This window comes from Mesorhizobium sp. Root102 (assembly GCF_001425625.1).
Taxonomy (GTDB): Bacteria; Pseudomonadota; Alphaproteobacteria; order Rhizobiales; family Rhizobiaceae; genus Mesorhizobium.
Window position 1 is genome coordinate 221948 of sequence record NZ_LMCP01000048.1, and the last position, 56106, is coordinate 278053.

The 56106-nt window shown below is 64.2% G+C and carries 55 protein-coding genes, 1 tRNA gene, 3 pseudogenes and 1 riboswitch (2 of these 60 only partly in view); of the genes and pseudogenes, 23 read left to right on the plus strand and 36 right to left on the minus strand.

Annotation, left to right across the window (positions count from 1 at the left end):
• The 24 genes from ASD12_RS32300 to ASD12_RS32420 all read right to left on the minus strand — a co-directional run.
• Positions 1–484: the 5' end (the start) of a hypothetical protein gene (locus ASD12_RS32300; protein WP_056596701.1), read on the minus strand. Its footprint begins 767 nt before the window's first position; only the first 484 of its 1251 coding nucleotides appear in the window; it begins with the start codon at positions 482–484; its stop codon lies off the left edge, out of view.
• Positions 485–888: 404 nt separating this feature from the next.
• Positions 889–1626, minus strand: coding sequence for an ABC transporter ATP-binding protein (locus tag ASD12_RS32305; protein ID WP_200950967.1), 738 nt, complete (start codon positions 1624–1626; stop codon positions 889–891).
• Positions 1578–2864, minus strand: a complete 1287-nt coding sequence (locus tag ASD12_RS32310; RefSeq protein ID WP_056596707.1) for a lipoprotein-releasing ABC transporter permease subunit — start codon at positions 2862–2864, stop codon at positions 1578–1580. Before ASD12_RS32310 ends, ASD12_RS32305 begins: the two co-directional genes overlap by 49 nt.
• On the minus strand, positions 2861–4189 hold the full coding sequence (gene proS, locus ASD12_RS32315; protein WP_056596710.1) for a proline--tRNA ligase: 1329 nt from the start codon (positions 4187–4189) through the stop codon (positions 2861–2863). Before proS ends, ASD12_RS32310 begins: the two co-directional genes overlap by 4 nt.
• 550 nt (positions 4190–4739) lie before the next feature.
• A complete protein-coding gene (locus ASD12_RS32325) occupies positions 4740–5024 on the minus strand; it encodes a DUF1467 family protein (protein ID WP_056596715.1) in 285 nt (94 codons plus the stop codon).
• Entirely contained in the window at positions 5021–5425 is a 405-nt protein-coding gene (mce, locus tag ASD12_RS32330; protein ID WP_056596718.1) for a methylmalonyl-CoA epimerase, read from the minus strand. The genes ASD12_RS32325 and mce overlap by 4 nt, the downstream gene beginning before the upstream one ends.
• 112 nt (positions 5426–5537) lie before the next feature.
• Positions 5538–7208 carry a ribonuclease J gene (locus ASD12_RS32335; protein ID WP_056596721.1) on the minus strand — a complete coding sequence of 557 codons (1671 nt, stop codon included), beginning with the start codon at positions 7206–7208 and terminating at the stop codon, positions 5538–5540.
• Between the two features lie 120 nt (positions 7209–7328).
• Positions 7329–8150 carry a biotin--[acetyl-CoA-carboxylase] ligase gene (locus tag ASD12_RS32340; protein ID WP_056596724.1) on the minus strand — a complete coding sequence of 274 codons (822 nt, stop codon included), beginning with the start codon at positions 8148–8150 and terminating at the stop codon, positions 7329–7331.
• A gap of 5 nt (positions 8151–8155) precedes the next feature.
• A complete protein-coding gene (nuoN, locus tag ASD12_RS32345) occupies positions 8156–9592 on the minus strand; it encodes an NADH-quinone oxidoreductase subunit NuoN (RefSeq protein ID WP_056596728.1) in 1437 nt (478 codons plus the stop codon).
• A gap of 19 nt (positions 9593–9611) precedes the next feature.
• On the minus strand, positions 9612–11117 hold the full coding sequence (locus ASD12_RS32350) for an NADH-quinone oxidoreductase subunit M (protein ID WP_056596730.1): 1506 nt from the start codon (positions 11115–11117) through the stop codon (positions 9612–9614).
• Positions 11117–13090 (minus strand): NADH-quinone oxidoreductase subunit L, encoded by a 1974-nt coding sequence (nuoL, locus tag ASD12_RS32355; RefSeq protein ID WP_056596732.1) that lies wholly within the window; start codon positions 13088–13090, stop codon positions 11117–11119. The genes ASD12_RS32350 and nuoL overlap by 1 nt, the downstream gene beginning before the upstream one ends.
• 10 nt (positions 13091–13100) lie before the next feature.
• Positions 13101–13409, minus strand: coding sequence for an NADH-quinone oxidoreductase subunit NuoK (nuoK, locus tag ASD12_RS32360; RefSeq protein ID WP_019858930.1), 309 nt, complete (start codon positions 13407–13409; stop codon positions 13101–13103).
• A 1-nt stretch (position 13410) separates the two neighbouring features.
• On the minus strand, positions 13411–14031 hold the full coding sequence (locus tag ASD12_RS32365; protein ID WP_013531099.1) for an NADH-quinone oxidoreductase subunit J: 621 nt from the start codon (positions 14029–14031) through the stop codon (positions 13411–13413).
• Between the two features lie 129 nt (positions 14032–14160).
• Complete coding sequence (nuoI, locus tag ASD12_RS32370) at positions 14161–14652, minus strand: NADH-quinone oxidoreductase subunit NuoI (RefSeq protein ID WP_023812382.1); 492 nt, start codon at positions 14650–14652, stop codon at positions 14161–14163.
• Positions 14649–14903: a hypothetical protein gene (locus ASD12_RS32375; protein WP_156388928.1), complete on the minus strand. Its 255-nt coding sequence runs from the start codon at positions 14901–14903 to the stop codon at positions 14649–14651. Before ASD12_RS32375 ends, nuoI begins: the two co-directional genes overlap by 4 nt.
• Complete coding sequence (nuoH, locus tag ASD12_RS32380) at positions 14900–15943, minus strand: NADH-quinone oxidoreductase subunit NuoH (RefSeq protein ID WP_056596737.1); 1044 nt, start codon at positions 15941–15943, stop codon at positions 14900–14902. The genes ASD12_RS32375 and nuoH overlap by 4 nt, the downstream gene beginning before the upstream one ends.
• 2 nt (positions 15944–15945) lie before the next feature.
• A complete protein-coding gene (gene nuoG / locus ASD12_RS32385; RefSeq protein WP_056596740.1) occupies positions 15946–18027 on the minus strand; it encodes an NADH-quinone oxidoreductase subunit NuoG in 2082 nt (693 codons plus the stop codon).
• A gap of 73 nt (positions 18028–18100) precedes the next feature.
• On the minus strand, positions 18101–18796 hold the full coding sequence (locus ASD12_RS32390) for a hypothetical protein (protein WP_056596748.1): 696 nt from the start codon (positions 18794–18796) through the stop codon (positions 18101–18103).
• Between the two features lie 103 nt (positions 18797–18899).
• Entirely contained in the window at positions 18900–20204 is a 1305-nt protein-coding gene (gene nuoF, locus ASD12_RS32395) for an NADH-quinone oxidoreductase subunit NuoF (RefSeq protein WP_056596752.1), read from the minus strand.
• 10 nt (positions 20205–20214) lie between these two features.
• Complete coding sequence (locus ASD12_RS32400) at positions 20215–21495, minus strand: NADH-quinone oxidoreductase subunit E (protein WP_056596755.1); 1281 nt, start codon at positions 21493–21495, stop codon at positions 20215–20217.
• Entirely contained in the window at positions 21496–22686 is a 1191-nt protein-coding gene (locus tag ASD12_RS32405) for an NADH-quinone oxidoreductase subunit D (RefSeq protein WP_056596757.1), read from the minus strand.
• 9 nt (positions 22687–22695) lie between these two features.
• Positions 22696–23301 carry an NADH-quinone oxidoreductase subunit C gene (locus ASD12_RS32410; protein ID WP_056596760.1) on the minus strand — a complete coding sequence of 202 codons (606 nt, stop codon included), beginning with the start codon at positions 23299–23301 and terminating at the stop codon, positions 22696–22698.
• 4 nt (positions 23302–23305) lie between these two features.
• Positions 23306–23887: an NADH-quinone oxidoreductase subunit B gene (locus tag ASD12_RS32415; RefSeq protein ID WP_056596762.1), complete on the minus strand. Its 582-nt coding sequence runs from the start codon at positions 23885–23887 to the stop codon at positions 23306–23308.
• Positions 23878–24243 (minus strand): NADH-quinone oxidoreductase subunit A, encoded by a 366-nt coding sequence (locus ASD12_RS32420; RefSeq protein WP_010910112.1) that lies wholly within the window; start codon positions 24241–24243, stop codon positions 23878–23880. Before ASD12_RS32420 ends, ASD12_RS32415 begins: the two co-directional genes overlap by 10 nt.
• A gap of 331 nt (positions 24244–24574) precedes the next feature.
• Here ASD12_RS32420 and ASD12_RS32425 point away from each other — a divergent pair, with 331 nt between their 5' ends.
• From ASD12_RS32425 to ASD12_RS32460, 8 genes and pseudogenes are all read left to right on the plus strand, one after another.
• Entirely contained in the window at positions 24575–25774 is a 1200-nt protein-coding gene (locus tag ASD12_RS32425) for a winged helix-turn-helix domain-containing protein (RefSeq protein ID WP_056596766.1), read from the plus strand.
• Positions 25775–25803: 29 nt separating this feature from the next.
• Positions 25804–26009, plus strand: a riboswitch (cobalamin riboswitch).
• 38 nt (positions 26010–26047) lie between these two features.
• Entirely contained in the window at positions 26048–26476 is a 429-nt protein-coding gene (locus ASD12_RS32430; RefSeq protein WP_056596769.1) for a DUF1636 family protein, read from the plus strand.
• A 2-nt stretch (positions 26477–26478) separates the two neighbouring features.
• Positions 26479–27531 (plus strand): cobalamin biosynthesis protein CobW, encoded by a 1053-nt coding sequence (gene cobW, locus ASD12_RS32435; RefSeq protein ID WP_056596772.1) that lies wholly within the window; start codon positions 26479–26481, stop codon positions 27529–27531.
• 18 nt (positions 27532–27549) lie between these two features.
• The gene (cobN, locus tag ASD12_RS32440; RefSeq protein WP_056596779.1) at positions 27550–31008 is read left to right on the plus strand and encodes a cobaltochelatase subunit CobN; all 3459 of its coding nucleotides are present in this window, start codon (positions 27550–27552) and stop codon (positions 31006–31008) included.
• A pseudogene (gene cobG, locus ASD12_RS32445) lies at positions 31005–32496 on the plus strand (precorrin-3B synthase). Before cobN ends, cobG begins: the two are co-directional and overlap by 4 nt.
• Positions 32471–33103, plus strand: a complete 633-nt coding sequence (locus tag ASD12_RS32450) for a precorrin-8X methylmutase (RefSeq protein WP_056596785.1) — start codon at positions 32471–32473, stop codon at positions 33101–33103. The pseudogene cobG and the gene ASD12_RS32450 overlap by 26 nt, the downstream one beginning before the upstream one ends.
• Positions 33100–33858, plus strand: coding sequence for a precorrin-2 C(20)-methyltransferase (locus ASD12_RS32455; protein WP_056596787.1), 759 nt, complete (start codon positions 33100–33102; stop codon positions 33856–33858). The genes ASD12_RS32450 and ASD12_RS32455 overlap by 4 nt, the downstream gene beginning before the upstream one ends.
• The gene (locus tag ASD12_RS32460) at positions 33855–34619 is read left to right on the plus strand and encodes a precorrin-3B C(17)-methyltransferase (protein WP_056596789.1); all 765 of its coding nucleotides are present in this window, start codon (positions 33855–33857) and stop codon (positions 34617–34619) included. The genes ASD12_RS32455 and ASD12_RS32460 overlap by 4 nt, the downstream gene beginning before the upstream one ends.
• On the opposite strand, the gene ASD12_RS32465 is transcribed toward ASD12_RS32460, so the two are convergent.
• Complete coding sequence (locus ASD12_RS32465; protein WP_056596930.1) at positions 34583–35350, minus strand: cobalt-precorrin-6A reductase; 768 nt, start codon at positions 35348–35350, stop codon at positions 34583–34585. The genes ASD12_RS32460 and ASD12_RS32465 overlap by 37 nt on opposite strands.
• 1 nt (position 35351) lies before the next feature.
• Here ASD12_RS32465 and ASD12_RS32470 point away from each other — a divergent pair, with 1 nt between their 5' ends.
• From ASD12_RS32470 to ASD12_RS32505, 8 genes are all read left to right on the plus strand, one after another.
• A complete protein-coding gene (locus ASD12_RS32470) occupies positions 35352–36581 on the plus strand; it encodes a bifunctional cobalt-precorrin-7 (C(5))-methyltransferase/cobalt-precorrin-6B (C(15))-methyltransferase (RefSeq protein WP_056596792.1) in 1230 nt (409 codons plus the stop codon).
• Positions 36578–36964, plus strand: coding sequence for a cobalamin biosynthesis protein (locus tag ASD12_RS32475; RefSeq protein ID WP_056596932.1), 387 nt, complete (start codon positions 36578–36580; stop codon positions 36962–36964). Before ASD12_RS32470 ends, ASD12_RS32475 begins: the two co-directional genes overlap by 4 nt.
• The gene (gene cobM, locus ASD12_RS32480; protein ID WP_056596795.1) at positions 36961–37725 is read left to right on the plus strand and encodes a precorrin-4 C(11)-methyltransferase; all 765 of its coding nucleotides are present in this window, start codon (positions 36961–36963) and stop codon (positions 37723–37725) included. The genes ASD12_RS32475 and cobM overlap by 4 nt, the downstream gene beginning before the upstream one ends.
• On the plus strand, positions 37722–38540 hold the full coding sequence (gene cobA, locus ASD12_RS32485; RefSeq protein ID WP_056596797.1) for a uroporphyrinogen-III C-methyltransferase: 819 nt from the start codon (positions 37722–37724) through the stop codon (positions 38538–38540). Before cobM ends, cobA begins: the two co-directional genes overlap by 4 nt.
• Complete coding sequence (locus tag ASD12_RS32490) at positions 38537–39850, plus strand: cobyrinate a,c-diamide synthase (RefSeq protein WP_056596800.1); 1314 nt, start codon at positions 38537–38539, stop codon at positions 39848–39850. The genes cobA and ASD12_RS32490 overlap by 4 nt, the downstream gene beginning before the upstream one ends.
• 3 nt (positions 39851–39853) lie before the next feature.
• Positions 39854–40630: an adenosylcobinamide-GDP ribazoletransferase gene (cobS, locus tag ASD12_RS32495; protein WP_056596804.1), complete on the plus strand. Its 777-nt coding sequence runs from the start codon at positions 39854–39856 to the stop codon at positions 40628–40630.
• 39 nt (positions 40631–40669) lie between these two features.
• Entirely contained in the window at positions 40670–41680 is a 1011-nt protein-coding gene (gene cobT, locus ASD12_RS32500) for a nicotinate-nucleotide--dimethylbenzimidazole phosphoribosyltransferase (RefSeq protein ID WP_056596808.1), read from the plus strand.
• 83 nt (positions 41681–41763) lie between these two features.
• Positions 41764–42021, plus strand: coding sequence for a hypothetical protein (locus ASD12_RS32505; RefSeq protein ID WP_056596810.1), 258 nt, complete (start codon positions 41764–41766; stop codon positions 42019–42021).
• Positions 42022–42133: 112 nt separating this feature from the next.
• Here ASD12_RS32505 and ASD12_RS32510 read toward each other — a convergent pair.
• Together ASD12_RS32510 and ASD12_RS32515 are read right to left on the minus strand one after the other, a co-directional pair.
• A tRNA-Lys gene (locus ASD12_RS32510) sits at positions 42134–42209 on the minus strand.
• Positions 42210–42316: 107 nt separating this feature from the next.
• Complete coding sequence (locus ASD12_RS32515) at positions 42317–43225, minus strand: PhzF family phenazine biosynthesis protein (protein WP_056596815.1); 909 nt, start codon at positions 43223–43225, stop codon at positions 42317–42319.
• Between the two features lie 101 nt (positions 43226–43326).
• Between ASD12_RS32515 and ASD12_RS32520 the strand changes: the two genes are divergently transcribed.
• The 4 genes from ASD12_RS32520 to ASD12_RS32535 all read left to right on the plus strand — a co-directional run bounded on the left by ASD12_RS32520 (position 43327) and on the right by ASD12_RS32535 (position 47025).
• A complete protein-coding gene (locus tag ASD12_RS32520) occupies positions 43327–44622 on the plus strand; it encodes an efflux RND transporter periplasmic adaptor subunit (protein WP_056596816.1) in 1296 nt (431 codons plus the stop codon).
• A 4-nt stretch (positions 44623–44626) separates the two neighbouring features.
• Positions 44627–45340: an ABC transporter ATP-binding protein gene (locus ASD12_RS32525; protein WP_056596818.1), complete on the plus strand. Its 714-nt coding sequence runs from the start codon at positions 44627–44629 to the stop codon at positions 45338–45340.
• A gap of 100 nt (positions 45341–45440) precedes the next feature.
• Positions 45441–46658 (plus strand): ABC transporter permease, encoded by a 1218-nt coding sequence (locus ASD12_RS32530; RefSeq protein ID WP_056596821.1) that lies wholly within the window; start codon positions 45441–45443, stop codon positions 46656–46658.
• Positions 46659–46782: 124 nt separating this feature from the next.
• On the plus strand, positions 46783–47025 hold the full coding sequence (locus ASD12_RS32535; protein ID WP_056596822.1) for a hypothetical protein: 243 nt from the start codon (positions 46783–46785) through the stop codon (positions 47023–47025).
• Here the strand turns inward: ASD12_RS32535 and ASD12_RS32540 are convergent.
• Both ASD12_RS32540 and ASD12_RS32545 read right to left on the minus strand, forming a co-directional pair.
• Complete coding sequence (locus ASD12_RS32540; RefSeq protein ID WP_056596824.1) at positions 47022–47738, minus strand: hypothetical protein; 717 nt, start codon at positions 47736–47738, stop codon at positions 47022–47024. The genes ASD12_RS32535 and ASD12_RS32540 overlap by 4 nt on opposite strands.
• Before the next feature lie 16 nt (positions 47739–47754).
• Entirely contained in the window at positions 47755–48867 is a 1113-nt protein-coding gene (locus ASD12_RS32545; RefSeq protein ID WP_056596826.1) for an endonuclease/exonuclease/phosphatase family protein, read from the minus strand.
• Between the two features lie 188 nt (positions 48868–49055).
• Here ASD12_RS32545 and ASD12_RS32550 point away from each other — a divergent pair, with 188 nt between their 5' ends.
• Positions 49056–49598 (plus strand): BA14K family protein, encoded by a 543-nt coding sequence (locus ASD12_RS32550; protein WP_056596831.1) that lies wholly within the window; start codon positions 49056–49058, stop codon positions 49596–49598.
• A gap of 93 nt (positions 49599–49691) precedes the next feature.
• Here ASD12_RS32550 and ilvC read toward each other — a convergent pair whose 3' ends face one another.
• From ilvC to ASD12_RS32565, 3 genes are all read right to left on the minus strand, one after another.
• Entirely contained in the window at positions 49692–50711 is a 1020-nt protein-coding gene (ilvC, locus tag ASD12_RS32555) for a ketol-acid reductoisomerase (protein ID WP_023757108.1), read from the minus strand.
• A 26-nt stretch (positions 50712–50737) separates the two neighbouring features.
• Complete coding sequence (locus tag ASD12_RS32560; protein ID WP_056596835.1) at positions 50738–51391, minus strand: TetR/AcrR family transcriptional regulator; 654 nt, start codon at positions 51389–51391, stop codon at positions 50738–50740.
• A gap of 150 nt (positions 51392–51541) precedes the next feature.
• Positions 51542–52000 (minus strand): MarR family transcriptional regulator, encoded by a 459-nt coding sequence (locus tag ASD12_RS32565; protein ID WP_056596838.1) that lies wholly within the window; start codon positions 51998–52000, stop codon positions 51542–51544.
• Positions 52001–52096: 96 nt separating this feature from the next.
• On the opposite strand from ASD12_RS32565, the gene ASD12_RS32570 reads away from it, so the two are divergent.
• Positions 52097–52822 (plus strand): glutathione S-transferase family protein, encoded by a 726-nt coding sequence (locus ASD12_RS32570; RefSeq protein ID WP_056596844.1) that lies wholly within the window; start codon positions 52097–52099, stop codon positions 52820–52822.
• Here ASD12_RS32570 and ASD12_RS32575 read toward each other — a convergent pair.
• Both ASD12_RS32575 and ASD12_RS32580 read right to left on the minus strand, forming a co-directional pair.
• Complete coding sequence (locus tag ASD12_RS32575) at positions 52770–54035, minus strand: NAD(P)/FAD-dependent oxidoreductase (protein WP_056596853.1); 1266 nt, start codon at positions 54033–54035, stop codon at positions 52770–52772. The two genes, ASD12_RS32570 and ASD12_RS32575, sit on opposite strands and share 53 nt — an antisense overlap.
• A gap of 47 nt (positions 54036–54082) precedes the next feature.
• Positions 54083–54493, minus strand: a complete 411-nt coding sequence (locus ASD12_RS32580) for a helix-turn-helix domain-containing protein (RefSeq protein WP_056596856.1) — start codon at positions 54491–54493, stop codon at positions 54083–54085.
• A 135-nt stretch (positions 54494–54628) separates the two neighbouring features.
• Between ASD12_RS32580 and ASD12_RS32585 the strand changes: the two genes are divergently transcribed.
• Complete coding sequence (locus ASD12_RS32585) at positions 54629–55522, plus strand: SDR family oxidoreductase (RefSeq protein ID WP_056596859.1); 894 nt, start codon at positions 54629–54631, stop codon at positions 55520–55522.
• Positions 55523–55583: 61 nt separating this feature from the next.
• On the opposite strand, the pseudogene trkD reads toward ASD12_RS32585, so the two are convergent.
• Positions 55584–55785: pseudogene (gene trkD, locus ASD12_RS35680) on the minus strand (potassium transporter Kup); the annotation flags it as partial.
• Position 55786: 1 nt separating this feature from the next.
• Positions 55787–56106: pseudogene (locus ASD12_RS32590) on the minus strand (potassium transporter Kup); its annotated part runs 1596 nt beyond the window's last position; the annotation flags it as partial.

The following is a 56106-nucleotide window of genomic DNA, read 5'->3' on the forward strand; positions in this document are numbered from 1 at the left end:
GCTTGGAGAGTTCGCGGCGCATGGCGAAATAGCGGAACACCAGGAAGGCAACGCCGCGGTAGCGATCGGTCTGGCTGAGCGTCACCCGCGTACCGTTGCCCTCGGAAACGAGTTCTGCGGTTTCGCGAAAATCCTTCCAGAACGAAGCGTCCAGCGCGGTGTCCTCGAGGACACGCATCGAGAAGCGGCTGCCCTCGACCACGTCTTCAAACCGCGACTTGCGCTCGATCGGCCTGCCGTCGCGGCCTTCCCAGGACAGCATGATTCGAGCCACCCCCTCGCCGTCAGGCGCTTCGGCCCAGAGTATCTCACCGGACCAGCCGGCATCGCTGCCGAGCGGCCACAGCGCCTGCCAGAGGCGCTGCCGGTCCGCTGCTATCACGCGGCTTAGCCGGATCGTGCGCAGACCAAGCGGCACGGTCATCAAGAGAAAGATCAGCCCGAGATTGCTGGCCACGAGAATGGCCGTGACGATGGGCGACACGCAACGCTCCTTGTCTTTCGGGGCACCCTAACGTCGCGGCGGCAAGAAAAGCTTAACGGCGGAACGGTCTTCGACCGCGCAGGACCAGCGGCAACGAACGCCGCCAAATCACATGGCGCCGATCCAGATCGCCATGGAAACGAGAAAGGTGCTCATGCAAACCAGTGAGATGACATCCTGAACCAGATCGGTCATAACTCTCTCCTGTTGTTGATATGTTCGCAGTTTGTTCTAATTTTGTTTCAATGTCAACGAGCACAATCCGGCTGCGACCGGAATTTTCAGGCGATCAAATCAGCAGGGTTAAGAAAAGGTTGAGGACCGAGCGGCAGCCACCGATGGGCCAGATACAGGCATCAGTGGCGGACTGACGGCGAGCCCGCCAAGGTTTGTCGAGACCGAGGTCAGCCCGAACCGAGAGGCACCACTTTGCCGTCGGCCAGCGTCACCCGCCGGTCCATGCGCGATGCCAGATCGTGATTGTGGGTGGCGATCAGCGCCGCGAGGCCCGATTGCTTGACCAGCGCCGCCAGCGCCTCGAACACATAGGAGGCGGTGACCGGGTCGAGATTGCCGGTCGGCTCATCCGCCAGCAGCACCAGCGGCGCATTGGCGACCGCACGCGCAATGGCGACGCGCTGCTGCTCGCCGCCGGAGAGCTCGGACGGCCGGTGCGATGCGCGCTTGCCGATCTGCATGTAGTCGAGCAGCTGTGCCGCGCGCTCGGCCGCGTCCTTGCGGCTCAGCCCTTTGATGAGCTGCGGCATCATGATGTTTTCCAGCGCCGAGAATTCCGGCAGCAGGTGATGGAACTGGTAGACGAAGCCGACATCGTTGCGGCGGATCGCCGTGCGCTCGTCATCGGAGAGCCGCCCGCAGGCACGACCGGCCAGGATGACGTCGCCGGCGTCGGGACGCTCCAGCAGGCCGGCGGTGTGCAGCAGCGTCGACTTGCCGGTGCCGGACGGCGCCACCAGCGCCACCATCTCGCCGCGCTTCAGCGCGAAATCGGCGCCGTTGAGAATGGTGAGCTTGCGCGGCCCCTGGACATAGTGCCGCTCGACGCTCTTCAGCTCGATAATGACCTCGGCCACTACTCGTACCTCAAGGCTTCGACCGGATCGAGCCGGGCGGCCCGCCATGCCGGAAACACCGTTGCCAGGAAGGACAGACCGAGCGCCATCAGGATGACATAGGTCGTCTCGCGCGGATCCATCTTCGCCGGCAGCTGGCTGAGGAAATAGAGCTCCGGGTTGAACAGCACCTTGCCGGTCATCCACGAGAAGAACTGGCGGATCGATTCGATGTTGGAGCAGATCAGCACGCCGAGCAGCACGCCGGCGAGCGTGCCCGTCACGCCGATCGCCGCCCCCGTCATCAGGAAGATGCGCAGGATCGCGCCGCGCGAGGCCCCCATCGTGCGCAGGATGGCAATATCATGCCCCTTGTCCTTCACCAGCATGATCAGGCCGGAGATGATGTTCAGCGCCGCGACCAGCACGATCAGCGTCAGGATCATGAACATGACATTGCGCTCGACCTGCAGGGCGGAGAAGAAGGTCTCGTTGCGCTGGCGCCAGTCGACCATGTCGATCGGCCGTTGCGCCGCCGCCTCCACCTTCGGTTTCAGCGCGTCGACATCATCGGGATTGTCGACATAGATCTCGATCGTCTGCGCCCGCCCGTCCATGTTGAAATAAAGCTGAGCTTCGGTGAACGGCATGTAGACGATGGAGGTGTCGTATTCGGACATGCCGACTTCGAAGATCGCCGAGATCTTGTAGCCCTTCATGCGCGGCGTCGTGCCAATCGGTGTCACGTCGCCGTCCGGCGAGATCAAGGTGATGGTGTCACCAAGCGTCAGGCCGAGATTCTCGGCCATGCGCTTGCCGATGGCAACGCCCTCGCCGCTGTCGAAATCGGCGATCGAGCCCTGTTTGATGTTGCTGGCGACGATGGCGATCTTGCCGAGGTCCTCGCCGCGTATGCCGCGCACCAGCGCTCCGGTTCCGCCGCCGACATTACCCTGCGCCAGCACCTGGCCGTCGATCAGCGGGATGGCGTATTTGACGCCGGGCACGCCGTTGATGCGGCTGGCGACCTGCGCGTAGTCCTCCAGCGGCGAATCGAGCGGCTGCACGATGAGATGGCCATTGACGCCGAGAATGCGCGTCAACAGCTCCGCCCTGAAGCCGTTCATCACCGCCATCACCACGATCAGCGTGGCGACGCCCAGCATGATGCCGAGGAAAGAGATCGAGGCGATCACCGAGATCACCGTCTCCTTGCGCCGCGAGCGCAAATAGCGCCACGCGACCATGCGCTCGAAGATGGAAAAGGGTCCGGCGCCCGCCGATCTTGCCGCCACCGCCTCGCTCATGCGGCGACACCGAAGCGCTTTTTCGCGTCCGCGATCGGCAGCGTCTCGCGCTCGCCGGTCTTGCGATTCTTGATCTCGATCTCGCCGCTGGCCACGCCACGCGGCCCGACGATCACTTGCCATGGCAGGCCGATCAGATCGGCGGTGGCGAACTTGCCGCCGGGCCGCTGGTCGGTGTCGTCGTAGAGCACGTCCTTGCCGGCGGCGACGAAAGCGGCATGCAGCTCGTCGCAGACGCGGTCGCACTCGGCGTCCCCCGCCTTCATGTTGATCAGCCCGATGTCGAACGGCGCCACCGCTTCCGGCCAGATGATGCCGTTGTCGTCATGGCTGGCCTCGATGATCGCCGCGACCAGCCGCGACGGACCGATGCCGTAGGAGCCGCCGGAGACGAAATGATCCTTGCCGTCGGGCCCGGTCACCTTGGCGCCCATGGGCTTCGAATATTTGTCGCCGAAATGGAAGATATGGCCGACCTCGATGCCGCGCGCCGAAACCTTGTCGGTTTCGCCGATCTTTTCCCACGCCGCCTCGTCATGCATCTCGTCGGTGGCGGCGTAGGGCGTCGTCCATGTCTTGACGATGCCGGCGATCTCGGCGTCGTTGGCAAAATCGGTATTGGCGCCGGGTACATCAAGCGAAAGATAGTCGCGGTGGCAGAAGACCTGGCTCTCGCCGGTGTCGGCGAGGATGATGAATTCATGGCTGAGATCGCCGCCGATCGGCCCGGTGTCGGCCCGCATCGGTATAGCCTGCAGCCCCATGCGCGTGAAGGTCCTGAGATAGGACACGAACATCCTGTTGTAGGCCGCCTTGGCGCCCTCGAAGTCGAGGTCGAAGGAATAGGCGTCCTTCATCAGGAATTCGCGCGACCGCATGACGCCGAAGCGCGGCCGCACCTCGTCGCGGAACTTCCACTGGATGTGGTAGAGATTGAGCGGCAGGTCCTTGTAGGACTTCACATAGGCGCGGACGATCTCGGTGACCACTTCCTCATTGGTCGGGCCGTAGAGCATGTCGCGGTCCTGCCGGTCCTTGATGCGCAGCATCTCCTTGCCGTAGTCGTCATAGCGGCCGCTTTCGCGCCACAGATCGGCCGACTGGATGGTCGGCATAAGGATTTCTAGCGCCCCGGCGCGATTCTGTTCCTCGCGGATGATGCGGCAGACCTTGTCCAGAACCCGCTTGCCGAGCGGCAGCCACGAGAAACTGCCCTGCCCCTGCTGGCGGATCATGCCGGCGCGCAGCATCAGCCGGTGCGAGACGATCTCGGCCTCGCGCGGATTTTCTTTGAGGATGGGCAGGAAATAGCGCGACAAACGCATGGACTGGTCCGTGAGTGAGGATGGCCGCGTCAGAATCGGCGCGACTTTGGCTTGCTTGACCCGGCTTCATAGCCATTTCATGGCGGAATGGGAACCCAAACCCGGCGGCGCAGTGCCGCACGCCTCTTACTGGACGTTTCGAAAGCAAAGCCTGCCATACTATTGTGCAGTGCAGCACGAGAATGCCTGTTTCGAGGCAAAATTCTTCGTGACATTTTCATTCGCGTTAGGCTAATGTGCCCCGATAACCGAGAGGGCAGAAAAAAATCTGCTCTCCTACGCGGTCAAAGTCTTGGGAGGATGCGATCTAGGCGCGGTTACTCGCTGCCGCCGGAAACCGGAAACAGATCGGACGCGTTTAAATTGCAAGGCCTTGTGCCTTGCATTTTTTTTGAGCAATCATCTGCTTAGCGCAATGCGTTGCCAAACCACCTTACCCTGCGTCAGCACGCCCCCGACCACAAAACGGCACGGCATTTCCGTTCGAAACCGCGCATGGTTCCTACGGATGAAAACGTCTTTGCCGGACAGTCTATTTGGGCCCGACAGCCTATTTGGCTGGCGTCTGGCCGAAATCCGGCACGATGTGCGGGATGTCGTTGAGGCTGTATCCCAGGCCATGCGTCAGGCCATAGAAAATGCCCATCAGGATCGCGGTGGCGACGGTGGTGCGGATCACGGCGCGCAGCATGTGGGGGCCGCGCGGCGCGCTTGGAACCGTACCCAGCGTCACATCATGATCGTCGTCCTGCGTCTTCACGCTGAACGGCAGCACGGCAAACAGCACCACCCACCAGGTCGCGAAAAACAGGGCGGTGAACGAAACCCAGCTCATGATTGCTCCAGTTCGATCAGCGTGCCGAAGAAATCCTTCGGATGCAGGAACAGCACCGGCTTGCCATGGGCGCCGATCTTCGGGTTGCCGTCGCCCAGCACGCGGGCGCCGGCAGCCTTGAGCTTGTCCCGCGCTGCCAGGATGTCGTCGACCTCGTAGCAAAGATGGTGCATGCCGCCGGAAGGGTTCTTCGCCAGGAAGGCGGCGATCGGCGACCCCTCGCCCAAAGGCTCCAGGAGTTCGATCTTGGTGTTGCCGACATTGACGAACACCACCGTGACGCCATGCTCCGGCAGCGCCTGCGGTTCGGTCACTTCGGCGCCGAGCGTGTCGCGATAGGCGGCGACGGCAGCCGTCAGCTCCGGCACCGCAAGCGCGACATGGTTCAGACGTCCGAGCATAAAATATTCCGAAAGCTAGGGGAGCAGGGGAATAAGGGAGTATGTGAGTAGGGAAAAACAAGTTGATGCAACAATTTGCCTTCCCTATTTCCCTACTCCCGTATTCCCTTCGTCACCTTGTGACGAATACAGTCACCAGCGGTTTCTTGCCCCAGGCTTCGTTGGCGGCGCCGCGCACGGCGCGCCTTACCGCCTCTTGCACCATGTCCAGGTCTTTTCGGCGCTGACGGGGGATCGAGTCCACCGCGCCGATTGCCGCATCGATCATCAGGTCCTCGAGCGCGTCGCCACGGCCATCGGCCTCGGCGACGCCGATGGCGACCAGATCGGGGTCTCCGGCAAGCTCATATTTGTCGTCGAGCACGACATTGACCGCGACATGGCCGGCAAAGGACAGTTTGCGCCGGTCGCGGATGCCCATCGCCTGGTCGGTGCCGATCAGCCTGCCGTCCTTGTAGACGCGGCCGAACGGCACCTGGTCGATGATGGTCGCAGGGCCGGGAGCGAGCCTCAGCATGTCGCCGTCGCGCACCTGCGCCACCTGGCCGATGCCGGACGTCGACATCAGCGATCCCTGCGCCACCAGATGCGCCGCCTCGCCATGCACGGGAACGCCGATCTGCGGCCGCACCCATTCATACATCTTGCGCAATTCGCTGCGCCGCGGATGGCCGGAGACATGCACCAGCGCGTCGCCATCCTCGATGATCTTGATACCGAGGTCGATGAGACGGTTCTTGATCTCGAGGATCGCCTTCTCGTTGCCGGGAATGGTACGCGAGGAAAACACCACCGTATCGCCTGCCGTCAGCGACACGGACTTCATCTCTTCGCGCGACAGCTTGGCCAGTGCGGCAAGCGGCTCGCCCTGGCTACCGGTGCAGATGATGACCAGGTTTTCACGCGGGATGAAGCCAAAATCCTCCTCGGCGATGAACTCCGGCAGACCGTCCATGTAGCCGAGTTCGCCAGCCACATCGATGACCCGCTTCAGCGAGCGGCCGAGCACCAGGCACTGGCGGCCGGCATCGCGTGCAGCCCTGGCTATGGAGACGATGCGTCCGACATTGGAGGAAAACGTGGTGACGGCGACGCGGCCCTTGGCAGCCTGGATGACGCCCTTGAGGCCTTCGCCCACGGCCACTTCCGAAGGCGACTCGCCTTCGCGCAGCGCATTGGTCGAATCGCAGATCAGCGCCAGGACGCCCTTGTCGCCATAGGCTCGGAAACGCGCCTCGTCGGTCTTCGGCCCGATCGTCGGCTCCGGATCGATCTTCCAGTCACCGGTGTGGATAACGGTGCCGGCCGGCGAGGTGATCGCCAGCGACATCGGTTCGGGGATCGAGTGCGCGACAGGAATGGCTTCGATCTCGAAGGGGCCGACGGTGAATTTTTCCCCCGCTTTGTAGATCGTGACCGGTATTTTCGGCGCGCCCTGCTCGCCTTGCCGCTTGGCTTCGAGCAAGCCGGCGCTGAACGGCGTCATCCAGACCGGCGCCTTCAGCTTCGGCCAGGTGTCGAGCAGCGCGCCGTAATGGTCTTCATGCGCATGCGTGATGATGATGCCGCGCAGATTGGCGAGGTTCTCCTCGATGAAGCGCGTGTCGGGCAGCACAAGGTCGACGCCGGGCAGACTGGCATCAGGGAAGGTCACACCGACATCGATGACGATCCATTCGCGCGCACTGGGCGGGCCGTAGCCGTAAAGTGCGAAGTTCATGCCGATCTCGCCGACGCCGCCGAGCGGCACGAAGACGAGTTCGGCGTTTTCCGCTTTCGCCATGATTTTTCCCTTCCTGGCCCTCAGGCCAAGTCCATAAAGCAATTCCAGGAAAAGTGTGTAACGGGTTTTCCCACAGGAATTGCTAAAAAAACAAACACTTAGAGCCGTTTGTGAACGGCTCTAAGCTCTGGCCGAAGCGACCGCGCCGAAATGCACGTCGCCGGCGGCTATCGTCAGAACCGAACCTTCATCGTCGCGGATCACGAAACGGCAGTCCTCGTCAATGGTTTCAAACACCCCACGCACCACATTACCGTCAATTCTGACAGCAACCTCGCCGCCGAGCCCCGCCGCGCGAGCCAACCACCGTCGCCTGATGGCGGCAAGTCCGCGCCCCTCATCCCACAACCGGGCATTCTCGCTCCAGGCATCCGACAGCGCTAGGAACAGTGTTTCCGCATCGCATGCCGCACCCAGCGCGCGCAAGGATGTTGCGGGATAAGGCAAATCCTCGGGGTATGCCACCACATTGACGCCGATGCCGACCGCCACTGCGAAACGGCCGCCTTCCAGGATCGCCGATTCCAGCAGGATGCCGGCCAGCTTGGCGCCGGAGGCAAGCACGTCATTCGGCCATTTCAGCTCGAAACGGTTTTTTCCTTCGCTGCCACCGTCAAGGCCTATGGCGATCCGGCCCTTCGGCACCACGGCGTCGAGCGCGTCCGCCAGCGCCAGTCCGGCGACGAAGCCCAGCGTTGCGGCAAGGCGAAGTTCTGCCCTGGTGATGACGAGCAGCGTCGCCGCGAGGTTGCCTTCGGGGGTCGCCCACACACGGCCCCGCCGGCCGCGCCCGCTTTCCTGCTTCTTGGAAACGACCCACAATTTGCCCGGGTCGCCTGCCCTTGCGTGATCCAGTGCCAGCGCATTGGTGGAGCCGACACTGTCATGCGCCTCGAGCCGGAACCCTTCCGACGCCGAGGTTGGAGCCAGCCGAAATGCCATGCCGGCTAGAAAAACGTCTTGGCGGCGGCTTCGGCATAGGTGCCGATCGGTCCGCCGATCAGCACATAAAACAGCACGAAGGCGCCGGAGACGCCGAGCACGACACGCAATTCCGTCGCCATCGGCACAAAGCCGCCGACCGGTTCGTCGAACCACATGATCTTGATGATGCGCAGGTAATAATAGGCGCCCACCACCGAGGCCAGCACGCCGATGATCGCCAGCGCGTAGAGATGGGCGTTGATGGCGGCGAGGAAGACGTACCACTTCCCCCAGAAACCGGCGAGCGGCGGGATGCCGGCCAGCGAGAACATCAGGATGGTCAGGATCGTCGCCATGATCGGATTGGTCGACGACAGGCCGGCCAGATCGCTGATCTGCTCGACATTGCCTTCCTTGCGCCGCATGGCGAGGATAAAGGCGAAAGTGCCGAGCGTCATCACCAGATAGATCAGCATGTAGATGGCAACGCCGCGCACGCCGGCCTGGCTGTTGGCGGCAAGGCCGACCAGCGCGTAGCCCATATGGCCGATCGAGGAATAGGCCATCAGCCGTTTGATGTTGGTCTGGCCGATGGCAGCAAAAGCGCCCAGCGCCATCGAGGCGATGGAGATGAAGACGATAATCTGCTGCCAGTCGGAGGCGATCGGCTTGAACGCGCCCATGGTGGCGCGCACCATCAGCGCCATCGCCGCCATCTTCGGTGCCGCCGCCAGGAAGGCCGTCACCGGCGTCGGTGCGCCCTCATAGACGTCCGGCGTCCACATGTGGAACGGCACCGCCGAAATCTTGAATGCAAGGCCGGCCAGCACGAAGACCAGGCCGAAGACGAGGCCAAGCTGGCGCTCGCCGCTGCCCAGCGCCGAAGCGATCTCCTGGAAGCCGGTGTTGCCGGTGTAGCCATAGACCAGGCTGATGCCGTAGAGCAGCATGCCCGACGACAGCGCGCCGAGGACGAAATATTTGAGGCCAGCCTCGGTCGAACGCAGATTGTCGCGATTGATCGCGCACAGCACGTAGATCGCCAGCGACTGCAGCTCGAGGCCGAGATAGAGCCCGATCATGCTGTTGGCCGAGATCATCAGCATCATGCCGAGCGTGCTGAGCAGCACCAGCACCGAATATTCGAACTTGTCGAAATGCTCCGCCCTGGCGAAGCGCATCGACATCGCCAGCGTCACCGCCGAGCCGACCAGCGCCAGCACCTTCATGAAACGGGCAAAGGAATCCTGGATGAAGGCATTGCCATAGGCGCTGCCCTGCCCGGTTTGGAAGATCAGCCAGGCGCCCGCGACCACCAGCACGGCGACGGCAAGGCCGGTCACCGTGTTGGCGGTGTTGGCGCGCGAATAGGCGCCGACCATCAGCAGCGCCAGCGCGCCGACGGCAAGGATCAGCTCTGGCGTCGAGAGCGACAGGCTGGAGAGAAGGTCCGGCGTCATGGTTCGCAAAACCCCTGGGTCAGTTCGCCGCCGCGGTCTGCGCGGCGCCGATGGATGCAGTGACATTGGTGACGAGCGACTTGACCGATTCGGCCGTCGCGTCGAAGACGGGTGCGGGATAAACGCCGAAGAAGATGACCAGCACGACCAGCGGATAAAGGATCACCTTCTCGCGCGGCGACAGGTCGAGCAGGCCCTTCAGGCTGTCCTTGGTCAGCGCGCCGAAGATCACCCGGCGATAGAGCCAGAGTGCGTAGGCAGCCGACAGGATGACGCCGGTGGTGGCGAAGAATGCCACCCAGGTGTTGACCCGGAACACGCCAAGCATGGTCAGGAACTCGCCGACGAAGCCGCTGGTGCCTGGCAGGCCGACATTGGCCATGGTGAAGATCAGGAACACCGTGGCGTATTTCGGCATGTTGTTGACCAGCCCGCCATAGGCCGCGATTTCGCGTGTGTGCATGCGGTCGTAGATGACGCCGACGCACAGGAACAGCGCGCCGGAGACGAGGCCGTGGCTGAGCATCTGGAAGATCGCGCCCTGCACGCCTTCCTGGTTCATGGCGAAGATGCCCATGGTGACGAAGCCCATATGGGCGACCGACGAATAGGCGATCAGCTTCTTCATGTCCTCCTGCATCAGCGCCACCAGCGAGGTGTAGATGATGGCGACGACCGAGAGCGCGAAGATCAGGGGCGCGAACATTTCGGACGCCAGCGGGAACATCGGCAAGGAGAAACGCAGGAAGCCATACCCGCCCATCTTCAACAGGATGGCGGCCAGGATCACCGAGCCTGCCGTTGGCGCCTCGACGTGCGCGTCGGGCAGCCAGGTGTGCACCGGCCACATCGGCATCTTCACCGCAAAGGAGGCGAAGAAGGCAAGCCATAGCCAAGTCTGCATGTTGGCCGGGAAATTGTGCGTCAGAAGCGTCGGGATGTCGGTCGTGCCTGACTGGAAGAACATCGCCATGATGGCGAGCAGCATCAGCACTGAGCCGGCCAGCGTGTAGAGGAAGAACTTGAACGAGGCATAGACGCGCCGCTTGCCGCCCCAGACGCCGATGATGATGAACATCGGGATCAAGCCGGCCTCGAAGAAGACGTAGAACAGCACAATATCCAGCGCGCAGAACACGCCGATCATCAGCGTTTCGAGCAGCAGGAAGGCGATCATGTAGGCCTTGACGCGCTTCTCGATCGCCTCCCACGAGGCCAGGATGCAAAGCGGCATCAGGAACGTGGTCAGGATGACGAACAGCATCGAGATGCCGTCGACGCCCATATGGTAGGAGATGCCGGAATCGAGCCAGGCGACCTTCTCCACGAACTGGAAGCCTGCCTGAGAATTGTCGAAGCCGGTCCAGATGAACAGCGAGATGATGAACGTGAACGTCGTCGTCAACAGCGCGATGGCGCGGATGTTGCGGCGTGCATTTTCGCTGTCATCATTGATGAACAGGATAAGCAGCACACCAACCAGCGGCAGGAAGGTGACCAGCGAGAGGATTGGCCAGGCGGTCATCAGAGCATCATCCAGGTGACGAGTGCGGCAACGCCGATCAGCATGGCGAAGGCATAATGATAGAGGTAGCCGGTCTGCAGCTTCACGACGCGGTTGGTGACATCGACGACGCGAGCGGAAATGCCATCCGGGCCGAGGCCGTCGATGACGGTGCCATCGCCGGTCTTCCACAGGAAATGGCCGAGGCGCTTGGCGGGCCGCACGAACAGGAAGTCGTAGAGCTCGTCAAAGTACCACTTGTTGAGCAGGAAGGCGTAGAGCCCGCGATGCTGGGCGGCCAGATTGGCAGGCATTTCCGGCGAGCGGATGTAGAACTTCCAAGCCAGCGCCCAGCCGATCAGCATGGCGATGAAGGGCGATAGCTCGACCCACAGCGGCAACTCGTGGATATCGTGCAGGATGTGGTTTTCCGGCAGCGTGAACAACGACGCCTTCCAGAACTCGGCATAGCCCTCGCCGATGAAGGCGCCGTGGAAGATGATGCCTGCAAACAGCGCGCCCGCCGCCAGGACGAACAGCGGCACCAGCATCACCGGCGGCGATTCGTGGACGTGGTGCATCACCTCATGGCTCGCCCGCGGCTTGCCGTGGAAGGTCATGTAGATCAGCCGCCAGGAATAGAAGGCGGTGAAGCCAGCGGCGACGACCAGCGCTACGAAGGCCATGCCGGCAACCGAATTGTGGCCGGCAAAGGCGCTCTCGACGATGGCATCCTTGGAGAAGAAACCGGCGGTGCCGATGACCGTCACCGGTATGCCGACGCCGGTCAGCGCCAGCGTGCCGATCACCATCATCCAGTAGGTGGTCGGGATCAATTTCCTGAGGCCGCCCATCTTGCGCATGTCCTGCTCGTCGGAGACGGCATGGATGACCGAGCCCGAGCCGAGGAACAGCAGCGCCTTGAAGAAGGCATGGGTGAACAGGTGGAAGATGGCAGCGCCATAGGCGCCGACGCCAAGCGCCACGAACATGTAGCCGAGCTGCGAGCAGGTCGAATAGGCGATGACGCGCTTGATGTCGTTCTGGACGAGGCCGACCGTCGCCGCGAAAAAGGCGGTGAAGGCGCCGATGAAGGTCACCACCGTCAGCGCCGAATGCGACAGTTCGAACAGCGGCGACAGCCGCGCCAGCATGAACACGCCGGCCGTCACCATGGTGGCGGCATGGATCAGTGCGGAAACCGGCGTCGGGCCTTCCATGGCATCCGGCAGCCAGGTGTGCAGCGGCACCTGCGCCGACTTGCCCATGGCGCCCATGAACAGCAGCAGGCAGACGACCGTCATGGCCGCCTGCTTGTCCAGCGCATAGCCGAGGAAGGTCAACACGGCCGCGCCATGCGGCGCGCCCTCAGCCGGGATGAACGTCGCCGCATTGGCGAAGATGGTGCCGAGATTGACCGAGCCGAACAGCACGAACAGGCCGAAGATGCCGAGCGCGAAGCCGAAGTCGCCGACGCGGTTGACGACGAAGGCCTTGATGGCGGCGGCATTGGCCGACGGCTTCTTGTACCAGAAGCCGATCAGCAGGTAGGAAGCGAGACCGACCCCTTCCCAGCCGAAGAACATCTGCACCAGATTGTCGGCCGTCACCAGCATCAGCATGGCGAAGGTGAACAGCGACAGGTAGGCAAAGAAGCGCGGCCGGTTCGGATCGTGGTGCATGTAGCCGATCGAATAGATATGAACCAGCGCCGACACGGTGTTGACCACCACCAGCATCACCACCGTCAGCGTGTCGATACGCAAAGCCCAGGCCGCTTCCAGGCCGCCTGACTGGATCCAGCGCAGCACCGGCACGGTGAACACCTCGCCATGGCCGAAGCCGACAGTGAAGAAGGCGACCCACGACAGCACGGCCGCGATCACCAGGAAACCGGAGGTGATGTATTCGGACGCCTTGGCGCCGAGCGACGTGCCGAACAGGCCGACGATCAGGAAGCCGAGCAGGGGAAGGAAGACGATGGCCTGATACATGGTGGTTCCGTCAACCCTTCATCATGTTCACGTCTTCGACCGCGATCGAGCCGCGGTTGCGGAAGAAGACGACGAGAATGGCAAGTCCGATGGCGGCCTCGGCCGCCGCGACCGTCAGCACGAACAGCGCGAACACCTGGCCGACCAGATCGCCGAGTGCGGCCGAAAAAGCGACGAAATTGATGTTGACCGCAAGCAGGATCAGTTCGACCGACATCAGGATGACGATGACGTTCTTGCGGTTCAGGAAGATGCCGAACACGCCGAGCGTGAACAGGATCGCCGATACGGTCAGATAATGCGCGATGCCGACAACCATCTCAGAGTCCCTCGCCTGTCTTGACCTTGCGGATTTCCATGCCGGTCGCAGGCGTGCGGCCGACCTGGGCTGCGATCGACTGCCGCTTGACGCCTGGTTTGTGGCGCAGCGTCAGCACGATGGCGCCGATCATAGCGACCAGCAGCACGAGGCCCGAAATCTGGAAATAGTAGAGGTAGTCGGTATAGAGGATGTCGCCGAGCGCGGCCGTGTTGGTTCGCGTGGCGAGATCCGGAATGGGCTTGGAGACCGTCGAGGCAAGCTGCGGCGCGAATGTGTAGCCGCCGAGCACGACGATCAGTTCGGCTGCCAGGATCAGCCCGACCAGCGCGCCGATCGGCGCATATTGCAGGGCGCCGCTCTTCAACTCGGCGAAATCGACGTCGAGCATCATGACGACGAACAGGAACAGCACCATCACCGCGCCGACATAGACGACGAGCAGGATCATCGCCAGGAACTCGGCCCCGGTCAGCATGAACAGGCCAGCGGCGTTGAAGAAGGTCAGGATCAGGAACAGCACCGAATGCACGGGGTTGCGCGACGAAATGACCATGAACGCCGACGCCACCGCGACAAAGGCGAAGAGGTAGAAAAAGGCCGCCTCTAGTCCACTCAACATTGGGGATCCCCCGGTTCCTGTACAAACAGGACACTCGTCCTGTTTGTTGTCTCTGGCCTGGTTCCGCCTCCGGTTCCAAAGCCGCGTTGTCCTTAGACGAGGCCCCTCGCCCCGTCCATGCGTCAAATATCAGCGGTAGGGCGAGTCCAGCGAGATGTTGCGCGCCAGTTCGCGCTCCCACCGGTCGCCATTCGCCAACAGCTTGTCCTTGTCGTAGTAGAGTTCCTCGCGCGTTTCCGTCGCGAATTCGAAATTCGGCCCCTCGACGATGGCGTCGACCGGGCAGGCTTCCTGGCAGAAGCCGCAATAGATGCACTTCACCATGTCGATGTCGTAGCGCACCGTGCGGCGCGTGCCGTCATTGCGGCGCGGTCCGGCCTCGATGGTGATGGCCTGCGCCGGGCAGATTGCCTCGCACAGCTTGCAGGCGATGCAGCGTTCCTCGCCGTTGGGATAGCGGCGCAAGGCGTGCTCGCCCCGGAAGCGCGGGCTGGTCGGCCCCTTCTCGTGCGGATAGTTGATCGTCTCCTTCGGCGCGAAAAACTGGCGCATCGACAGGAAGAAGGCGCTGACAAAATCCTGCAGCAGCAGCGATTTTGCGGCTTGGGAAAGAGCGCTCATTGTTGTGCTCCAAACGTCGTTACTGCCAGTATCGCACCCAGGACGGACCAAAAAACTGGCATAAAATAGCGATAAGCAAACGTGGTCGCCGCTCCAAGCTTGCTCTTGTTCCAACCCAAGATCGGCATCACATATCCGGCCGGCAGCCTTTCCTGGCTTTTAAGCACGAATGGCAAGACGGCGACGTAGCCGAATGCCGCAACCGCCAATCCGCAGACCACACCGATCAGTCCAAGCGAAACTGTGCTCATGCCCATCCCGCGATCTTGAGGACGGCAGCGGTGGCAACCACCATGAACAGCGAGATCGGCAGGAACACTTTCCAGCCGAGCCGCATCAGCTGGTCGTAGCGGTAGCGCGGCACGAAAGCCTTGACCATGGAAATGCCGAAGAACACGAAGCAGACTTTCAGCACGAACCAGATGACACCCGGCACCCATGTGAACGGCGCGAAATCGAAGGGCGGCAACCAGCCGCCGAGGAACAGGACGGTGGCCAGCGCGCACATCAGCACGATGGCGACATACTCACCAAGGAAGAACAGCAGGAACGGCGTCGATGAATATTCGACCATGTGGCCGGCGACCAGTTCCGATTCGGCTTCCACCAGATCGAAGGGCGGACGGTTCGTCTCGGCCAGTGCCGAGATGAAGAAGATGATGAACATCGGAAACAGTGCCAGCCAGTTCCAGTCGAGGAAGGTGTTGGGCAGGCCAAGCTTGGTGCCCAGCCCATCATGCTGCGACAGCACGATGTCGGACAGGTTGAGCGAGCCGGCGGTAAGCAGAACGGTGACGATGACGAAGCCGATCGAGACTTCGTAGGACACCATCTGAGCCGCAGAACGCAGCGCGCCGAGGAACGGATATTTCGAGTTGGACGCCCAGCCGCCCATGATCACGCCATAGACCTCGAGCGAGGAGATGGCGAAGACATAGAGGATGCCGACATTGACGTTGGCGATCGCCCAGCCCTGGCTGACCGGGATGACCGCCCAGGCCGAAATCGCCAGCACCGCCGACACCAGCGGCGCCAGCAGGAAGACGCCCTTGTTGGCGCCCGACGGAATGATCGGTTCCTTGAAGACGAATTTCAGCAGATCGGCGAAGGCCTGCAGCGTGCCCCAGGGACCGACGACGTTCGGACCACGGCGCAGTTGCACCGCCGCCCAGATCTTGCGGTCGGCGTAGAGGATGTAGGCGACGAAGATCAAAAGCACGACGATCAGCACGACCGACTTCAAGAGGATCAGCAGCGCCGGCAGCACGTAAAAGGAGAAGAAAGTGTCCATGCTTATTCCGCCGCCTGCTTGAAGCCGCTCTTGGCCAGCGCCGAGCATTCCGCCATCACGGCCGATGCCCGCGCGATCGGGTTGGTCAGGTAGAAATCCTTCACCGGCGAGGTGAAGGTGCCCTTGTTCAGCCGCCCGCCGAGCTTCGCCACTTTGGCGATGTCCTCGGCATTGCCGGCCGCGACCTGATCGATGCGGGCCAGATGCGGGTGCTCGCCGTAGAGCTTGGCGCGCAGCTGCGGCAGCGAATCGAACGGCAGTTTTTTGCCCAGCACATCCGACAGTGCCCGCAGGATAGCCCAGTCCTCGCGCGCGTCGCCGGGCGCGAAACCGGCGCGGTTGGTCTGCTGCACGCGGCCTTCCGTGTTGACATAGGTGGCCGATTTTTCGGTGTAGGCAGCCGCCGGCAGGATGACGTTGGCGCGGTGCGCGCCCTGGTCGCCATGCGTGCCGATATAGACGACGAAGGCGCCGCCGGTCTTGGCCATGTCGATCTCGTCGGCGCCGAGCAGGAACAACAGCTCCATTTCGCCCAGCATGCCGGCAACGCTCTTGCCACCCTCGCCCGGCACGAAGCCGAGATCGAGACCGCCGACACGTCCGGCCGCATTGTGCAGCACGGCAAAGCCGTTCCAGTCCGCGCGGGCAGCGTTAACGGCGGCGGCAAGCTTGGCCGCCTGGCCGAGCACGGCCGCGCCATCGGCGCGCGACAGCGCGCCCTGGCCGACGATGATCAGCGGATGCGTCGCCTTCTTCAGCGTCTGGAAGAACTTGCCGTTGCCGTCCGCCAGATCCTTCAGCGAATCCGGTCCGGCGCCCAGCTGTTCGTAGTCATAGCGCGTGTCGCCGACATCGCCGATGAGGCCGACCGGCAGATTGCCGATCCGCCAGCGCTTGCGGATGCGGGTGTTGAGCACCGAGGCTTCATAGCGCGGGTTGGCGCCGATGATCAGCACCGCATCCGCCTGCTCGATGCCTTCGATGGTCGGGTTGAAGATGTAACTGGCGCGCCCGAGCGCCGGATCGAGCGCGGCGCCATCCTGGCGGCAATCGGTATTCTTCGAGCCGAGCGAAGCCATCAGCAGCTTGAGCGCGTAGATTTCTTCAACGGCGGCGAGATCGCCCGAAATGGCGCCGATCTTTTCGGGTGACGCCTTCGACACCGCGTCCTTGATCGCGGCAAAGGCCTCGGCCCAGCTCGCGGGAACCAGCTTGCCGTCCTTGCGCACATAGGGGCGGTCGAGGCGCTGCGTGCGCAGACCGTCCCAGATGAAGCGGGTCTTGTCGGAAATCCACTCCTCGTTCACCTGCTCGTTGACGCGCGGCAGGATGCGCATCACTTCGCGGCCCCGGCTATCGACGCGGATCGCCGAGCCGACGGCATCCATCACGTCGATGGATTCGGTCTTGGTCAACTCCCACGGCCGCGCCTGGAAGGCGAAGGGTTTTGACGTCAGCGCGCCGACCGGGCAAAGGTCGATGACATTGCCCTGCAGTTCGGACGTCATCGCGCTTTCGAGATAGGTGGTGATCTCGGCATCCTCGCCGCGGCCGATCAGGCCAAGCTCGGAAATGCCGGCGACTTCCGTGGTGAAGCGGACGCAGCGCGTGCAATGGATGCAGCGGTTCATCACCGTCTTGACCAGCGGTCCGATATATTTGTCTTCGACCGCGCGCTTGTTCTCATGAAAGCGCGAGGAATCGACGCCGAAGGCCATCGCCTGGTCCTGCAGGTCGCATTCGCCGCCCTGGTCGCAGATCGGGCAATCCAGCGGATGGTTGATCAGCAGGAACTCCATCACGCCTTCCCTGGCCTTCTTGACCATCGGCGTGTTGGTGAAGATTTCCGGCGCTTCGCCATTCGGCCCCGGACGCAGGTCGCGCACGTTCATGGCACAGGAAGCCTGCGGCTTGGGCGGCCCGCCCTTCACCTCGATCAGGCACATGCGGCAATTGCCGGCGATCGACAGCCGCTCATGGAAGCAGAAGCGCGGCACTTCCGCGCCAGCATCTTCCGCCGCCTGCAGCAGCGTGTAATGGTCGGGTACAGTGATCTCTTTCCCGTCGACCTTGAGCTTTGCCATTCGCCTCAAACCCCTGCGGAGTTCCCGCAATCTCTTGTTCCGGGCACGGTCGAAACCGGACCCGGCATTTCATTCACTTCTTGACGGCGAGTGCCGCCGCTTGGGCTGTCCAATCGTCGCGGCCGATGCGGCCGGTGAGCGACAGATAATCCTCGACCCAGGCAACCTCTTGCGGCGTCCATGCCGCGATCTGGCCATACGTCCAGATGCCCAGGCCGTTGAGAACCTTTTCCAGCTTGGGTCCGATGCCCGATATCGCCTTGAGATCCGCCGGTTTCGCCGGCTTTTCCATGGCATTGGGCTGCCTGAAATCCTCGGGCATCAGCACGCCGGCGGCGTCGCTTTCTGCCGGACCGGCGTTTGCCACCGGCGCCACGGTGGCGGCTTCCTTGGCGGCTATATCGGTGACCTCCTGTGCGAACGACTGCGCCTCGGCGATCATGGTTTTCGCCGTCGCCCGCGCCCTGGTGGAGGAAGAGTTAGGGTCGTCGAACTGCGCGACGCGCGCCTCGAAATCATCGACGATCGGCTGCAGCAGCCGCTGCGAAGCTTCGGCCGCTCCCGAAAGCGCACCTAGCCAGACGCCGAAAGCGTGGTTGGCCAGCCCAAGGCCAAGCGCCGACATCGCCGCCGCACCCGCCACAGGATGCACGAGAAGGTTGACGGCGCTGGCCATCTCCTTCGGCATCATCCTGGTCAGGTCCTGGTTCATCTTCTCGATCTGGTCCAAATTGGGCATCAACGGATTGGGTGTCGAATACGGCGCCATAGATATCTCCTGGTCGTTTTTTCGTTCGCCCGCCCCGGGTTGTCTCAAATCGGGCACTTGCCCGTATTTCGCTTCGGGCTTTCGCCCGCATTCACAAATTCCTCTATTCCGCCGCCACCATCACCGGCTCGGCGCGGTGCGCGTTGCGCGAAAACTCGTCGATGCGCCGCTCCACCTCGCCGCGGAAATGCCGCATCAGGCCCTGTATCGGCCATGCCGCCGCGTCGCCCAGCGCGCAGATCGTGTGGCCCTCGACCTGCTTTGTGACGTCGAGCAGCATATCGATCTCGCGCTTCTGCGCCTCGCCGCGCACCAGCCGCTCCATCACCCGCCACATCCAGCCGGTGCCTTCGCGGCACGGCGTGCACTGGCCGCAGCTCTCGTGCTTGTAGAAGTAGGACAGCCGCGCGATCGCCTTCACGATATCGGTCGACTTGTCCATGACGACGACAGCCGCCGTGCCGAGGCCGGATTTGAGGTCGCGCAGCGCGTCGAAATCCATCGGCGCGTCGATGATCTGCTCGGCCGGCACCAGCGGCACCGAAGCGCCGCCCGGAATGACCGCCAGCAGGTTGTCCCAGCCGCCGCGAATGCCGCCGCAATGCGTCTCGATCAACTCACGGAACGGGATCGACATAGCCTCTTCGACCGTGCACGGATTGTTGACGTGGCCGGAGACGCAAAACAGCTTGGTGCCGACATTGTTGGGCCGGCCGAAGCCCGAGAACCACGCGGCGCCGCGGCGCAGGATGGTCGGCGCGACCGCGATCGATTCGACATTGTTGACCGTGGTCGGGCAGCCATAAAGGCCGACATTGGCCGGGAATGGCGGCTTCAGCCTGGGCTGGCCCTTCTTGCCTTCGAGGCTCTCGAGGAGTGCCGTCTCCTCGCCGCAGATATAGGCGCCGGCGCCGTGGTGCATGTAGATGTCGAAATCATAGCCCGACGTATTGTTCTTGCCGATCAGCTTGGCCTCATAGGCCTCGTCGATGGCGCGCTGCAGCGCCTCGCGCTCGCGGATGAACTCCCCGCGTACATAGATGTAGGCGGCAACCGCGCCCATGGCGAAACCGGCAATGAAAGAGCCCTCGACCAGCGTATGCGGATCGTTGCGCAGGATGTCGCGGTCCTTGCAGGTGCCGGGCTCGGATTCGTCGGCATTGACGACCAGATAGCTCGGACGGCCGTCGCTCTGCTTGGGCATGAACGACCATTTGAGTCCCGTCGGGAAGCCGGCGCCACCACGGCCGCGCAGGCCCGACGCCTTCATCTCGTTGACGATCCACTCGCGCCCCTTGGCGATGATGCCAGGCGTGTTGTCCCAGGCGCCGCGCGCCATCGCGCCGGCCAGCGACTTGTCGAAGAGGCCATAGATGTTGGTGAAGATGCGATCTTTGTCCTGAAGCATTATTCGTCCCTCAGACCGGCTTCTTGCCGAAGACGCGGATGTATTCGGCGACACCACCCTTGGCGAGCGCCTTGGCCTGCTTGACCCAGTCGTCGCGATCGATGCGGCCCTGGAAAGAGAGATAGCCGTCCACCCACTCACGCTCGGCCTTCTTCCACGACGCGACCTGCGCGAAGGTGTAGATGCCGAGCGTATGCAGGATGCCCTCGATCTTCGGGCCGACGCCGGAGATCAGCTTGAGGTCGTCCACCAGCGTCGGCTTGGCGATGCCGGCCGGACGGTTCTTGTCTTCCAGCGATGGCTTGGCGGCTTTCGCGGCCGGCGCCTTGGTTTCCGGCGCCTTGAAAGCGGTTGCCGGCTCGGCCTTGGTCTTCGGACCACTGCGCTGCTTGGAAACCTGCTCGACCTCTGGAGCCGCCTTGTTGGCATTGGCGGCCGAATGCAGCGGCGCCGAAACGCTCGCCGCCTTTTCAGCAGCCGGCGCAACCTTGGCCTTTGACGGCGTCTTCAAGGCCGGGCTGGTTTCCGGCGCATCGGTCTTCGGCTTGCTGGCATTGGACGGCCCGACCGCGGCGGTGGCAGGTGCCGGAACGGGTGCCGCGACGATCGCATCAGGCGCCGCCTGGGCGGCCTTGGTCGCTGCCTTGGCTTCCCTGTCGCGGGTCGATTTGAGGATCGCCTTTTCGCTCTTCAGCGTGGTGAGGCCGGAGGCCGGCTCCGAACCGGTGCGGCCGTTCTGCGGCCCCGCTGGCACCGAAGCACCCTTGCCGGCGCCGTAGAGATCGATGATCTCGGCCAACCGTTCCGGGGTCAGGTCTTCAAACGTGTCCTTGAAGATCATGACCATCGGCGCGTTGACGCAGGCGCCAAGGCATTCGACCTCTTCCCACGACAAGGTGCCCTTGTCGTTGGTGTGGAACTGATCGTGGTGGATCTTCGAGCGGCAGACATCCATCAGCGCTTCCGAGCCGCGCAGCATGCAGGGCGTGGTGCCGCAGACCTGGATGTGCGCACGCGTGCCGACCGGGTTCAGCTGGTACTGCGTGTAGAAGGTCGCGACCTCGAGCCCACGGATGCGCGGCATGCCGAGCATATCGGAAATCGTCTCGATCGCCGCCTTCGTCACCCAGCCTTCCTGCTCCTGCGCGATCATCAGAAGCGGGATGATGGCCGACTGCTCACGGCCCTTCGGGTACTTCTTGATCCATTGCTTCGCCGCTGCGGCATTCGCCCGGTTGAAGGCGAAGGATGCTGGCTGGACGCTGGCTTCTGCGAGACGGCGGACTGACATTTAGCGATCGACCTCACCAAACACGATGTCGAGGGAGCCTAGAACGGCGGTGACGTCGGCCAGCATGTGGCCGCGGCAGAGGAAATCCATCGCTTGCAGATGCGCAAAACCAGGCGCGCGCAGCTTGCAGCGGTAGGGCTTGTTGGAGCCATCGGAGACGAGATAGACGCCGAACTCGCCCTTCGGCGCTTCGACCGCCGCATAGACCTCGCCGGCTGGAACGCGATAACCCTCGGTGTAGAGCTTGAAGTGATGGATCAGCGCCTCCATCGAGCGCTTCATCGCCTGGCGCTTGGGCGGCACCACCTTCCCGTCGAGGTTCGACACCGGTCCGGTGCTCTCCTTGCCGAGCAGAAGGTCGACGCACTGGCGCATGATCTTCGCCGACTGGCGCATCTCTTCCATGCGCACGAGGTAACGGTCGAAGCAATCGCCGTTCTTGCCGATCGGAATGTCGAAATCCATTTCCGAATAGCATTCATAGGGCTGCGACTTGCGCAGGTCCCAGGCTGCACCCGAGCCACGCACCATGACGCCCGAAAAACCCCAGGCCCAGGCATCGGCCAGCGAAACGGTGCCGATATCGACATTGCGCTGCTTGAAGATGCGGTTGCCGGTCAGCAGCTGGTCGAGGTCGTCGATCGACTTCAGGAACGGGTCGATCCACTTGCCGATGTCCTCGACCAGCTTCTGCGGCAGGTCCTGATGGACGCCGCCGGGGCGGAAATAGGCCGCATGCATGCGTGAACCGGAGGCGCGCTCATAGAACACCATCAGCTTTTCGCGCTCGACGAAGCCCCACAGCGGCGGCGTCAGCGCGCCGACGTCCATCGCCTGCGTCGTCACATTCAGGATGTGCGACATGATGCGGCCGATTTCGCAGTAAAGCACGCGGATCAGCTGGCCGCGCTTCGGCACGTCGATGCCGAGCAACCGCTCGGCAGCCAGCGCGAAGGCGTGTTCCTGGTTCATCGGCGCGCAATAATCGAGCCGGTCGAGATAGGGGATCGCCTGCAGATAGGTCTTGGCCTCGATCAGCTTTTCCGTGCCGCGATGCAACAGCCCGATATGTGGATCGACGCGATCGACAACCTCGCCGTCCAGCTCCAGCACGAGGCGCAAAACACCGTGCGCCGCAGGGTGTTGCGGGCCGAAATTGATGTTGAAGTTGCGGACGGAGGTTTCAGCCATTCTGGCGCCTCAATTCGTCTTGGCTTTTTCGTCCCCGGGCAGCACGTAGTCGGTGCCTTCCCATGGGGAAAGAAAATCGAAATTGCGGAATTCCTGCTTCAATTCCACGGGCTCGTAGATGACGCGCTTGGCCTCGTCGTCGTAACGCACCTCGACAAAGCCGGTCAGCGGGAAGTCCTTGCGCAGCGGATGGCCTTCGAAACCATAGTCGGTCAGCAGGCGGCGCAGATCGGGATGGCCCGAGAACAGCACGCCATAGAGATCGTAGGTCTCACGTTCGAACCAGTCGGCACCGGGGAACACGCCGGTGATCGACGGCACCATCGTCTCTTCATCGGCCTGCACCTTGATGCGGATGCGCACATTCTGCTTCGGCGACAGGAGGTGGTAGACGACGTCGAAACGCTTGGCCCGCGACGGATAGTCGGCGCCACAGACGTCGATGACCGAGATGAACTGGCAGCGCGCATCGTCGCGCAGGAAGGTCATGACCTCGACCAGATCGCGCGGCTCGACATGAACCGTGAGTTCGCCATAGGCGATATCAGCGTCGTTCACACGGCCGGTCAGCTTCTCGCCGAGATAGGTCGACAGTTCGCTCAGGGATGCGGTCATGGATTTACCGTTCGATCGTGCCGGTGCGGCGGATTTTCTTCTGCAAGAGAAGAATGCCGTAGAGCAGCGCTTCGGCGCTCGGCGGACAGCCGGGCACATAGATGTCGACCGGCACGATGCGGTCGCAGCCGCGCACCACCGAATAGGAATAGTGGTAGTAGCCGCCGCCATTGGCGCATGAGCCCATCGAGATGACGTAGCGCGGCTCCGGCATCTGGTCGTAGACCTTGCGCAGCGCCGGCGCCATCTTGTTGGTCAGCGTGCCGGCAACGATCATGATGTCGGACTGGCGCGGCGACGCGCGCGGCGCGACACCGAACCTCTCCGAGTCATAGCGCGGCATCGAGGTATGGATCATCTCCACCGCGCAGCAGGCGAGGCCAAAGGTCATGAACATCAGCGAGCCGCTGCGCGCCCAGGTGATCAGCGCTTCCGTCGAGGTGACGAGAAAACCCTTGTCGGCGAGCTCATTGTTGATCTCGAGGAAGAACGGATCGTCCGCCCCCACCGGCCTGCCGGTGTTGGGATCGATCAAACCCTTGGGCTTCGGCGCGACGAGCGTGCCGGAACTGTCGTTCAATCCCATTCCAGCGCTCCTTTTTTCCATTCATAGGCAAAGCCGATGGTCAGCACCGCCAAAAAGACCATCATCGACCAGAAGCCGAGCATGCCGATCTTCGAGAACGACACCGCCCAAGGAAACAGGAAGGCCACTTCCAGGTCGAAGATGATGAACAGGATCGACACCAGGTAGAAGCGGATGTCGAATTTCATGCGGGCGTCGTCGAACGAGTTGAAACCGCACTCGTAGGCGGAAAGCTTTTCAGGATCGGGATTGCGGTAAGCCACCAGGAAGGGCGCGGCCAGCAGCGCCAGGCCGACAACCAACGCCACGCCTATGAACAGGACGATGGGCAGGTATGAGCTTAGAAGTGCGTTCATGCTCGGCTTTCCGTTGGCGCCAATCCACTTTGATTACAGCACCGGACCCTAATGCGGAAGCGTGACAGTTTAACCGCTGAACCGTTTTAAGGGCCTATGCTGCAACGCGGCGAGGGTTAGCGCAGCACTTCCAGTGAAGCAAGTCAAACCTTGTTCAAAACACTGACCTGGACGGCATATCCGGGGAAACTGGTCCGATCCGCTCCTGTTTGATTTCCTTCGCTTTCTACTCCACTTTTCTCTCCTGACATGCTTGCCGCCAAAACCCTGCTAGCATGGCCCGGAATCACCCATCCGACCCTCGGTCAAAACACTTCAAAGTGATGCCTGCATGAAGGAAAAGATCTCGCTCCCCATGGCCCGGCGCATTGCGCTCGCCGCCCAGGGGTTCCTCGATCCCCGCCCGACCGGCACGCCTGACCGAAGGCATTTTGCCCGCACGCTCTCCCGCACCGGCCTGTTGCAGATCGATTCCGTCAGCGCGGTGGTGCGCGCTCATTATATGCCACTCTATTCGCGCCTGGGCCCCTACCCGCTCACTCTGCTCGACAACGCGGCCGTGACGCGCAAGCGCACGGTGTTCGAATATTGGGCGCACGAGGCCTCCTTCCTGCCGGTCGAGACCTACCCGCTGATGCGCTGGCGCATGCAACGCGCCGAGCGCGGCGACGAGATGTATCTGGGCCTCGCCAAATGGGGCCGCGAGCACGCCGCCTATATCGAAGAGATCTACCGCCAGGTCGCCGAGCGCGGCCCGATCGCCGCTTCCGCGCTGGAAGGCCAGAAAGGCTCGGGCGGATGGTGGGGCTGGAGCCACGCCAAGCATGCCTTCGAATGGCTGTTCTGGGCTGGGCGCATCACCACGGCGCACCGCCGCGGCTTCGAGCGTTTCTATGACCTGCCCGAACGCGTGCTGCCGCAGGCGATCCTTGACCTGCCGGTGCCAACGCCTGAGGACGCGCACCGCGAATTGCTGCGCATTTCCGCCCGCGCCCATGGCGTGGCGACATCAGGCGATTTGCGCGATTATTTCCGCCTGTCCCCGGCCGATATGAAAGGCCGGCTGGAGGAACTGGTTGAAACCGGCGAGCTGCTGCCGGTGCGCGTCGAAGGCTGGGACAAGCCGGCCTATCTTCATAAAGACGCCCGTTTGCCCCGAAAGATCGAAGCCCGCGCCTTGCTGGCGCCGTTCGACCCGGTCGTCTTCGAACGTTCGCGCACCGAGCGCCTGTTCGATTTCCACTACCGCATCGAGATCTACACGCCAGCCGACAAGCGGCAATACGGCTATTATGTCCTGCCGTTCCTGCTCGGCGACAGGATCGTGGCGCGCGTCGACCTCAAGGCCGATCGGCCTGCGAGCGTGCTGCGCGTCCATGCGGCCTATGCCGAGCCCGGCGCACCAGCCGAAACCGCTGCTCAGCTCTTCGAGGAATTGAAGCAGATGCAGGGCTGGCTGGGCCTCGAACGCATCGAAGTGACGTCCGCCGGTGACTTGGGTCCGGCGCTGGCCGACCTGACAGCGTCGTAAGCTCGCGTTGACACCGCTGCCCGCAAAAGCCTAAATCCGTTCCAGACGGTCTCTTCTCTTCAACGAGAGGAGCCAAGAGGGAATGCGGTGCGGGATATCTGTCCCAAATCCGCGGCTGTCCCCGCAACTGTAAGCGAAGAGCCAAGGCCGAAAGCCACTGGGAGGTTCCCGGGAAGGCGGCTACCAAGGCGATGACCCGCGAGCCAGGAGACCTGCCGTCTGCGACTGTAGAATCCGATCGCCCGGCGGGTTTCCGGGCAAGGAGCCCGATTTTTGGACCACGACAGCAGTTTTTCGGCTGGCACAGCGGATGTTTCGTCCGGCAATGATGATGCCTTGGCCGGCGTCACCGTCATCGTCTGCGCTTCCTGCCGCGATGAAACCGGCTCCGACGCCCATCCCCGCGCCGGCGAATCGTTGGCGGATGACACCCGCCGCGCCGCATCCGGCGAAAATATTCGCATCCGCAGCGTTGAATGCCTTGGCAATTGCAAACGGCGCCTCAGCGCCGCGATCCTGCGCGATGGCTGCTGGAGCTATGTCTTCGGCGACTTGACCGCGACCAGCGGTGCCGACCTCGTCACCGGAGCCAAACTCTTCGCCACCTCGACGGACGGCCTGATCCCGTGGCGCGGCCGTCCCGATAGCCTGAAGCGCGGCCTCGTTGCCCGCATCCCTCCCCTCAACCTGTTGAAGGACTGACCATGACCGCTCCAGATTCGTCCGCCAACCTCTCCCGCGTTCCCTGCACCGTTGTCACCGGCTTCCTCGGCGCCGGCAAGACGACGCTGGTCCGCCATCTCCTGGAAAACGCCGGCGGCAAGCGCATTGCCATCATCGTCAACGAATTTGGCGACATCGGCATCGATGGCGAGATCCTCAAGGGATGCGGCATCGACACCTGTCCGGAGGAAAACATCGTCGAACTGGCCAATGGCTGTATCTGCTGCACCGTCGCCGACGATTTCGTTCCGGCGCTCGACCAGATCCTCGCGCTGACGCCGAGGGTCGACCACATCCTGATCGAGACCTCGGGCCTCGCGCTGCCCAAGCCGTTGGTCCAGGCTTTCCAGTGGCCGAGCGTGAAAAGCCGGGTGACCGTCGACGGCGTCATCGCCGTGGTCGACGGGCCGGCATTGGCCGAGGGTCGCGTCGCCAACGACATGGATGCCTTGCAGGCGCAGCGCGCCCAGGATGAGACGCTCGACCACGACGACCCGGTGGAAGAAGTGTTCGAGGACCAGATCGCCTGCGCCGACCTGATTATCCTGTCGAAAAGCGATTTGATGGACGCCGCCGGCACCGACCGCGCCAACGCCATCATCAACGAACACTCCGCCCGCGCGGTGAAGATCGTGCCGACATCGCATGGCAAGGTCGATCCCTCGGTGCTGCTCGGGCTCGGTCTGGCGGTCGAAGACGACATCGAGAACCGCAAGTCCCATCATGACGGCGCCTTCGACCATGAGCATGACGACTTCGACACCTTCATCGTCGACATTGCCTCGATCGCCAATCCCGATGATCTGGCGAAACGCGTCGCCACCGTCGCCGAAGAAGAGAACGTGTTGCGCGTGAAAGGCTTCGTCGAGGTCGGCGGCAAGCCGATGCGGCTCTTGCTGCAGGCGGTCGGGCCGCGCGTCAATCATTACTATGACCGCGCCTGGACCGCCGAGGATGACCGCCGCTCGCGCCTCGTCGTAATCGGGCTGAAGGGGCTGAACCGCCCGGCGATCGAGCGTATCCTTGCCGGCTGATTTCGGACACGGGTCGCGATGCACATCCTAACCACGACATCCGCCTCGCTCGACGACCTCGCCGAGCCGGTCGATCTGCGGCAGACGCCGGCGGATATCGTGGCGCTGTCCTTCACCGACAGCGATCTCGCCGGATTGGCGGCGGCCTGGAAGGCCGACGCCGAACGCCTGCCCTCGATGCGGCTGGCCGCGCTGCGCGACCTGCGCCATCCCATGTCCGTCGACCTCTGGGTCGACAGCGTCGCCCGCCACGCCAAGATCATCCTCGTGCGCATCCTCGGCGGCTACGACTGGTGGCGCTACGGCTGCGACCAGCTTGCCTCGACCGCCCGCGAACGCGGCATAAAACTGGCGCTGCTGCCCGGCGAATGCCGAGATGAGGATCTGCGCCTGATCGAAGCCTCGACGCTGCCGCGCGAGGAGTTGGACGGCCTGCTCGATTATTTCCGCGAGGGCGGCCCGGCGAATATGAGCGCGCTGGTGCAGAAGTTGGCGGGGTTGGCGGGACAGGATGCGGTTGCTGCAGAGCCGGTCACTGTGCCAAAAGTTGGCTACTACGAACCCGGCCGCGGCGTCGTCCCCCTGCCCCTCGAGGGGGAGGGAAAGGTCGTGCCGATCCTGTTCTACCGATCGATGCTGCTCGCCGCTGATGTCGCGCCCATCGATGCCCTGTTTGAGGCGCTCCGCCAGCGCGGCATCAACCCGGTCCCCATTTTCGTCTCCAGCCTGAAGGACCCGGCATCGCTGGCGTTCGTGGAAACAGCACTGGCCGCGCTGAAACCCGCGGCCATCATCACCGCGACCGCTTTCGCGTCCGGCGCCGAGCCCGGCGTTGAAACCCTGTTCGACCGCGCCCGCGTGCCCGTCTTCCAGGTCATTGTCGCCACCACCCGCCGCGACATCTGGGAGAACAACCAGCGCGGCCTGGCGCCCGCCGACCTTGCCATGCATGTCGTGCTGCCCGAACTCGACGGCCGCATCTTGGCCGGCGCCATTTCCTTCAAGGGCGAGAGCGATGTCGATCCGGCGCTTGGCCACCGCGCCTTCGCCAACCGGCCGGAAGCGGATCGTGTGGCGCAAGTTGCTGACCGCGTCGCGGCCTTCATCCGACTACGGGAGACGCCCCGCGCCCAGCGCAAGCTCGCCATCCTGATCCCGGATTATCCGAGCGCGCCCGGCCGAACCGGCTACGCCGTCGGCCTCGATGTGCCGTCCAGCGTGCTGGCGATGCTGCATGATCTGAGCGAACAGGGCTATGGAGTTGAAGGGATACCGGAGACGCCGCGGGCGTTGCTGGGGCTGCTGGAGCGCGGCAATGATGGGCTGGGGCTGGACGACTATCGGGACTTCTCAAAGGGCCTGCCGATTGAGGCTGTTGCTGCAGTCGAAGCTGCATGGGGAGCGGCCGATACTTCACCCTCCCCCTTGTGGGGAGGGTCGGTTCGCGACATTCGCGAAGCGGATGGCGCGAACCGGGGTGGGGGTAGCGGCGCACCACCCCCACCCGGCCCTGCGGGCCACCCTCCCCACAAGGGGGAGGGTAAGAGCGCTTTCCCCTTCCGCGCCGCGACCTTCGGAAACATCACCGTCGCGCTGGCCCCAGACCGCGGCCGCTCCGCCGACCGCCGCGCCGATTACCACGACCCGACACTGCCGCCGCGCCATGCGCTGATCGCTTTCGGTCTGTGGCTGCGCAGCTCGCTCGGCGTCCACGCGCTCGTCCATGTCGGCGCGCACGGCACCCTGGAGTGGCTGCCGGGTAAGACGGTTGCGCTTTCGGAAAACTGCTTTCCCGAAATCGTCACCGGCCCCTTGCCCGTCATCTATCCTTTCATCGTCTCCAACCCCGGCGAGGCTGCACAGGCCAAGCGGCGCATCGCCGCCGTCACCCTTGGCCATCTGCCGCCGCCCCTGACCGGCGCCGGACTGGACGAGGACCAGCACAAGCTCGAGCGGCTGGTCGACGAATACGCCCAGGCCGACGGGCTCGACCGTCGCCGCCGCGACCGCCTGGCAAAACTGATCGTCGACACCGCGCAAAAAACCGGCCTCGCCACCGAAGCCGGCGTCGCCAGGACCGACGCGCCCGATGAAGCGCTACGCCGAATCGATGCCTGGCTCTGCGATCTCAAGGATTTCGCCATAAAGGACGGGCTGCATATCTACGGCCGCGCTCCGGAGGACGAGCCTGACGCCATGCGGCGACAAAGCGCTGAAGCCGAGAAGACGGCGCTGCTCGCCGCGCTCGATGGCCGCCACGTCAAGGCCGGTCCGGCCGGCGCGCCTGCGCGCGGCCGATCCGATGTTCTGCCCACCGGCCGCAACCTGTTCACGTCGGACCCGCGCACCATGCCGACGCCGACCGCCTATGATCTGGGCAAGGCAGCGGCGGAGGAAGTCGTGCGCGGCTACATGCAGTCGCATGGCGACTGGCCGCGCTCGCTGGTGATCGATCTCTGGGGCTCGGCATCGCTGCGCACCGGCGGCGAGGAGATCGCTCAAGGGTTGGCGCTGATGGGCTGCCGGCCGCAATGGGATGCGGCCACTGGCCGCATCACCGGCATCGAGGTATTACCTCCCGCCGCGCTCGGCCGGCCGCGCGTCGATGTCACCTGGCGCATATCAGGCCTGTTTCGCGACATGTTTCCGACCCAGATTGCGCTGATCGATGCCGCCGCCAACGCCGTTGCCGCCCGCGACGAGGAGGATTCGGAAAACCCGCTCGCGGCCAAAACCCGCGCCGACGGCAAGATCAGCCCGCGCATCTTCGGCACTTCGCCCGGCACCTACGGCGCCGGTGTCGAGGATCTTTTGTCCTCCGGCGACTGGGCGGCACGCGAAGAGATCGGCCGCGCCTATCTCGACGCCACATCGCATGCCTATGGCGGCTCCGAAGGTGAAGGCGTCTTGGCGCCCGGTGCCTTCGAGGGCCGCATCGCCGAGGCCGATCTTCTCGTCCACACCGGCGACGATCCCGGCCGCGACATCCTCGAGGGCTCCTCCGATGTCGCCTTCATCGGCGGCTTCTCGGCGGCCTTGGCAACTCTCGGCAGGAATGCCGACGTCATCGTGCTCGACACCACGGACCCGCAAAAGCCGAGGCCACGCTCGGTCAGCGAGGCCGTATCGCGTGTCGTGCGTGCCCGCGCCGTCAATCCACGCTTCATATCAGGCCAGATGCGCCACGGCCCGCGTGGCGCCTCCGAATTTGCCGAAACCGTCGACCGGCTGGTCGGCTTTGCCGAAACCACCCACGCCATTTCGGGAACGCTGATCGAGGCGGTGCATGACTCCTATCTCGGCGATCCGGCTGTCCGCGCCTTCATCCTGCGCGAGAACCCCGCCGCCGCGAAAGTCATCGCCGAGCGCTTGCTGTCGGCGCGCCGGCGTGGCCTGTGGCATCCCTTGCGCAATTCCATCGACGACGATCTCACGGCCCTGATTGCTGAGGCAGAAGCACTTGGGGTGGCGGCATGAACGCCTTCTCGCGCCGTGGCGCCTGCCCGGCTCTGGCAGCCCCCATGCAGACCGGCGACGGCCTGCTGGTACGGCTCAACCCTGTCGCTGGAGGGTTGTCGCCAGAGTCGTTGATCGGACTAGCCGAATCCGCTCTGCGGCACGGCAACGGCATCATGGAAGTCACCGCGCGCGGCAGCCTGCAGATACGCGGACTGACGGCGGAAAGCGCTCAGTTGCTGGCGACGGAGGTCGATGCGTTGGGCATCGCGGTGCGCACCGGCGTGCCGGTCGAGACCGGGCCGCTGGCCGGCATAGATCCGCAAGAGATTGCCGATCCCCGGCCGCCGGCTGAACAGATCAGGACGGCGGTCGAAGAAGCAGGTCTGACGCAACGGCTCGGGCCGAAGGTGTCGGTCATTGTCGACGGCAGCGGACAACTGACCATGGATACTCTGACCGCAGATGTGCGGCTTGCTGCAACGCGAACCGATGCGGGAGTTCGGTGGCGGGTGGCTGTCGCGGGTGACGGGCAGAATGCACGGCCGCTTGTCACGGTGGAAGACGATGCAGCGCGCGATATTGCCGTTGCCGTGCTCAGAATGATTGCCGAGAAAGGCCGTGAGGCTCGTGCGAGGGATTTGTCGGAGCGGCAATTGGCTTATCTCGCAGGCTGGCATTCTGTGGCGCCCCCCTCTGTCCTGCCGGACATCTCCCCCACGAGGGGGGAGATCGCTCATTCACGCTCACCTTCGCCAATTTCCATGGCTTCGGAGGGAGGGCCGGCGCCCGGGCTGCCAATCTCCCCCCTCGTGGGGGAGATGTCCGGCAGGACAGAGGGGGGCGCGAAGGAACTCCGCCCGATCGGAATTTTCGACCTCGCCGAGGCCGGTATCGCCCTCGGCATCGCCCTGCCCTATGGCAGCATGCCAGCGGACAAAATCATCGCGCTCACCCAAAGCGCCATCACCCTCGACACAACCGAAATCCGCCTCGCCCCAGGCCGCGCCCTGTTGTTCCTCGGACAGCCATCGTCCGCCAACCGCGCCCTCCAGCACACCGCCGCCACCCTCGGCTTCGTCACCTCCCCCGCCGACCCGCGCACGCGCATCGCCGCGTGCCCCGGCACGCCGGCCTGCGCCTCCGGGCGGATCGCCACGCGCGACATTGCCGAGACGATTGCCGCCGAAAACGCCGATAGTCTCGACTTCACCCTGCACGTTTCCGGATGCGCCAAGGGCTGCGCCCACCCCGGCTCGGCAGCGCTGACGATAGTCGGCGGCGAAAACGGAGCCGGACTTGTCGTGAACGCGACGGCAAAGGCCCTTCCTGCGGGCTACAGGCCGGGCTATGACGCCGCGCGCGGCATCAGCCGCGTCGCGGCACTGATCCGCAGCACACGATATCAAGGCGAAACCGCCGCCGCTTGCCTGACAAGGCTCGGGCCGGCGGCTATCGCCGAGGCTTACCGACAGGAATGAGCATGGCCGCCTACGACTATATCCATGACGGTACGGCGATATATGAGCGCTCCTTCGCCATCATCCGCGCCGAGGCTGATCTGTCGCGCTTCTCCGATGCCGAGGCCGATGTCGCCATCCGCATGATCCATGCCTGCGGCCAGGTCGAAGCATCAAGTCATTTTGTGTTCTCCACCGATTTCGTTGCCGCCGCGCGCACCGCTCTGGCGGCTGGCTCGCCAATTTTCTGCGACGCGGAAATGGTCTCGCACGGCGTCACCCGCGCCCGGCTTCCGGCCGGCAATGAGGTGATCTGCACCTTGCGCGACCCGCGCACGAACGACATCGCCAGGGAGATCGGCAACACCCGTTCGGCCGCCGCGATCGACCTGTGGGGCGAGCGCATGGCGGGGTCGGTGGTCGCCATCGGCAATGCGCCGACCGCGCTGTTCTATTTGCTGGAGAAACTGCGCGACGGCGCGCCGAAGCCTGCCGCCATCATCGGCATGCCGGTCGGTTTCGTCGGTGCGGCCGAATCGAAGGACGCGCTGGCCGAGAATTCCTACGGCGTGCCCTACGCCATCGTGCGCGGCCGGCTTGGCGGCAGCGCCATGACCGCCGCCGCGCTCAATTCATTGGCGAGGCCCGGCCTGTGAACGCGCTTGCCACAGGTCGTCTCGTTGGCGTCGGCACCGGTCCCGGTGACCCCGAACTGCTGACCCTGAAGGCCGCGCGGGCCTTGGCGGAAGCCGATGTCGTGGCCTATTTCGCCAAGCGCGGCAACAACAGCAACGCGCGCGCCATCGTCGAAACACGCTTCCGGCCGGATATGCTTGAGCTGCCGCTGCTCTATCCCGTCACCACTGAAATCGACAAGGATCACGACGACTACCGGTCGCAGATCACGGCTTTCTACGAGGAGTCGGCCGAGAAGGTCGCCGAGCACCTCGACGCTGGCAAAATGGTCGCGGTGCTGTCGGAAGGCGACCCGCTGTTCTACGGCTCTTACATGCATCTGCATGTGCGCCTCGCGCATCGCTTCCCGACCGAAGTCATCCCCGGCGTCACCGCCATGTCCGGCTGCTGGTCGCAGACTGGTGTTCCGATCGTCCAGGGCGACGACGTGCTGACGGTGCTGCCCGGCACGATGAGCGAGTTCGAGCTGACGCGCCGGCTGGCCGACACCGATGCCGCCGTCATCATGAAGGTCGGCCGCAACCTGCCCAAGATCAGGCGGGCGCTGGAGTCGACCGGCAAGCTTACGCGCGCCGTCTATGTCGAGCGCGGCACCATGGCCGGCAGCGTCTCGATGAAGCTTGCCGACAAGCAGGATGACAAGGCGCCCTATTTCGCCATCGTGCTGGTCGCCGGCTGGTCCGGCCGCCCCGATGCGCTGGGAGCGCAAGCATGAGCGGCCGTCTCACCGTCATCGGCCTTGGCCCCGGCAATGCCGATCAGGTCACGCCGGAGGCCAGCCGCGCCGTCGCCGAGGCCAAGTTCTTTTACGGCTACAAACCATATCTCGACCGGCTGGAGCTGCGCCCGGACCAGACCCGCGTCGCTTCCGACAACCGCGAGGAGCTCGCCCGATCCAAGGACGCATTGGTCAAAGCCGCGGAGGGCCACGACGTCGCCGTGGTTTCCGGCGGCGATCCCGGTGTGTTCGCCATGGCCGCAGCCGTCTGCGAGGCGATCGAGGCCGGCCCAGTCGAATGGCGCGCGGTCGATGTCACTGTGGTGCCCGGCATCACCGCCATGCTTGCCGTTGCCGCCCGCATCGGCGCGCCGCTCGGCCATGATTTCTGCGCCATCTCACTGTCAGACAATCTGAAGCCCTGGGATCTGATCGAATTGCGCCTGCTGGCGGCGGCCGGCGCCGGCTTCGTCATCGCGCTCTACAATCCGATCAGCAAGGCGCGCCCCTGGCAGCTTGGCCGCGCCTTCGAATGCCTGACCGCGATCCTGCCGGGCACCACGCCGGTGATTTTCGGCCGCGCCGCCGGCCGCCCGGACGAGCGCATCGATGTCTATCTGCTCGCCGACGTCGAGGCTGAAAGGGCAGACATGGCGACCTGCATCATCATCGGCTCGCCGGAAACAAGGATCATCAAGCGCGCAGAGAAGCCGGCGCTGGTCTACACGCCGCGCTCGTCCACGGGACGGACAAAATGATCGACCATCGCGGCCAGCGCTTCGACGGTTTCAGCCGACGGCACATCCGGCAAGGCTGGCCGTCGGACCATGACCACGTCGATGCCAAGCGCCCGCGCCGCGGCGATCTTGCCGTAGGTCGCCTCGCCGCCGCTGTTCTTGGACACGACGACATCGATGCGATGCTCTTGGAACAGCGCACGTTCCTCCGCTTCGCGGAACGGACCACGCGCCAGAAGATAGCTCGCGTCCGGCACGGCCAACGCGGGCTCGACCGGATCGACGCTGCGAACGAGATAGTGGTGCCGGGGCGCTGCTTCGAAGGCGGCGACCTCTTGCCGGCCGAGCGCCAGGAAGACGCGGCGCGGCGTCGGTCCAAGGGCTTGCACGGCATCGCCAACCTTATCGACCAGCGTCCAGCGGTCGCCCTCGACAGGCTCCCAGCCTGGGCGCCGCAGGGCAAGGATCGGCACACGGGCCACGCGCGCGGCCTGCGCGGCATTGGCGGATATTTGCGCCGCATAGGGGTGCGTGGCGTCGATCAGCAGGTCGGTGCCCGTCTCCCTCAGGTAAGCAGCCAACCCATCGGCACCGCCAAAGCCTCCGCTTCGCACCGGCACGCCTTGCGCGACCGGGCTTTCGGTACGCCCGGCCAGCGACAGCGTGGCCGAGCAATCGGCACGCCCCGCCAGTTTTCCGGCCAGTTGCCGCGCTTCGGTGGTGCCGCCGAGGATCAGAATACGGTGGGTCATCATGCCTGCTGAGTGTCAATCGCGAGCCGCCTGGCTGACGGTCGTCGGTATCGGCGAGGACGGTTTAGCGGGTCTCGGCGACGAGGCCAAGCAGCGGATTGCCCAGGCGGAGATCATCTTCGGCGGCAAGCGGCACCTCGCCCTTGTCGCTTCCTTCGCCAATGGCGAGCCGCACCCATGGCCGGTTCCTTTCGATGCCGAAATGCGAGACGTGCTGGCGCTGGCCGGCAGGCGCGTCTGCGTGCTCGCCTCCGGCGATCCGTTCTTCCACGGCGTCGGCGCCACCCTCGCCCGCAAGGTCAAGCCGCAGGAGATGCATGTCATTCCCGCGCCATCGGCCATTTCGCTGGCAGCCGCGCGGCTGGGCTGGGCGCTGCAGGATATCGAGACCGTCTCATTGCATGGCCGGCCGCTCGACCTGATCCGGCCGCTGCTGCACCCAAACGCGCGCATCCTGGCGCTGACGTCGGATAACGATGCGCCGGCGGCGATCGCCCGCCTGCTCATCGAACTCGACTTCGGTGCCTCGCGGCTGACGGTCCTGGAGGCGCTGGGCGGGCCAAACGAGAACCGACGCTCGGTCCGCGCCGATGCCTTCGATCTCGAAAATATCAATCCGCTCAACGTTCTGGCGGTCGAAGTTGAATCTGGTCCGGATGCGCGCGTCCTGCCGCTCACGTCAGGCCTTGCCGATCATCTGTTCGACCATGACGGCCAGATCACCAAGCGCGAGATCCGCGCCATCACCCTGTCGGCGCTGGCGCCGCGGCGCGGCGAGTTGCTGTGGGATATCGGCGCTGGCTCCGGTTCCATCGGCATCGAATGGATGCTGGCCCACCCTTCGATGCGCACCATTGCCATCGAGGCCGATCCGATCCGCGCCTCCCGCATTGGCCGCAACGCCGCCGCCTGTGGTGTTCCCGGCCTTGTCGTAGTCGAAGGCAGCGCCCCCAAGGCGCTTGCGAGGCTGGAGACACCTGACGCGATCTTCATTGGCGGCGGCGGCAGCGACACCGGCGTCTTGAACGCTGCTGTCAAGGCGATGCGCACTGGCGGCCGTCTCGTGGCAAACGCGGTGACGCTGGAGATGGAAGCCCTGCTTCTTGCCCAGCATACGAAGCTTGGCGGCGATCTCACACGGATAAGCATCTCCCGGGCTTCACCAGTTGGCTCGATGCAGGCCTGGCGGCCTGCCATGCCGATCACCCAATGGAGCTGGGTGAAGCCATGATGGTCGCTGGCATCGGCAGCCGAAAAGGTGTGCGTGTCGAGGACGTGCTTGCCGCGATCGAAACCGCGCTGGAGACGCATGGGCTGGCGATGACGGCTCTTTCGGCGCTGGCGACTGCCGCGCTCAAGAAGGATGAAGAGGCGATCCCTGCCGCTGGCCGCGCGCTGCGCCTTCCGGTCATCGTCGTTGATGACTCAGCACTTCAGGCCGCCTCTCCAGATACGCTCAGCCATTCCGATCTCTCGCAGGATCTGGCCGGCACGCCATCGGTTTCCGAGGCATCCGCCGTTGCCGTCGCCGGCAAAGGCGCAAAGCTGCTCGGGCCCCGCACGGTGCTCGGCCCGGTCACCTGCGCCATCGCCATCAGCGGAGATGCGCCATGACGGTCCATTTCATCGGCGCCGGCCCAGGTGCCGCCGACCTCATCACGCTGCGCGGCGCGAGGCTCTTGGCGAGCTGCCCGGTCTGCCTCCACGCCGGCTCAATCGTCGCGCCCGAATTGCTGCAGCACTGCGCAACGGGGACAAAACTGATCGACACAGCACCGATGTCGCTCGACGAGATCGAGGCCGAGTATGTCGCGGCGCAGAAGGCCGGCCATGATGTGGCGCGTCTCCATTCCGGCGACCTGTCGGTATGGAGCGCCGTTGCCGAGCAGATCCGCCGGCTGGAAAAACATGGCATTCCCTACACGCTGACGCCGGGCGTGCCGTCCTTTGCTGCCGCGGCCGCCGCATTGCGCCGCGAGCTGACCATTCCCGAAGTCGCGCAAAGCCTGGTGCTGACCCGCATTTCCGGGCGCGCATCAAAGATGCCGCCGGGCGAAACGCTGGCCGGCTTCGGCCGCACCGGCGCCACCCTGGCCATTCATCTGGCCATCCACGCCATCGACCGCGTCGTCGCCGAACTCACACCGCACTATGGCGGCGATTGCCCGGTGGCGATCGTCTTCCGCGCGTCCTGGCCGGACGAGCGCGTGCTGACTGGCACGCTGGCGACCATCGAGGCACAACTCGCAGCCGATCCGATGGAGCGCACGGCGATCATCTTCGTCGGCCGCTCGCTGGCGGCGGAAGGTTTTGGCGAGAGTTCATTGTACGACGCCCACTATCAGCGGCGTTTTCGCGGACGGGACGGATTGTGAGCGGCAGCACCAAAAACGAGGGCGAAAACGCCACGCTCGAACAGGCTTTGTCCCGGCTGAATTTCAAGCCGTGCCGGCTCGAACCGGGCCACGTCTGGCTGGCCGGCGCCGGCCCCGGCGACCCCGGCTGCCTGACCCTGGAAGTGTTGGCGGCGTTGGCCGAAGCGGATGCATTGGTCTACGACGCGCTGGTTTCATCGGATGTCGTCGCCGTAGCCCAGAATGCGGATCTTTTCTTTGCCGGCAAGCGTGGCGGAAAACCGTCGATGAAGCAGGACGACATCACAGCACTGCTGGTGCGGCTGGCGCGGGAAGGCCGCCGCGTCGTCAGGCTGAAGGGCGGCGATCCCTATATTTTCGGCCGTGGCGGCGAAGAAGCTCTGGCGCTGGCGCGCGAAAATATCCCCTTCCGCGTCCTGCCCGGCCTGACCTCGGGCCTCAGCGCGATGGCCGCGACAGGCATCCCGGCCACCATGCGCGGCATCAACAAGGCTGTGATCCTGGCCACCGGCCACGCCGCCGGCACCGATGACGATCTCGACTGGGCGGCGATCGCCCGCACAGGCCAGCCTGTCGTCGTCTATATGGGCATGGCCAATCTGCCCCTCATCGCCGCGGCACTGCTGGACGGCGGGCTGGCGCCGTCGACACCGGCGGCCGTGATCGTCGCCGCGACGACACCGCAGGAACGAACCGTCGTCGCCACGCTCGCCACCATTGCCGAGGAAGCGGCCGCCGCCGGTCTCGCCTCGCCGGCGCTGATCGTCGTCGGCGGCATCGTTGCGATGCGCGCGGCGCTGGCGGGGCAAGCATGACGGCCCGCGCCATCATCATCGGCGCGCCGCGCTCCGGCTCCGGCAAGACCAGCGTCACCATCGGCATCCTGCGCGCGCTCGCCCGGCGCGGGCTGAAGGTGCGCGGCGCCAAATCCGGCCCCGACTATATCGACCCCGGCTTCCACACCGCCGCCACCGGCCTGTCCGGCGTCAATCTCGACAGCTGGGCAATGCCGCCGTCGCTGCTCAATGCGCTGGCCGCGCAAGCCGCCGATGACACTGATTTTGTCATCCTCGAAAGCGCCATGGGCCTGTTCGATGGCATTCCGGCCGCGCCAGGGCGCACCGGCTCGGCGGCCGACCTGGCGCGGCTCTATGGCCTGCCGGTGCTGCTGGTGCTCGACGTTTCCGGCCAGTCGACCACCGCGGCCGCCGTCGCCAAGGGTTTTGCCACCTATGACCCGGACGTGCGCATGGCCGGTGTCGTGCTCAACCGGCTGGGCAGCGAGCGGCACCGCAAGCTGTGCAGCGACGCCATCGAGGCGATCGGCCTGCCGGTCGTCGGCGCCATCCTGCGCGATCCCACCCTGAACCTGCCCGAGCGCCACCTCGGCCTCGTCCAGGCCGGCGAATATGACGACCTGATGGCGCATCTCGACCGCCTGGCCGACATGGCGGAAAAATCGCTCGACCTCGAAGCCATCATGGCCTTGGCGACACCCCTCACCCCGGCGCCCGGCGGTTTTGACGACGCGCTTGTGCCGCCCGGCCAGCGAATCGCGCTGGCCGAAGATGCTGCCTTCACATTCCTCTATCCGCATGTCGCGGCTTACTGGCGCAAGGCCGGAGCCGAAATCGTCCCGTTCTCGCCGCTCGCCGACGAAGCGCCCGACGAAGACTGCGATGTCTGCTGGCTACCGGGCGGCTATCCCGAGCTTCACGCCGGCCGGCTTGCGGCGGCAGGGAACTTCAAAACCGGAATGGCAAGATTCGCGGCGACAAAGCCCATCCATGGCGAGTGCGGTGGCTTCATGGTGCTGGGCAAATCTCTGGAGGATGCCTCCGGCGAAACGCATGCGATGCTAGGCCTACTCGGCCATTCCACCAGCTTCGCCAGGCGCAAGATGAATCTCGGCTATCGCGAGGCGCGGCTGCGCGCGGATTGCCCGCTGGGCTCGGCTGGCGCATTGATCCGTGGCCACGAATTCCACTATGCGCAGATGACCTCTGCCGGCAATGACGAGCCGCTGGCCGACCTTGCCGACGGCCAGGGCAATCCGATCGGCGCCTCGGGCTACCGGCGCGGCCATGTCAGCGGCACCTTCTTCCATGCGATTGCGAGGGGCTAGAGCATGAAGTTCAAGAACCTGGCCCTTTCACCGCGGCAGGTCGTCGACGACATCGCGCTTTGCCTGGTCTTCTTCACCAGGCTGCCGCTACCCGTCTTCGACTTTCGCGGCCGCAGCCTTGCCGCCGCGATCTGGGCCGCCCCTGTCGCCGGGCTCGTCGTCGGCCTGATCGGCGCGATCGTCTTTGCCACGGCGGAACGGTTTGGCCTTGCCATGGGGCCGGCGGCAGCTCTTGCGCTTGTGGCAACCGTGCTCACCACCGGCTGCCTGCATGAGGACGGGTTGTCCGACGTCGCCGACGGCTTCGGCGGCGGCAAATCGCGCGGCCGCAAACTCGAGATCATGCGCGACAGCCGCATCGGCGCCTATGGCGCAGCGACGCTGGCTCTGTCGCTGCTGATCCGCTGGAGCGCGCTGTCGGAATTCGTCGACCCCACACAGGCGCTGTTCGCCCTCCTGGCCGCCCACGCGGCCTCGCGCGGCCTGCTCGGCGCTTTCATGCATCTCTTGCCCCCGGCGCGGGTCGACGGCCTCTCGGTCGGTGCCGGCACCGTCTCTGCCGAAACGGCAACAGCCGGCGCCGTGCTCGGCGCGATTCCGCTCCTGCTGCTCGGGCTGGGCGGCGCCGTTTTCGCGCTGATCTTGCTTGGCCTGCTGTTTGCCGCCTTCCGCGCGCTTTGCCTCAACCAGATCGAGGGCCAGACCGGCGACACGATCGGCGCTTTGCAGCAGGCGAGCGAAATAGCGGTGCTGCTCGTCGCTTCCGTAGCCCTTTCCTGATTCCCTTTGGCCTGATTCCCTTTCGGAGACTTTGCCCCCATGCCCTTCAAATCACTCGAAGAACTGCGCGCCGCCTGCCTCGACCTGCCGGCTGGCAGCGATGCCGCGGCCAATGCGGTCGCCCGCCGCCAGGACACATTGACCAAGCCGCAAGGCAGCCTTGGTCGGCTGGAGACGATCGCCGCCTGGCTGGCGCGCTGGCAGGGCCGCGACATGCCAAAACTCGACCGTGTCAAAGTCTTCGTCTTCGCCGGTAACCACGGCGTCACCGCGCAAGGCGTGTCGGCCTATCCTTCTGAGGTCACTGTGCAGATGGTGGCCAATTTCGCCGGCGGCGGTGCCGCCATCAACCAGCTTGCCCGCATGGCCGGCGCCGAACTCGACGTCATCCCGCTCGACCTCGATCATCCCACGGGCGATTTCACGCAAGTGCCAGCAATGGACGACAAGGCGTTTCTCGCCGCAGTATCCACCGGCTATGACGCGGTGACGAAAGACCTCGACCTGATCTGCTTCGGCGAGATGGGCATCGGCAACACAACGCCGGCGGCGGCAATCTCAGCCGCCCTGTTCGGTGGTGGCGCGGAAAAATGGACCGGGCGCGGCACCGGCGTCGATGACGCCGGCTTGAAGCGCAAGGTGGTCGCCATCGAAGCCGGCCTGAAGCGCCACGCCGCCGCCCTTGCCGACCCGCTCGGCATCGCCGCAGCACTCGGCGGTCGCGAACTGGCCGCCATCTTAGGCGCCACGCTCGCCGCCCGCCATCTGGGCATACCAGTGCTGCTCGACGGCTTCGTCTGCACCGCCGCCGCCGCCCCACTGGCAAAGCTGCACCCGACCGGCCTCGCCCACACCGTATCGGCCCATGTCTCGGCTGAGTCTGGCCACCGTGGCCTGCTCGAAGCCCTCGGCCTGCCGCCGCTGCTCGATCTCGGCATGCGGCTCGGCGAAGGCTCCGGCGCCTGCCTCGCCGTCAACATCGTCCGCTCGGCACTGGAATGCCATGCCCGCATGGCGAGTTTTGCCGAGGCGGGTGTGTCGGAGAAGTAGTTATCCATTCCCCGCATCGACCGTCGTCGTCACGACAAAGGAAGCATCTTCCGGCAACGGCGATTCTCAAATAGCTTTTGCGGATGAAAAAACTTCATCCCGTCGCAGCTGCAGCGTCTATCGCCGTGGCGGTTGCTGTTGTGCTCCGTCACAGCAGCTATTCAAGTCATGGCCCGATCGATACCGGCATCTTCGTTGTCTTCCTGGTATTCTTCTGGTGGCTCATCAGCGATTTCTCCAGAGGAAAAGATGGAATCGGCGCCAGCGATGCTGCAGCCGGGGAAAAGGGCATTGCTTTTCGATTCGGCCGGTTTCTGAGCCGCATTTTCCAACGCGGCTGAATCGCCACGAGATTCGGATAGCGCGGTTAAGGAATTACAGTCGGACAGCCCGCCCGAGACGCGCCAAACGCGTCTCGTTTTCAGGGTCTTTCCACCAAGTCTTTGAAGAATTTGGTGGGTGCGCACAGGATTGAACTGTGGACCCGCTGATTAAGAGTCAGCTGCTCTACCAACTGAGCTACGCACCCACTCGGCCGGCAAAAACCGGCGTTGGCGGGCATATAGCCGCCACCATCGGTCCTGTCCAGCCCTGCCGGAATCATTTCCCGACAAATCGCTTAAGTGCCGCGGATGGTCAGACGAACAGCCTGCCTTCCGCAACCTTGATCGCATTGCCCCCGATGCGCGCCGAGGCCAGTTTTCCGCCTTGCACGGTCAGTTCGAGGCGGATGCGCGATGGCCGGCCCATCTCCAGCCCCTGCTCGATCCACAGCTGCGAAATGCCGTCGGTCGGCGCGTCGAAATGCATGATGGCGCCGGCAAAGGCGGCTGCCGCCGAGCCGGTCGCCGGATCCTCATAGGAAGGCGTGCCGGGCACGATCATGCGCACATGGAAGGCGCTTTCGTGGTTCACCGTCTCGCGGCAGTAGACATAGGGGCTGGCGAAGGCCCATTCGCTCTTGCGCGGCGCCAGTTCCGACCAGGCCTGGTTGTCCAGCCGGATGCGGCCCGCCGCCTCGAGATTGGCAACCGGGATGGTCACGTAGGGCACCCCGGCCGACCAGAACGCGACGCGATGATTCTCGAAGCCGATCTCGTGCGGCGTCAACCCAAGGGCGGCGCCGATCGCCTCCGGATCGGCCTCGAGCGTCAGCGGCTCCGGCAGCTTCGCCAGGTCGAACTCGGCAAAGGTGTTGCCGTCGTGCTTGCTGACGGCGCAACGCACCGGGCCGATGTTTTCCTCAAGCACGAAGATGCCCGCGCCGCCCTCTTCCGCCAGTTCCGCCAATGCGATTGCCGAGCCTACGGTTGGGTGGCCGGCGAACGGCATTTCATAGTCGGGCGTGAAGATGCGAATGCGGTTTTTATGCTTTGGATTGTCCGGCGGCAGCACGAAAACCGATTCGGACAGGTTGAATTCGCGCGCGATGGCCTGCATCGCGGCCGTGTCCAATCCCTTGCTGTCCAGCACGATGGCCAAGGGATTGCCGGCCAGTCGCTCGGTCGTGAACACATCATAAAGCAAGTAATTCCGGGTTTTCATTCCTGCCTCAATCCCAACATGGGCGAAATTTAATTTGATATTTGAACCAGTAATCCTGATCTGTGCACAGATAGGGACATTGCGCATTATAGGGGTCCAGCGTGGACCAGATTGTCAATCTGCCAAAGACGGAATCGGATTCCGCCATCGAGACGGCGCTTGGGCTCGACAAGACGGGTCGGCGCAAGTCGCGCCGGCGTGGCTGGCTCTATGCGCTGCTGGCGCTGATCGTGCTCGCCGCCGGGGTTGGCGCCTATCAATGGTATGCCGGCTCGCCGGCCAAGATTGACTACACCACAGTGCCTGCCGCCAAGGCCGACCTCACCGTCGCGGTGTCGGCGACCGGTACGCTGCAGCCGCTCACCCAGGTCGATATCTCTAGCCAGCTCTCCGGCGTCATCCGTTCGGTGTCGGTGGAGGAGAACCAGCAGGTCAAGAAGGGCGACGTGCTGGCTGCCCTCGACACCACCAAGCTGCAGGTGCAGATCGAACGGGCGGAGGCCTCCGCCAAGGGCGCCGCCGCCAATGTCGAGGACGCCACGGTAACGCTGACCGAGAACGAAAAGGCGCTTGTCCGCGCGGCGGCACTGACCAAGCGCGGCATGGCGACCGACCAGTCGCTCGAGGCGGCGACGGCGACGCGCGATCGCTCCAAGGCGGCGCTCGACAGCGCCACCGCCAATCTCGCCATCGCCAATGCCGATCTAAAATCGCAGCAGACCGACCTTGCCAACAGCACCATCTATGCGCCGATCGACGGCATCGTGCTGACGCGCTCGGTCGATCCCGGGCAGACGGTCGCCTCCTCCTTGCAGGCGCCCGTGCTGTTCATCATCGCCGCCGATCTCAGAAACATGGAACTGGTGGCGGCGGTCGACGAGGCCGATATCGGCGCGGTCAAATCCGGCCAGCATGCCCGCTTCACCGTCGATGCCTTCCCGGAGCGGCCGTTCGACGCCGAGATCCGCGACATCTCCTATGCCTCGGTGACCACCGACGGCGTCGTCACCTATAATGCGCGGCTTGAGGTCGACAACAACGAGCTGTTGCTGCGGCCTGGCATGACCGCCACCGTCTCGGTCGTCACAAAGCAGGCCAAGGGTGTGCTTACCGTGCCGGCCACGGCCTTCCGCTATCGCCCGGCGCAGCAGGCCGCCGCACGCGGCTGGAGCCTGAGCGACCTGTTCACCGGCCGCATGGGGCGCCCCGGCGGCAACCGCCAGCGACAGGCCGCCACAGTGCCCACCGACGGCTCGCGCACGCTCTATGTGCTGGAGAACGGGCGTCCGCATCCGGTCAGCGTCAAGATCGGCTCCACCGATGGCGAACTGACCGAGATCACTTCGGGCCTGGACGAAGGCGCTCAGGTCATCACCGCGTCGCAGCAGCGGAGCTGATGCCGTGGCCGCGGGCGCGACCCTCATCACCTTCGACAAGGTCTGGAAGAGCTACGGCCAGGGCGAGGCCCGGATCCACGCGCTGGCCGGCGTCGACCTTGCCATAAAGCGTGGCGAATTCGTCGCCATCATGGGCCCGTCCGGCTCCGGCAAGTCGACAGCAATGAACATCATCGGCTGCCTCGACACGCCGACGGCCGGAACCTATTCCTTCATGGGCATCGATGCCGGCCGGCTAGACCGCAACCGCCGCGCCATGCTGCGCAACCTCTATGTCGGTTTCGTCTTCCAGGGCTACAATCTGCTGGCCCGCACCACCGCTGCGGAGAATGTCGAGCTGCCGCTGATCTATCGCGGCGTTGCCGCCCGCGAGCGCCGCGACCTCGCCATGCAGGCGCTGGCGGAGGTCGGCCTTGTCGGCCGCGAGCATCACACGCCGGCCGAGTTGTCCGGCGGCCAGCAGCAGCGCGTGGCGATCGCACGCGCCATCGTCACAAGGCCGACGCTGCTCGTCGCCGACGAGCCGACCGGGAATCTCGACACCGCCCGGACGCATGAAATCATGGAACTGCTAAGGAAGCTGAACGAGGAGGTTGGCCTGACCATCACCATGGTCACCCACGAGGCAGACGTTGCCGAATATGCCAAGCGCACCATCCGCTTCGTCGACGGCCGCGTCGCCTCGGACACCTCGAAGCTGGAAGTGGCTCAGCCATGATCCCGAAAAGTGGAATCCGGTTTTCGGAGAAGATCATGTTCAAACAAAGAGATGATAGAGCCCCATCCCGGCTCTGTCGGGATGGATCAGGCTCTATATCATGATCTGGGAAACCGTCCGCCTCTCGCTCCGCTCGATCCGCCGCAACGTGCTGCGCTCGTTCCTGACCTTGCTCGGCATCGTCATCGGCGTCGCCGCCGTCATTGCGATGCTCACCATTGGCTCCGGCACCACGCAAAAGGTCAAAGCCGACATCTCCAAGCTCGGCAGCAACCTGCTGGTCGTCCGTTCCGGACGCCCGGCCGGTCCCGGTGGTCCGGGCGGGCTCGACCAGGTGGTGCGTCCGCTGGCCGAAAAGGACCTGGCGGCGCTGGTCGCGCACCTGACCGGCGCGCGCGCCATTTCGCCGGCATCGCAAAAGCAGGTCCGCGTCATCTTCGGCACCGAGAGCCTGACTTCGGGCGTCACCGGCACCGACAGCGCCTATCTCGATGCGCGCGACTGGAAGCTGGTGTCCGGTCGTCCGTTCAGCGATTCCGAAACCCGCTCGGGCACCGGCGTGTGCCTGATCGGCGAGACGGTGCGCCAGCAGTTCTTCGGCGCCGGCGACCCCGAGGGCGAGATCATCCGCGTCAACCGCACCTCCTGCAAGATCATCGGCCTGCTCGAGCCGAAGGGCTATACCGGCTTCGGCCAGGACCAGGACAATGTCGTCCTGATGCCGCTGCATGCCTATCAGCGCCGCATTGCCGGCAACCGTGACATCGACAGCATCTACATCGCCGCCGACGACCGCACGCCGACCAGCGAACTGCAGCCGCGCGTCGAGGACATCTTGCGCGATATCAGGCGCATCACGCCCGAGCGCGAGAGCGATTTCGCCATCCGCGACATGACCCAGATCGCCGACGCCATGGCCAGCGCCACAACCACCATGACCGGGATGCTGGGCGCGGTCGCCGGCGTGAGCCTGCTGGTCGGGGGCATTGGCATCATGAACATCATGCTGGTGTCGGTCACCGAGCGCACCCGCGAGATCGGCATCAGGCTGGCCATCGGCGCGCATGAAAAGCACATCCTCATCCAGTTCCTGGTCGAGGCAACGGTGCTATCGCTGCTCGGCGGCATCGTCGGCATCCTGATCGGCCTGGCGCTGGCCGGCCTCGCCTCGGTGATGCTGACCATCCCCTTCGCACCGAGCCCGGCGGTCATCCTGCTCGCCGTCGGTTTTTCCGCGCTGATCGGCATGGTGTTCGGCTTCTTCCCGGCGCTGCGCGGCGCCCGGCTCGACCCGATCGACGCGCTCAGGCACGAATAGGGCAACCCGGCCGGAACGCGGCCAGCGCTCCGACCGGTTTTGCACAGCCTTCGACGGTTCCGCTCGGCCACCACTGTCCCCGCACCGTTCGCGATGCTAGGGCAATTGGGTGGAGGAATAGCCAATGAGCAAGAAGGCGCGACTGATCCTGGCGATGGTCATCATCGAGGCCTTCCTTGCAGGCATCTGGTGGTATCTCGCCCGCTATGGCCTCGCCAATCCCGATCGCGTCACATCAGATTTTCAGGCAGTCGTCGGCCGGACCATGGGAATGGCGATGGGCGGCTTGCTGGGCATCGGCCTTATCATGTTTATCGTCGCCGCCAGCAACGACCGCAAGGCGGCGCAGAGCAAGACGCTTCGTTAATCGACGCCCGAAAAATGCCACTCGATCAGCGGCTTCATGTGCGCTGACAGCCCGGCCGGCAGGTCGGCGGCATGGCGGATGATCACCGGCCCTTCGATCTCCGGCTCGGTCTCGGCGGCAACGAAGGCGCTGATGCGACGGGCGATCTCGTCGGCGGACGCTGTCTCGTGGTAGCGGCGGAAGATCACCGTGCCGCTGTTGGTCGACATGGCATAGTAGCGTTTACCGCGCGCCGCACCGGTTAGATCGATGCCTGTTTCCTCACGCACTTCGCGAATCGCGTTGAAATCGACATCGACGAGGCCGTTGCGGAAATCGACCGGCTCGAACGAGCCGGCGGCGAAATAGACGCTGCCGGCGTTGACCGTGTGCGGTCCCATGCGGATCGCCACCAGCGCGTTGTCGCCGGCCACCAGCATGGCATGCGCATAGGCGTGCTCTGCGCCCGAATTCTCGCGCCGTTTTCGCCATAGCATGAACGTCGAATAGGTGACCGCATGACAGCGGCCTACGAGACGGTTGTCGCGGTACGCAAGTTGCGACAGCAGCACCACCGTACCGTCGAACAGCGCCGGATTGGCCGCGATCTCGCGCTGCCAGTTCTCGGCGATCGCCTCCGCATTGTCCAAGGCGAAGGGATGCGGGCCGGGATCGAGCCGGACGTCGACGGCGTCGACCGGCAGGATGACATTGCGCGGCAGGTCGAAACTCATGTTGCTCCAACGCTGCTTAGGTCATGTCCAGGGTAATGGCCACCGGACAATGGTCCGACGCCTTCGGCCGGTCCCAGCCGGCGCGCGGAAAGCGCTCGACTTCCTGCCCAGGCGGAAAAATGGTCCGCCAGGGCTGGCCGTTGCGGATGATGTCGGGAACGGCCGTGGCGTTGCTGGCGGCAAGCCCCTTCGACAGCAGGATATAGTCGAGCTGGCACAGATGCCGCTCTTCCGGTCCGCGCGTGTGGTACAGACTCCAGCGGTTCATCTCGGGGCGCCGCTCGACGACGTTTTCGCAGAAGCCGCCTTCTGTCAGCACATTGATGCAGGACACGGCCTCGTCGACCACCTCGAAGCGGTAGCCGTCGATCGCGTCGCCGGCGATCTTCACGCGCTGGCGGTAATCGTTCATGTCGCCGCAGATCGCCCACCGCTTTTCGGCGGCGTGCTCCCCACCGAAACGCTCCTCGATGATCCGTCGCACGGCTTGCGCCTCCGCGATGCGCACCGGCATCGTCGCCGCGCGCCCGTCGAGCCCGTTGCGTGGCGAGCCCATCGACTTGAAATGCACGAGGTAAAGCGTCAGCGGCACGCCGCCCACTGTAATGTCGACTTCCAGGCAGTCACGCCGGAAGATGCGTTCATTGGCCTGGTTGCCGAGTGCCGCAAGCTCCGGCGTATGCAGCCCGAACTGCTCGTAGGTGACATAGGCGTGGCTGGTCATGCGCACGAATTCGATCGGCTGGCCCTGCGCGGTTTCGTTGCGCATCATCACGGCAACGTCGATGCCGCGCGAATCATTGCCCGAGGTGGTGTATTTCTGCCGGTAGCCTTGCCCCACCATCTTGAATAGATAGCCGTATTCGAAGGCCTTCAGCGCCTCGATGTTGTCGACTTCCTGCATGCAGATGATGTCGGCGCGGGTGGCCGCGATCGCCAGCGCCGTCAGTTGGCGCGTGTCGTCGGACTGGGCGATGGCGCGGGCCTGCTCCAGCATCTTGTATTCGGCTTCGCTCTGGATATCGAACAGCGCCAGCGTGCGATCCTCATTGAGCTGATTGCGATAGCCGGAATAATCGAACCTGTTCATCAGGTTCTCGACATTGAAGGTGGCAAGGCGCAGCGACATGCCATGACCTTTGCCCGCAAGCGCTAGAGAAAACAAGCGCGCAGGACCACCAGCGGGGATCGACTGGTCCTGGGGCATTCGCGCCATGGTTGACGGAACCTTTCCGTTCATCCGCCGTTCAGATGCAAACATCCATTGTTGCCCCATTCCTCGGGTGGGCGTGGGGCCTGTAACTCTTGGAGAGTGCAATGAATTCGCTCTTTTCTTCCACGGTCAAATCCGGGCTGATAGCGCTCGGTATCCTTTCCGGCGTCACGGCGCCGTCCGCAGCCGGACCGATCCTGCAGCCGAACATGTCAATTCCCACCAGCACGGCGGCGCCGACGGTGACGCCAGTGCGCGACGAATGGGCGGGCGGCAACAACCGCCAATTCAACAACGAATGGAGATGGCGCCGTCATGACGGGCGCCGCAATTGGAACGGCAACCACGGAAACTGGAACGGTGGAGACAATTGGCGTTGGCGCCGTCACCACTATCGCGGCGGCCGTTACCACGATGATGGAGCGGCCGCACTCCTGGGCCTTGGGCTGGGGCTTGGCATCGGCAGCATGTACAACAACTACGACTACTACAATGCACCGCCGCCGCGCCGCTACTACCGTGCCGGCCGGCTTTCGAGCGCCCATGTCCAATGGTGCTACAACCGCTACCGGTCGTACCGGGCCTACGACAACACGTTCCAGCCCTACAACGGCCCGCGCCAGCAATGCTGGTCGCCCTATAGCTGAGTTAGCCTCAGAAATTAAAAACGGCGCCACGTGGCGCCGTTTTTTTTGATCTTGACGGTTCGAAGCTGCCGTCTTCCGGCGATAGACCTTCGCTCAGTTCTTGGCCTTGTCGACCAGCTTGTTCTTGGAAATCCACGGCATCATCGCGCGCAGCTTGGCGCCGACTTCCTCGATCTGGTGGCTGTCGTTCATGCGACGGATGCCCTTGAAGCGCGACATGCCGGCACGGTATTCCTGCATCCACTCCGAGGTGAACTTGCCGGTCTGGATGTCCTTCAGCACGCGTTTCATCTCGGCCTTGGTCTCGGCGGTGATGATGCGCGGGCCCGAGACATATTCGCCCCACTCAGCGGTGTTCGAGATCGAGTAGTTCATGTTGGCGATGCCGCCTTCATAGATCAGGTCGACGATCAGCTTGACCTCGTGCAGGCACTCGAAATAGGCCATCTCCGGCGCGTAGCCGGCTTCTACCAGCGTCTCGAAGCCGGCACGGATCAACTCGACCAGACCGCCGCACAGCACGACCTGTTCGCCGAACAGATCGGTCTCGCATTCCTCGCGGAAATTGGTCTCGATGATACCCGAACGGCCGCCGCCGACGCCGCAAGCGTAGGACAGCGCCAGGTCGAGCGCGTTGCCCGAAGCGTCCTGATTGACGGCGACCAGGCACGGCACGCCGCCGCCCTTCTGGTATTCGCCGCGCACCGTGTGACCGGGGCCCTTCGGTGCGATCATGACGACGTCCACAGTCGACTTCGGCTCGATCAGGCCGAAATGCACGTTGAGACCGTGCGCGAAGGCGATTGCGGCACCATCGCGGATGTTCGGCGCGATCTCGTTCTTGTAGATGTCGGCCTGCAATTCGTCGGGCGTTGCCATCATCATCAGGTCGGCCCATTTGGCGGCGTCCGCCACGCTCATCACCTTGAGCCCGTCGGCTTCGACCTTCTTGGCGGTCGCCGAGCCGGCCTTGAGGCCAATGGCGATCTCCTTGGCGCCGGAATCCTTGAGGTTGAGCGCGTGCGCCCTGCCCTGGCTGCCGTAGCCGATGATGGCGACCTTCTTGCCCTTGATCAGATTGAGATCGGCATCACGATCGTAATAGACGCGCATTTTGTCTTCCTTCCCGTTTTTACAAATCAGAGGCCTTGCGGCCCGGTTTTTGCTCCATGAAGAGCGAGAAACTGCTGCGTCGCCCGCGCGGCATCGCCGCCGATCGCCGCCTCAGTCAATTCCAGCCGGTCGCCGAGCAGCAGACGGATCTGCACATCGCGGGCGACCAGCCCGAAAAAGGTGCGGAACGCCGTTTCGGCATCCGCAAAGTCGAGTAGCCCGGCCTGCCGGCCGGCCTCAAGCACCGGCTTCAGGCGCCTGGCCAGTGCAAAGCGGCCGTTCTCCAGCACCACGGCGCCGAGATTGTCCTTGCCGGAACCAGCATGGCCGACCGCAACCCGGTTGAGCGCGATCGAGGTATCACTGGAGATCACCTGGAGCCAGTCCGAGGCGAAACGTTCGAGGCTTGCCGTCAGCGAGGCAAGGTCCAGGCCCTTGCCGTCGACCTGCGCCACCCGCACTTTCGAAGCCTGCCATTGCACCGTCGCCGTCAGCAGCCCGTCGCGATCGCCGAACCACTTGTAGAGCGTTTCCTTGGAGCAGCTGGCGCGGCGCGCCACGGCGGTCATGGTCAGTTGGTCGCCCTCCTCGACCAGCAGCCGCAACGCTGCGTCGAGCACGGCCTTCTGCCGCTCCGTCAGCGCTTCGCTGGTGTCGATGTCAGGCACGATGTGCAACACGCTTTTCTCTCGAAAGGCAGGGCCATCGGTCGTTCCGACGCGCCGTACCGTACGTTACGGTTCGGCATATTGCGCAATACGAGGCCGCGCGCAAGAGCACGAGCGCAAAATATCTGCAAGGGGATGGGCGTTGCCGTGCGACAAGCCTCGCTAATCGCTGGCTGGCGGCTGACGCAGCCGGCCAAGCAGTGCCGAGACCATGGTCAACTCATCCGCCGACAGTTTGGCGCCGACCAGTTCGGTGATCGACCGTCCGTAGACAGCCCACATCTGGCGGCGTGTCTCTCGCCCGTTGGCGTTGATGCGGATGGTCTGGCCACGGCCGTCATCGGCCACCGGCAGTTTCTCGACGAGCCCATCGGCCTCGAGCCGGGCCAGCAGGCGCGAAATGTTGTATTGCGCGAACAGGGTGCGCTCGATGAGCTGGAACGGCCGCAGCCCGCCCTCACCCGCCTCGGCAAGCTCATGCAGCACGTCGTACCAGGCAAGCGGCGGCAGGCCTGAGGCCTTCAACGCCTCTTCAGCGCTTTCCATCAGCTGGCGCGAAACCCGCATCAGGCGGGCCCAGGCCTTGATGGCTTCGGGCGAAGGCGTGGCTTTCTCGGTCATGGCCGCATGCTTAGACGATAGATGCAGTTGCATCAAGCTTGACGATCGATGCGCATGCATCTACATAGATGCAATTGCATTAACTTGGAAACCACCATGAAACACAAGCTCATTCTCGTCAGCCATCATCTCTGCCCCTATGTGCAGCGCGCCGCGATTTCACTGGCCGAAAAAGGCGTGCCGTTCGAGCGCGTCGATATCGACCTCGCCAACAAGCCGGGCTGGTTCAAGGCGATCTCGCCGCTCGGCAAGGTGCCGCTGCTGCGCGTGCAGCGAAATGGCGAGGAAACGGTGATCTTTGAATCGGCCGTCATCCTCGAATTCCTCGAAGAGACGCAGGCCAACCCCCTCCACCCTGCCGACCCCTATGCCCGCGCCCGGCATCGCGCCTGGATCGAGTTCGGCTCGGCCACCCTCAACACCATCGGCCGGTTCTATTCAGCATCGACCGAAGCCGGATTCCTGGCCGAATCCAGCGCGCTGTCCGCCATGTTCGATCGTCTCGAAGCCGAGCTAGCGGACGAGACTGGCGGACCCTGGTTTGCCGGCGAGCGCTTTTCACTCGTCGACGCCGTCTACGGTCCGGTCTTCCGCTATCTAGACGCCTTCGACCGGGTCGGCGATTTCGACATTCTGGATGGCAAACCGCTCGTCCAGGGCTGGCGCAAGGCGTTGAGTGAACGCCCGTCGATCAAGCACGCCGTGGCGCCGGACTACCCGCTGGGCCTGCATGCCTTCCTGCGAGCGAAGGGATCGTACCTTTCGGGCCTCATTGGACGAAGCGATCCGGCCACCGCGCTTCAGTCAGCCCGATCCGCTTGAACGGATCGAATACGGTTCCCGCGACCATCGAGGCGAGGAACTGCGGCGCCGGCGGGATCTTCGCCACCGTCGCCACCAGCCTGTCGCGGATGAAGGGCAGCGCTACGGAATCCGACTGGTAAAACGGCGTGAATGCGAGCGACAGCGCCTGGAAGACGCGGACATGCCAGCGCCGCGCCTTCGCATAGGCTTCCAGTGCTGCCTCGACGTTTGGCGTCCGCGCCAGCGCATGGCTGAGGGCGGCGGCGTCGAGCAGCGCCATGTTTGCCCCTTGCCCGAGTTGCGGGCTGGTCGAGTGCGCCGCGTCGCCGATAATGGCCAGCCGCCGCCCAACCGGCCGCTTCATCGTGTGGTGGCGATAGCGGGCCAGCGAGAGCTGGTCGAAACTGTCGATCTGGCTGGTGTACGCCTCGCTCTCGGGCCACAGCCGGACCACCCTCTCCTTCCAGGCGTCCAGACCCCGGGCGCGCACCTCATCGGCATCCGACGGCTTCAGGCTCCAGAAGAATGCCGCCATCTTTTCAGCGCCCGGCTCCGGTCGCCCGATCGGCAGCACGCCGATCATCACGCTCGCTCTGTCGTAGCGCTGCAGCAGCGCGTGCTCGTCAAAACCTTCGCCGCGCCAGCCGAGCGAGGCCCAGAACGCACCATAGGTGAGTGGTTGTGGCTCGCCTGGAGCACTTGCGCTGCGTCGCAGTTTCGAGCGCGAACCGCTGGCGTCGACGACCAGGTCGAACGGCCCCGCCTTTCGTCCGTTGCCACAGATCAACGTCGCTCGTTCGCCGGTCTCCAGAGCCTCGATCTCAACGCCGGTCTCGATGGCGATCGCCTCGCGCTGCGCGGCGCGGAAAAGCACGCCGAACAAGGCCGCCCGGTGCACCGCCAGCCCGAAGCGGCCACCGCGTTGCGCATCATAGCGGACGTCGAGCACGGTACGGCCGCTGTTGGCATCGGCGCCGTGCAGGCGATCAATGCGGCTGCCCAGCGCCAGTATGTCGTCGAGCAGGCCAAGATCGGCCAGGACCGTCAGCCCGGTCGGCTGCAGGATCAATCCGGAACCGACCGGCTTCGGTTCGTCGAAGCGCTCGAAGACGGTGGCCCGATGCCCGGCGCGCTTGAGATAGAGCGCCATGGCCAGTCCCGCCGGCCCGGCGCCTGCAATTGCGATGTCGTAGGAAATGCCAATGCCCCCAAAGCCGTATGGCCGGGACAATCCTTCAGCGGCCGGACGAAATCAAGCCGCCAACGGCCTTGTCCCGCTCACGCCTGGGTGGCATCAAAGCCGGCACGCGCGTTGCGCACGGCGTCATGATTGAGCTCGGCCCACAGGATCAGCTGATGCAAGGCGCTGAACATCGAGTGTCCGAGATCGGTCAGGCTGTATTCGACGCTCGGCGGCTTGGTTGGGAACACTTCGCGATGCACATAGCCGTCGCGCTGCAGATCGTAGAGCGTCTGCGTCAGCATGCGCTGTGAAATGTCGGGCACCAGCCGCCGCAACTCGCCGAAGCGGTACGGATGCTCGGCCAGCGCCATCATCAGCAGCGAACTCCATTTGCCGCTCACCCCCTGGATGACATCGCGGACCGGACAATCGGCAAAATTGCCGCCGCCGGAGATCGCGTTGTAGACCTCCATCTTCGATCTCAGATTGACGATCTTGCTGTCCACCGCTGGTTCCCTGCGCGTGCCTACCTCCCGAAAAACTGCCTTCTTTACGGCAACAGGTCAATTCCTATTTTAGTGCTGGTCTCTTTTTGAGACCGACACTAGAACCGCGCTTCCGGCGCAACGTCAGGATCCTCCATGACCGAAACCCTTCTCGTCACCGGCGCTTCCGGCCAACTCGGCCGCAGCGTCATCAACCACCTGCTGGACTCACTCGAGGTTCCGCCTCCGCGGATCATCGCCACCACCCGCAATCCGGAAAACCTCGCCGACCTGGCGGCGCGCGGCGTCACCATCAGGGCCGCCGACTTCGACGACGCCGCATCACTGAAGGCTGCATTCAAAGGCGCCGACAAGGTGCTCATCATCTCGACCGGCGAGATCGACCTAGCTAACGGCAAGCGCCTGAGGCAGCATGAGAACGCGGTTGCTGCCGCGAAGAAGGCCGGCGTTTCGCACCTGCTCTACACCTCGATGCCGAATCCGGAACCGGTTTCGCCGGTACTGTTTGCCAATGATCACTACGGCACCGAGCAGGCGATCAAGGCCAGCGGCATCGCCTACACCATCTTCCGCAATGGCTGGTACCAGGAGAACATGTTCATGGCACTGCCGCAGGCCATCGCTTCGGGACTCTGGTACACGTCCGCCGGCGACGGCCGCATCGCCCACGGCGCGCGCGACGACATGGCAGCAGCGATCGCCGCCGGCCTCGCTGCCGTTGCAAACGAAAGCAAGACCTACACGTTGACCGGCCCGCAGGCCTACACCACGGCCGAGATTGCCTCGCTGGTAAGCGAGGTCACCGGCAAGCCGCTCCACGTCGTGCCGGTTTCGGATGAAGCTTTGACCGAAGGTGTGAAGGCGGCTGGCGTTCCCGAGGACTTCGCCCGCATCATCGTGTCGTTTGACGCCAACACGCGCGCCGGCCGCATCGCCATGGTGACGGACGCGGTCGAGACGCTTTCCGGCCGCAAGTCGAAAACGCTGAAGCAGTTCCTTGAGGCGAACAAGGCCGCCCTAGCCGGTTGAAGCGGAGTGACATGGACTGTGCCGTGAGGCACAGTCCATTCGCCGATCCGCCAAGACATGCCTAGATCGCCACCTGCGTGCCGATCTCCACCACGCGTCCGGTCGGGATCTGRAAATACTCCGTCGCGTCGGCCGCCGTGCGCGCCAGGCCGATGAACAACCGRTCCTGCCACACCGGCATGCCGGAATTGGGCGAGGCCTTGAGCGAACGCCGCGACAGGAAGAACGAGGTCGTCATGATGTCGAACTTCCAGCCCTGCTTGNTCCTGCCACACCGGCATGCCGGAATTGGGCGAGGCCTTGAGCGAACGCCGCGACAGGAAGAACGAGGTCGTCATGATGTCGAACTTCCAGCCCTGCTTGCGGCAGATCGCCAGCGCGCGCGGGATGTTGGGCTGCTCCATGTAGCCGAAGGTCAGCGTCACCCGCATGAACAGCTCGTTGACCGTCTCCATCTTGACCCGTTCGCTGTCGGGCACCACCGGCTGCGGCGCCGTCACCACCGAAAGGATGACGTTCTGCTCATGCAGCACCTTGTAGTGCTTCAGGCTGTGCATCAGCGCGGTTGGCGCGCTGAGCGGATC

Excerpts from the sequence above, each read along its gene's own strand:
- ASD12_RS32305 (WP_200950967.1), bottom strand. The coding sequence starts at position 1,626 with ATGGCGGGCCGCCCGGCTCGATCCGGTCGAAGCCTTGAGGTACGAGTA.
- ASD12_RS32310 (WP_056596707.1), bottom strand. The coding sequence starts at position 2,864 with ATGAGCGAGGCGGTGGCGGCAAGATCGGCGGGCGCCGGACCCTTTTCC.
- proS (WP_056596710.1), bottom strand. The coding sequence starts at position 4,189 with ATGCGTTTGTCGCGCTATTTCCTGCCCATCCTCAAAGAAAATCCGCGC.
- ASD12_RS32325 (WP_056596715.1), bottom strand. The coding sequence starts at position 5,024 with ATGAGCTGGGTTTCGTTCACCGCCCTGTTTTTCGCGACCTGGTGGGTG.
- mce (WP_056596718.1), bottom strand. The coding sequence starts at position 5,425 with ATGCTCGGACGTCTGAACCATGTCGCGCTTGCGGTGCCGGAGCTGACG.
- ASD12_RS32335 (WP_056596721.1), bottom strand. The coding sequence starts at position 7,208 with ATGGCGAAAGCGGAAAACGCCGAACTCGTCTTCGTGCCGCTCGGCGGC.
- ASD12_RS32340 (WP_056596724.1), bottom strand. The coding sequence starts at position 8,150 with ATGGCATTTCGGCTGGCTCCAACCTCGGCGTCGGAAGGGTTCCGGCTC.
- nuoN (WP_056596728.1), bottom strand. The coding sequence starts at position 9,592 with ATGACGCCGGACCTTCTCTCCAGCCTGTCGCTCTCGACGCCAGAGCTG.
- ASD12_RS32350 (WP_056596730.1), bottom strand. The coding sequence starts at position 11,117 with ATGACCGCCTGGCCAATCCTCTCGCTGGTCACCTTCCTGCCGCTGGTT.
- nuoL (WP_056596732.1), bottom strand. The coding sequence starts at position 13,090 with ATGTATCAGGCCATCGTCTTCCTTCCCCTGCTCGGCTTCCTGATCGTC.
- nuoK (WP_019858930.1), bottom strand. The coding sequence starts at position 13,409 with ATGGTTGTCGGCATCGCGCATTATCTGACCGTATCGGCGATCCTGTTC.
- ASD12_RS32365 (WP_013531099.1), bottom strand. The coding sequence starts at position 14,031 with ATGTTGAGTGGACTAGAGGCGGCCTTTTTCTACCTCTTCGCCTTTGTC.
- nuoI (WP_023812382.1), bottom strand. The coding sequence starts at position 14,652 with ATGAGCGCTCTTTCCCAAGCCGCAAAATCGCTGCTGCTGCAGGATTTT.
- ASD12_RS32375 (WP_156388928.1), bottom strand. The coding sequence starts at position 14,903 with ATGAGCACAGTTTCGCTTGGACTGATCGGTGTGGTCTGCGGATTGGCG.
- nuoH (WP_056596737.1), bottom strand. The coding sequence starts at position 15,943 with ATGGACACTTTCTTCTCCTTTTACGTGCTGCCGGCGCTGCTGATCCTC.
- nuoG (WP_056596740.1), bottom strand. The coding sequence starts at position 18,027 with ATGGCAAAGCTCAAGGTCGACGGGAAAGAGATCACTGTACCCGACCAT.
- ASD12_RS32390 (WP_056596748.1), bottom strand. The coding sequence starts at position 18,796 with ATGGCGCCGTATTCGACACCCAATCCGTTGATGCCCAATTTGGACCAG.
- nuoF (WP_056596752.1), bottom strand. The coding sequence starts at position 20,204 with ATGCTTCAGGACAAAGATCGCATCTTCACCAACATCTATGGCCTCTTC.
- ASD12_RS32400 (WP_056596755.1), bottom strand. The coding sequence starts at position 21,495 with ATGTCAGTCCGCCGTCTCGCAGAAGCCAGCGTCCAGCCAGCATCCTTC.
- ASD12_RS32405 (WP_056596757.1), bottom strand. The coding sequence starts at position 22,686 with ATGGCTGAAACCTCCGTCCGCAACTTCAACATCAATTTCGGCCCGCAA.
- ASD12_RS32410 (WP_056596760.1), bottom strand. The coding sequence starts at position 23,301 with ATGACCGCATCCCTGAGCGAACTGTCGACCTATCTCGGCGAGAAGCTG.
- ASD12_RS32415 (WP_056596762.1), bottom strand. The coding sequence starts at position 23,887 with ATGGGATTGAACGACAGTTCCGGCACGCTCGTCGCGCCGAAGCCCAAG.
- ASD12_RS32420 (WP_010910112.1), bottom strand. The coding sequence starts at position 24,243 with ATGAACGCACTTCTAAGCTCATACCTGCCCATCGTCCTGTTCATAGGC.
- ASD12_RS32425 (WP_056596766.1), top strand. The coding sequence starts at position 24,575 with ATGAAGGAAAAGATCTCGCTCCCCATGGCCCGGCGCATTGCGCTCGCC.
- cobW (WP_056596772.1), top strand. The coding sequence starts at position 26,479 with ATGACCGCTCCAGATTCGTCCGCCAACCTCTCCCGCGTTCCCTGCACC.
- cobN (WP_056596779.1), top strand. The coding sequence starts at position 27,550 with ATGCACATCCTAACCACGACATCCGCCTCGCTCGACGACCTCGCCGAG.
- ASD12_RS32450 (WP_056596785.1), top strand. The coding sequence starts at position 32,471 with ATGGCCGCCTACGACTATATCCATGACGGTACGGCGATATATGAGCGC.
- ASD12_RS32460 (WP_056596789.1), top strand. The coding sequence starts at position 33,855 with ATGAGCGGCCGTCTCACCGTCATCGGCCTTGGCCCCGGCAATGCCGAT.
- ASD12_RS32465 (WP_056596930.1), bottom strand. The coding sequence starts at position 35,350 with ATGACCCACCGTATTCTGATCCTCGGCGGCACCACCGAAGCGCGGCAA.
- ASD12_RS32470 (WP_056596792.1), top strand. The coding sequence starts at position 35,352 with ATGCCTGCTGAGTGTCAATCGCGAGCCGCCTGGCTGACGGTCGTCGGT.
- ASD12_RS32475 (WP_056596932.1), top strand. The coding sequence starts at position 36,578 with ATGATGGTCGCTGGCATCGGCAGCCGAAAAGGTGTGCGTGTCGAGGAC.
- cobM (WP_056596795.1), top strand. The coding sequence starts at position 36,961 with ATGACGGTCCATTTCATCGGCGCCGGCCCAGGTGCCGCCGACCTCATC.
- ASD12_RS32490 (WP_056596800.1), top strand. The coding sequence starts at position 38,537 with ATGACGGCCCGCGCCATCATCATCGGCGCGCCGCGCTCCGGCTCCGGC.
- cobS (WP_056596804.1), top strand. The coding sequence starts at position 39,854 with ATGAAGTTCAAGAACCTGGCCCTTTCACCGCGGCAGGTCGTCGACGAC.
- cobT (WP_056596808.1), top strand. The coding sequence starts at position 40,670 with ATGCCCTTCAAATCACTCGAAGAACTGCGCGCCGCCTGCCTCGACCTG.
- ASD12_RS32505 (WP_056596810.1), top strand. The coding sequence starts at position 41,764 with ATGAAAAAACTTCATCCCGTCGCAGCTGCAGCGTCTATCGCCGTGGCG.
- ASD12_RS32515 (WP_056596815.1), bottom strand. The coding sequence starts at position 43,225 with ATGAAAACCCGGAATTACTTGCTTTATGATGTGTTCACGACCGAGCGA.
- ASD12_RS32530 (WP_056596821.1), top strand. The coding sequence starts at position 45,441 with ATGATCTGGGAAACCGTCCGCCTCTCGCTCCGCTCGATCCGCCGCAAC.
- ASD12_RS32535 (WP_056596822.1), top strand. The coding sequence starts at position 46,783 with ATGAGCAAGAAGGCGCGACTGATCCTGGCGATGGTCATCATCGAGGCC.
- ASD12_RS32540 (WP_056596824.1), bottom strand. The coding sequence starts at position 47,738 with ATGAGTTTCGACCTGCCGCGCAATGTCATCCTGCCGGTCGACGCCGTC.
- ASD12_RS32545 (WP_056596826.1), bottom strand. The coding sequence starts at position 48,867 with ATGTCGCTGCGCCTTGCCACCTTCAATGTCGAGAACCTGATGAACAGG.
- ASD12_RS32550 (WP_056596831.1), top strand. The coding sequence starts at position 49,056 with ATGAATTCGCTCTTTTCTTCCACGGTCAAATCCGGGCTGATAGCGCTC.
- ilvC (WP_023757108.1), bottom strand. The coding sequence starts at position 50,711 with ATGCGCGTCTATTACGATCGTGATGCCGATCTCAATCTGATCAAGGGC.
- ASD12_RS32565 (WP_056596838.1), bottom strand. The coding sequence starts at position 52,000 with ATGACCGAGAAAGCCACGCCTTCGCCCGAAGCCATCAAGGCCTGGGCC.
- ASD12_RS32570 (WP_056596844.1), top strand. The coding sequence starts at position 52,097 with ATGAAACACAAGCTCATTCTCGTCAGCCATCATCTCTGCCCCTATGTG.
- ASD12_RS32585 (WP_056596859.1), top strand. The coding sequence starts at position 54,629 with ATGACCGAAACCCTTCTCGTCACCGGCGCTTCCGGCCAACTCGGCCGC.